This window comes from Polyangium sp. y55x31, from assembly GCF_029946505.1.
Taxonomy (GTDB): domain Bacteria; phylum Myxococcota_A; class Polyangia; order Polyangiales; family Polyangiaceae; genus Polyangium.
The window spans coordinates 230,687-288,357 of record NZ_JARZHG010000006.1 but is presented as its reverse complement, the minus strand read 5'-3'; the positions used below and the strand labels follow the sequence as shown (position 1 = coordinate 288,357).

Below are 57,671 nucleotides of genomic sequence, written 5' to 3'. Positions count from 1 at the left end.
CGCGCGGCGAGGAGGGAATCCGGCTCGCGCGTGAGCGGCGCCCGGACGTCATCCTGCTCGATATGATGCTCCCCGACATCCAGGGCACCGAGGTCTGCCGGAGCCTGCAGCAAAGCGAGGAGACCCGCGAGACGCCCGTCGTCATCGTGTCGGCGCGGGGCGACGAGGTCGATCGCGTCGTCGGCTTCGAGCTCGGCGCCGTCGATTACGTGGTCAAGCCCTTCAGCGTGCGCGAGCTCCTCCTCCGGGTGCAGGCGATCCTGCGGCGCGTGAAGGCGCGGACGAACGAGCGGCGCGTCCTCCAGTTTGGCCGGCTGCGTATCGACGACGAGGCGCACCGGGTGTGGGTCGACGGCGTCGAGATCGAGCTCACGTTGCTCGAGTTCAAGCTCCTGCTCGCCCTTTACGAGAATCGCGAGCGCGTCCAGACGCGCGGCGCGCTGCTCGAAGGGGTCTGGGGCATGGACGTCGATATCACGACCCGCACGGTGGACACGCACGTGAAGCGGCTGCGCGACAAGCTGGGGCCTGCCGGCGACTATGTGCAGACGGTGCGGGGGATCGGGTACCGATTCGGTGGTTCTCCCGATCTGCCCGGCTCGCACCCCGATTGAAAAATGCGTCATGAGGGGCGCACGTGATCGTTTCGCGACGTTCACGAGGTTGTCACGAACGATCGTCAAGGTGGGGGCCGAAGGAAGACGGCAATGGGCTTCGAGGCGTGGAGCGTCGGGGAGACGGATCCCGGGCGCGGCAAGAGGCTTTTGATCGGATACGCGACGGCGATCGCCATTTGCACGGCCGTCGGCGTCGTCGGGGCGACGATGAAATCGAGCGCGCCCGCCGTGGAAGAAGAGGAGGAGGTCGTCGCTGTCGAGCTCACGCCCACCGTGGAGCCGCCGAAACCGCCGCCTCCGCCGCCGCCCGTGGACGCGGCGCCCAAATCGCCGGAGCCGCCCGGGCCGAAGCACAAGCCGATCGCCGTGCCCGTCGAGGTGCCGACGGAAATGCCCAAGGAGGCGGATCCGAGCAAGGCGAAGGCGAGCAATGACGATTATGGAGAGGGCTCGGGCGAGGGCTCCGGCGGAACGCCCGGCGGAACGGGCACGGCGCTGGCCGCAGCCCCGCCGCCTCCCCCGCCTCCGCCGCCCCCGCCGCCTCCGCCTCCGCCCAAAGCGGCGGGGCCCATCGTCCTCGGCGAGGACGGCGTCCCTCCGCAGGCGATATCGAAGCCGCAGCCTCCTTATCCCGAGGACCTGAAGAGCCAGGGGGTCGAGGGTACGGTCATCGTGCGGTTCGTCGTGACCGAATCGGGAGACGTGTCGAACGTGACCGTCGTGCGAGGGGATCCGCGGCTCGCCGCGCACGTGATCGCGACGGTGAAGACGTGGCGCTTCAAGCCGGGCATGGTCGAGGGGCGGCCCGTGGCCACGTATCAGAATGCAAGGTTCAATTTCAAGATAAAGACGTGAGCTTTCGCTCGGGGCGCAGGGCGACGCCGAGCGTGGAGATGGCGAACGTGGTTCGCCGAGGAGCGAAGAAATGCAATTCGATCTCGCGCACATCTGGGCGAGCATGGGCCTCGTCTCGAAGCTCATCGCTTTCGGGCTCGTGCTCATGGGGATCGCGAGCATCGCGGTCGTTGTCGAGCGGGTGATCGCGCTCGCGCGCATGAACGCCGAAACCCGGGCGTTCGTGAAGGAGGCGCAGCCGCTGCTCGATACGTGGGATACGGAGACGCTCCTCCGCGTCTCGGACCGATATCGACTCTCCGCGCTCGCCAGGCTCGTCTCCTCGGCCATGCGGCGATTCCTCCGCGCCGAGAGCGAGGACGCGGGCAATCTGACGCCGGTCGAGCTCGCGCGGCGCGAGGTCGAGCGCAAGCGCGAGGCGCTCTCGGCGGACCTGCGGCGCGGGCTCCCGGTGCTCGCTTCCGTCGGATCGGTGGCGCCGTTCGTGGGGCTGCTCGGCACGGTCGTCGGCATCATCACGGCATTCCAGAGCATTGCGACGACGGGCTCGGGCGGGCTCGGCGCGGTGAGCGCGGGTATCGCGGAGGCGCTCATCGAGACGGCGCTCGGCCTCTCGGTGGCCATTCCGGCGGTGCTCTTCTTCAATTACCTGACGGGCAAGATCACGGCGGTCGAGGCGGCGCTCGAGCGGAGCGCGGGTGAATTGCTCGACGACATGGAGAACCAGCATGGGCGCGCCAGTGAAGAGCGGATCCTCGAAGAAGCTGCCTGAGCCGGACATCAACATCACGCCGCTCGTCGACGTGGTCCTGGTGCTGCTCATCATCTTCATGGTCATCGCACCGGAGCTCGAGCACGGCGAGCGCGTGGAGCTGCCGACCGTGATTCAGCCGGACGAGAACAAATCGAAGCTCGATCCGATCACGGTGACGCTCACGGCGCGCGGAAGCCTCTTCCTCGAAAAGGAGGTCCTCGCGGACGTGCCGGCGCTCGAGGCGCGACTTTCAGCGATGCACGGGACGGAGCCGGATCGACGGGTCGTGCTGAAGGGGGACGCGACGGTGCATTACGCGAAGATGCGTGACGCGTTCGCCGCCTGCCAGCGCGCCGGATACACGGGCGTCGCGCTCAGCGTGAGCCAAAAAGGCAAGGGCGCGGGGGAGGAGAGCTAGCCATGGCGATGAACGTCTCCTCGGGCGGGAAAAAGGGCGCCATCGCGCCGGCGATGAACGTCACGCCGCTCGTCGACGTGGTCCTCGTGCTGCTCATCATCTTCATGGTGGTGACGCCGCTCTTGAACAAGCAGCTATGGCTGAACCTGCCGAAGAAGGACGAGGACGCGAAGAACGAGCCGCCGCCGCCGGACGCGGACAAACCCGTGGTGCTCACGGTGGACGCGAAGGGCGCGATCCGCATCAACCAGACCGAGGTCTCGCGCGCCGAGCTGCGAGATCGGCTCGACCGGATCTTCGCGGCGCGCGCCGACAAGCTCCTCTACTTCGACGCGGCCGACGACGCTCCATACGGGATCACCGTCGAGGTGATGGATATCGCGAAGAGGGGCGGGGCCAAGGGCATTGCAATCTTGACCGAGAAGCTCGGCGGCTGATTCCCCCATGCGAAAAAACATTGCGACACTGGCGTCGGCGCTGACGCTCATCTTTCCGGCGCTCGCGCTTGCACAAGAGGCGAGCGACGAGGCGCTGAACGGCGAGGAGGAGGTTCCGTCCCGCCCCGCGCCCGCCGGAAAAGGCGTCATCTGGGGCGTCGTCACGGATGCGAAGACGAAAGAGCCCGTGATCGACGCGCAGGTCTCGGTCGTCGGGACGAACAAGAAGGTCATCGCGGATTTCGACGGTCGATATCGGCTGGAGCTCGGGCCGGGCACGTACGAATTGCGCGTCTTTTATCAGCTCTACAAGGCGCAACGCGTGCAGAACGTGCGCGTGACGGCCGGCGCGGTCGAGAAGGTCGACGTCGCGCTGTCGACGGAGGAGAGCAAGCAGGAGATCGTGGTCGAGATCGAGGCGGACCCGGACCGGGCCTCGGCCGCGGCGCAGACGCTCCTCCGGAAGAACGCGGCGCACACGGGCGACGCGGTGAGCGCGCAGGAGATCGCGCGGACGCCCGATCGCAATGCGGCGGACGCGGCGCGGCGCGTGGTCGGCGCGTCGGTCGTCGGGCAAAGGTACGTGTACGTGCGCGGCCTCGGCGATAGGTACACGAATGCGCTCTTGAATGGCGTGCCGCTGCCGAGCCCCGAGCCGGATCGGCAGGCCGTGCCGTTTGATCTGTTCCCCACGACCGTCCTCAGCGATCTGACGATCGTGAAGACGTTCACGCCCGATATGCCCGGCGATTTCACGGGCGGATCGGTGCGCGTCTCGACGCGCGAGCTGCCCGAGAAGTTCACGATCAGCGGCACGTTTTACCTCGGGGTCAACACGGAGACCACGTTCCGCGATCGGCTCACGTATGCAGGCGGCGGGACCGATTTCCTCGGCATCGACGACGGGACGCGGGCGCTGCCGTCCGGCTTCCCCACCGATTACAAGGCCGCGAAGGGCGCCGAGAAGCCGGACGGCTCGCTCGTCTCCACGCGCGAGGTCGACGAGCTCGGCCGGGCGCTCAATCGTCCGATGACGACGACGCGCACGATCGCGTTGCCGAACATGAGCGGCAACATTACGGTTGGAAGTACGCACAGGCTCGGCTCGGACCACGAGCTCGGGTACATGGCGGCGCTGACGTACGGGCGGCGGTTCCAGATCCGGCAGGGCGAGATCCTCCGGACGCTCACGATCGATCCCAACGTATCGGACGATCTGAGGCCGCAGAACGATTACCGCGTGGATACGGGGCTCGATGTCGTCTCGTGGGGCGGATTCGCGGGGCTCACGTACAGGTATGCGAGGGACCACAAGGTCGCGCTCATCGGCCTGCACAGCCGCTCCTCGGAGAACGAGGCGCGCGAGATCTCGGGGCTCAGCGAGGAGGGCGGGCCGGGGCGCACGTTCTACGACACGCGCCTGCGCTTCGTGAGCCGAGCGCTCACGTTCGGCCAGATCGCCGGCGAGCACAAGCTTCGCAAAGCGAATGACGCGACGCTCGAATGGAACCTGACGACCTCCCTCGCGACGAGCGACGAGCCGGGCACGCGCGAGAACGTGTATCTCGAGGACGCGGGGCGCAAGGCGTGGCAGAGCACGACGCTCTCCGGCCTGCATTTTTATGCGAACCAGTCGGAGACCGCCCTCGGCGGCGCCGTGCATTACACGCAGCCCATCGTGAAGGGCGACGCGCCGACGCGGGTGAAGGTGGGCGCGCTCGTGCAGGCCCGGGATCGCGCCTTCGACGCGCGTCGCCTGCGGTACATTCCGACGGCGAAGACGCCCGAGGAGGCCGAGGCTTATTCGCTCCCCGCCGATCAGCTCTTCACGAACGACTACATCGGTCGCGTGTTCACGCTCGACGAGTACACGCGGCCGAGCGATTCCTACGATGCCTCGCAGCGGGTCGTCTCGGGTTATTTCATGACGGACACCTCGATCCGGCCATGGATGCGCGTCGTGCTCGGCGCGCGGCTCGAGGCGTCGTCGCAAAAGCTCGATACGTTCGATTCGTCGACGGGTTTGCCCCGGCAGGTCGAGCTCTCCACGACGGACCTGCTCCCCTCGCTCGGGCTCGTCTTCAAGACGAACGAGCGCTCGAACCTGCGCGCCTCCGTGACGCGCACGGTTGCACGCCCGCAGCTCCGCGAGCTTGCGCCGTTCTCGTTCACCGATTACTTCGGCGCCCGCGAGATCCAGGGCAACCCCGATCTCGACCGCACCACGATCGTGAACGCGGACCTCCGCTTCGAGTTTTTCCCGACGCTCGCCGAGGTCGCGGCCATCAGCGTGTTCTACAAGGATTTCACGAAGCCGATCGAGCAGATCATCATCCCGTCGAACCGCGGCATCGTGTCGTACCAGAACGCGAAGGGGGCGCAGAATGCCGGCATCGAGCTCGAGCTGCGGAAAAACCTCGGCTTCGTGACCCCGGTCCTCGCGGACCTCGGCGTGCTCGCGAACCTGACGCTCGTGCATTCGCGCGTCTCGCTCGACGACGAAGGGACGAGCGTGCAGACGAACAACGTGCGCCCGCTCGCGGGGCAATCGCCCTACGTGGTGAACGCGGGGCTCGATTACGCCAGCGACAAGTACGGCACGCGGTTGCGCGTGCTCTACAACGTCTATGGCCGGCGCATCGCGCAGGTGGGCTCGCTCGGATTGCCCGACGTCTACGAGCAGCCGCGCCACCTTCTCGACGTGACGGTCGCGCAGCGCATCGGCAAATACGTGGACCTGAAGCTCGCGGCCGAGAACCTCCTGCTCGCGCCGGTCGCGTTCACCCAGGGGCCGAGCCGCGCTTCGATCCCGAGCTCCACGGTCGCCGATTTGACCAACGTCGTGCAGCAATACCAGCCCGGCGCGACCTTCACCTTGAGCGCCACCATCCAGAATTGACGGGTTGTCGCGAAATCGTTACGCGCGCCCTGCAATGACGTCACGCGGCATCACCAGAATGCGCGGGCGGAGGAATCAAAGGCCATGCGATCGAAGGTATTGCTTGCGACGAGCGCGCTCTTTGCGGCCAGTCTGATCGGCTGCGGCGGGGACGATAACGGACAAACCCCGGCGCCTCCCGCGAAGAGCAACGAGATCCCGACGAGCATCTCGTCCGATCTGACGTTGACGTCCGACCAGGACTGGATCTTGAAAGGAATCGTGCACGTGCGCGCAGGCGCGACGCTCACGATCGAGCCGGGCACCACGATCAAGGGCGACAAGTCCACGCTCGGCACGCTGGTCGTCGATCCGGGCGCTCGTATCCATGCCGAGGGCACGAAGGACGAGCCCATCGTGTTCACGAGCCGCGCCGAGCCCGGCGATCGCGCCGCCGGTGATTGGGGCGGCGTCATTCTGCTCGGCAAGGCGCCGATCAATGTGCCCGGCGGAAAAGCGAACGTCGAGGGAATCGAGGCGACCGCGGAGACGGAGTATGGCGGTGACAATCCGGCCGATGACAGCGGCGTGCTGAAGTACGTCCGGATCGAGTTCGGCGGAATTCTCCTTTCGACGGACAACGAGATCAACGGCCTCACGCTCGCCGGCGTCGGCAGCGGGACGACCATCGATTACGTCCAGGTCCGCTACACGCTCGACGATTGCTTCGAATTTTTCGGCGGCACGGTGAACGCGAAGCACCTGGTCTGCACGTACAACCAGGACGACGGGATCGACTGGGATCTCGGGTACACCGGAAAACTCCAGTTCGTCGTGGTCCAGCAGGATCCGGCCGCGGTGGACGACACGAACGGCTTCGAGGGCGACAACGACGCGATGGGCACGACGAACGCGCCGCTCTCGGAGCCCACGATCTACAACGCGACGCTCGTCGGCAAGAACGTGGACGTCGACAAGCAGCAGTACGCGATGCTCCTGCGCCGCGCGACGAAGGCGAGCCTGTTCAACATCGTCGCCACGGGCTTCGAGGCCGGCGTCGATGTCCGCGACGCGGCGACTTCGGTGAAGCTCGAAGGGTCCATCTTCCACGGAAATCTCGCGCAAAACGTCGCGTACGTGGAGACGCCCGAAGGCGAAGGTTCCGAGAAGGACGACGACATGGGCTTCGACGAGGTCAAGTGGTTCGAGGACGGCGGCAACGTCGAGGTCGACCCGCTGCTCGTCGCTCCCTACGATCGCGAAGCGCCCGATTTTCGGCCGAAAGCGACGCTCACGACGGGCGCAGCGAAGCCGCCGAGCGACGGCTTCTTCGACACGAAGGCGAGCTACGTGGGCGCGTTCTCGCAGGACGACACGTGGCTCGACGGCGCCTGGATCTCGTTCTCGCCGAACTAGCCGAAAAAGCTCCGAAGAGTCCGCCCGCCAAACCGCGCGGGCCGCGCGGGCTCTGCGTGATCGCGTCGTGGATCGCTCTTTGCGTGCGCGCCCCCGAGTGCGTTCGGCGATCATGAAGTGGCGCGCCCTCGCCCGAGGGCGCGCGCCAATGGGACATGCTGGCAAGCCCTCTGGGCGCGTGGTGCACAGCGAGCAGCGCCTCCGCGTCGAGGTGGCCGGGCTCTTTGGAGAGCCCTTGCGCGCGAGGCGGATCGAGCGCGCCCTGGGCGCGTTGCCAGGTGTGGTCGAGGCGCGAGCAAACGAGCATACCGGCACGGTGCTCTGCGTGCTCGCGCCGGACGCGGAGACGACACGCGCGGACGTGCTCGCGATCCTCGCGGAGCACGAGGACTCACAGGGGCCGCCGCCGCCCTCGCTGTCGCGGATCGCCGAGAACGCGGCCGCCTCCGTGCACGACCTGCTCCGCACCTACAAGACGAACGGCCGCGACGAGAACGAGGAGGACACAACGCCGGCGACGCCGTGGCACGCGCGCTCGATCGACGAGCTCACGCAGGCGTTCTCGGTGGATCTGCGGACCGGCCTCTCGGCAGCCGAGGCGCACCGGATCCTGCGGGAGGTTGGTCCGAACGTGCTCGCGGGCGTCGCGCCGCGCACGTCGCTCGAGATTCTCGCGGGCCAGGTCTTCACGGTGCCGACGGCGCTGCTCGCAGGCGCCGCGGGCCTGTCCGTGCTGCTCGGCGATCTGCTCGAGGCAGGCGCGATCCTGCTCGTCGTGGGCTCGAACGTGGTCGTCGGATATTTCACGGAGTCACGCGCGGAGGAGCTGCTCGACGCATGGAGCAAGTTCCGCGTGGAGTGGGCGCGCGTGCTGCGCGACGGCGTGGAGACGACCGTCGCGGCGAGCGAGGTCGTTCCGGGAGACGTGCTCTGCGTGCGCGCCGGCGACGCGATCGCGGCGGACGCGCGGATCGTGCAGGCCTCGGATCTGTCGGTCGACGAGAGCACGCTGACGGGCGAGAGCGAGCCCGCGGAGAAGGCGACGGCCGCGGTGGCCGAGGGCGCGCCGCTCGCGGATCGCGACGACATGCTCTACACGGGCACGGTCGTGGCGACGGGGAGCGCGCGCGCGATCGTCGTGGCCACGGGCAGGGCCACGGAGCTCGGCGCGATCCAGCGCGCGCTTTCGCATACGGCCGATCGCGCGGCTCCGCTCGAGCAGCAGCTCGATCAGCTCGGGCGCAGGGTGGCGACGCTCGCGTTCGGCAGTTCGATCGCGGTGACGGCGCTTGGTCTCTTGCGCGGTCAGCCGCTCGCGGCGCTCGCGCGCTCGGCCGTGGCGCTCGGCGTGGCGGCGATCCCCGAGGGGTTCCCCGCGGTCGGGACGACGGCGCTCGCGCTCGCGAGCCAGCGGCTCAACCGCAAGGGCATCGTGATCCGCAGGCTCGCGGCGGCCGAGACGCTCGGCGCGGTGAGCGTGGTTTGCGCGGACAAGACGGGGACGCTCACCGAGAACCGCATGCGCGTCGCCGAGGTGTTCCTGCCGGGCGAAGGGCTCGTGCGGGTCGAGTACGGCGCGACGTCGGTCGAGAACGGGGCGCCTCCGTCGCTCGGGCTGATCGGCGAAGATGGCCGGTGCGTGCCGGTGTCGTCGCTGCGCGAGATCGGGCGCATCGCGGCGCTGAACGCGGACGTGGAGCTCGACGAGCGTGACGAGATCACGAGCGGCAGCGGCACGGAGCGCGCGCTCGTCGAGTTCGCGATGGCGATCGGCTATCCGGTGCGGCGCCGAAGGGGCGCGGCGAAGCGGGTGCGCGAGGAGCGTCGCAGCGCGGAGCGGCCGTTCATGGTGACGGTGCACGAGCACCCGGATCTCGGTCGGATCGAGCTCGTGAAGGGCGCGCCCGAGCCGGTGATCGAGCGCGCGAGCGTGGACCCCGAAGGGCGCGCGCGGCTCCTCGCGATGAACGACGCGATGGCGTCGCGTGGCCTGCGCGTGCTCGCGCTCGCGTGGCGGAAGGACGGCGATGAGACGAAGAGCCACGAAGCGCCGCTCGTGCTCGCGGGCCTCGTGGGGATGCGTGATCCGCCGCGGCGCGGGGTGCGCGAGGCGCTCGCGGTGCTGGCGGGCGCGGGCGTGCGGACGATGATGCTGACGGGCGATCAGGCGCGGACCGCGCAAGCGATCGGCGCCGAGCTCGGGATCGGCGCGGCCGATGTCTACAGCCGCGTGACACCCGAGGCGAAGCTCGACGTCGTGCGCGAGCTGCAGGACGGCGGCGCGATCGTGGCGATGACGGGCGACGGCGTGAACGACGGGCCGGCGCTCAAGGCCGCAGACGTCGGCGTGGCCATGGGCGAGCGCGGGACGGACATCGCGCGCGCGGTCGCCGACGTGGTGCTCGCGCACGACGATCTCGGCAGCCTCGCGGACGCGGTGAGCGAAGGCCGGAGGCTCTACGACAACGTGCGGCGCGCGATCGAGTACCTCGTCGCGACGAACGCGAGCGAGGTGATGGTCATGCTCGCCGGTTCGGTCGTCGGCGCCGAGCCGCTCGGCCCGCTCCAGCTCCTCTGGATCAACATGCTGACGGACGTCGCGCCCGCGCTCGCGCTGGCGATCGAGCCTGCGGACGCGGACGTGATGCGCAGGCCGCCGCGGGATCCGCAGGCGCCGCTGTTCGGGCAGGAGCGTGGAAAGAAGCTCGCGCGCGAGGCTTCGAAGATGGCGGCGGTCTCGCTCGCCGCCTATGGAATCGGAGCCCTCGGGCCCGGCGCGAACGTGTCGCGGGCCCGCACGATGTCGTTCGCGTCGCTCGTCGTGGCGCAGCTCCTTCACGCGCGGTCGTGTCGATCGAGCGGCTCGCTGCCGAACCCGGAGCTCGAGCGCGCGCTCGTGGTGAGCCTGGGCCTGCAGGCGGCGGCGCTCGGCCTGCCGGGCCTGCGTCGCGTGCTCGGCACGACGCCGCTCGGCCCGATCGATCTCTCGATCGCGGTCGTGCTCGGCCTGCTCCCGACGCTCGCGCGGGAAGGAAAAGCGCTGTTCAACCCGGAGGCTCCGATCGTGGTGGAGCGACGCGGCATGCCGGCGGGATCGACCCAGATCCAGGGGGCCGATCGTTACGCGCCGGGGTCCTGGGCGTCGCCGCCCGTGATGTTCGAGGAGGAGGCTCGTCGATGAAATTTCATACGCCATCGTTTGTTCTCGGCTTCGGCAGCGCGATCGTCGTGATGGGGACCGCGCGTCGGCTCAAGCCTGCAGTCGTGGAGATCGGCGCGCTCGGCCTGCACCTCGCGCGGCTCGGTCGCGCCGTCGTGGAGCGGCAGCGCGAGCACGCGGAAGACCTCTGGGCCGAGGTGGAGGAGCGCGCGCGTCACATGCGGGAGGCGCCGCGCCGCCGTCGCGCGGGCGCGACGACGGGCAACGGCAAGCACGTGCCGAGCACGGCGAACCCGCGGGCTGCGGCCGCGTAGCACGAGAGCGAAGTCGAGCGAGAGGGAAGGGGAGGAGAGACGTGATACCCAGCGAGCAGTGGAGTGAGCTCGTCCATAGCCTTCCGCGCCGCGTGCGGCTGCGATCCCGGGCGATCGTGGGTCACCGCGATGCGTGCCTGCGGCTTGCGGAGAAGCTCGCGATGATGGATCCGAGCTGCGAGCGCGTGGAGGTGCGTCCGTGGACGGGCTCGGTCATCGTGGAGCGCGAGGAGGGGACGCTCGACGCCGAGGCGGTGCGCGCGATGCTGGAGCGGATCGTGGCCGAGGAGCGCGACGAGCAGGGCCGTAAGCTGACGGAGATCGGCCATGACGCCCTGCCAGGCCCGACGCGCGTGGCGAAGGCCGTGGCGCACGCGTTCGCGGAGATCAACGGCGACGTGCGGAGCGCGCTCGATCATCGCGCGGATCTCGGGACGCTGATGCCGGTGCTGTTCTTCTCGCTCGGCATGGTCGAGATCGGCGTGACGCGGAAGCTGCCGGCGCCGGCCTGGTTCAACCTGGTGTGGTGGTCGATCCGGTCGTTCATGACGTTCAACGCCGGAGCGGTGGAGCAGGAGGGGAAGGCGGTGGCCGCCGACGGAGGGCTGGACTAGCGGCAAGGGCATGCGCTTCGCGTCCCCTGCGCTCGCATGCCTCGCGCTTCTCCTCCCCGCCTGCGGATCCCGCGCCGAATCCCAGCCTCTCGTCATCGACCCGCTCCCCCCGCGCCGCGGCCGCTCCTCCGTGCCCGTCGTCGCTTCTGCCTCCGCCTCCGCGCCGACCTCCGCGGCCGCGAGCGCTCCTCTGCCCGTGCCCGATCCCGAGGCCACGCGCCTCTTCCTCGAGCGTTACGCCGCGCCGACGCTCCCGCTCCTCACCGACGTCAAGCCTTCGCGTGTCCTCGGGCTCGCCTTCGATGGCTCGGTGCGCGGTGAAACGGATGGCATGTCCACGGAGGGACCTCGGTTCGGCGTGACGCTCGCCGAGGGACAGCGCGCGACGGTGCCCGTCTCGTATCCGGTCGGCGCTTGCGTCACCGTCGTCGCGCAGGGCGGCATCGGCGTCGTCGAGGTCGACCTCTTCCTCACCACGGGCGAGCCTGCGCCCGTGAAGATCGTCGCGCAGGATGCGCGCGCGGGGGCGACGGCCGTCATCGGCGGCAAGGACGACTGCTTCAGCTTCTTCGAACCCTTCGTCGGCAACCTCTCGGTCATCGTGCGCAAGGGCTCCGGCATGGTCCTCGTCCAGCAGTTCCGACCCGTCACGCGTGAGCGTTGAGACGAACGATTTCACGCAACTCGCGGACGCATGACGTCGATGGACGTGCGTGCCTCCCTCCATCGTCCTCACGCCCGATGCGCCCGCGTATCCCGCCGTCCTCCGTGCCCTCGCCACGCCCGAACGCGCCCCGCCGACCTTGTACCTGCGCGGCGCTCTTCCCAGCTTGCCCGGCGTCGCCGTCGTCGGTCGCCGCGCGGCCAGCGCCGACGCTCGTGCTTTCACCCGCGCGCTCGTCCGCGACCTCGTCTCTGCCGGCTTCGCGATCTGGTCTGGCGGCGCGTTCGGCATCGATGCGGCTGCGCACGAGGCCACGCTCGAAGCTGGCGGCCTGACCGTCGTCGTCACCGGCGCTGGACTCGACTGCCCGTACCCCCTCGAACATGTGCCCCTCTTCGATCGTGTCCTCGCCGCGGGTGGCGCGCTCCTCTCGCGCTTGCCCGATGCGAGCCCTCCGCGACCTCAGCATTTCCTTGCGCGAAACCACGTCCTCGCCGCGCTCACGCTCGCGACCGTCGTCGTCGAGGCCGGCTTCAAGAGCGGCGCTCGTTCGGCGGCTGCGGCGGCGCGCAAGCTCGGCCGTCCGCTCGGCGTCGTCCCGCATCCTCCATGGTCCGAGGCTGGCGCGGGCTGCGCGGAGGAGCTAGCCATGGGGGCCCGTGCGGTCACCTGTGCGGCGGACGTCCTCGGCGCCGTGGGCCACGGCCCCTCTCCTCGCCGCAAGCGCACGGAGACGGAGCCGAGGCCTCCTGTCCGGGACCTCCCCCTCCCGTTCGGGGGGACCTTCGGCCCTCTCGAAAAAGCCGTTCTTGGTGTTTTGGGGGACACCCCAACGCACCTGGACGTGATCTGCGATACGGTCGGAGCGCCTCTTCCTGCGGTCGCTGGGGCGCTCTTGACGTTGACACTACAGGCCGTAGTAGTAGAGGGCCCCGCCGGCTCCTACCGGCGGGGTAAGCGCTAGATGGGCCCACCTGTTCGTCCTGCGAGCAGAGCGGGCCCACGGGTTTTTCCCCTCGTCCTCACGCAATTTGCTCGATCAGAAGGTGGTGATGGCCAAGACGCTCGTCATCGTGGAGTCGCCGGCCAAGGCGAAGACGATCAAGAAGTACCTCGGCTCGGGGTACGACGTCGTCGCCTCCAAGGGGCATTTGAAGGATCTGCCCAAGAACCAGAACGCCGTCGACGTCGCGAACGACTTCACCGAGAAGTACGAGGTCATCGTCGGGAAGGAGAAAGTCCTCCAGGAGCTGAAGGACGCGGCCAAGAAGGTGGACGCGGTGCTCCTGGCGACCGACCCTGATCGCGAGGGCGAGGCGATCGCTTGGCACATCCTCGAGGAGATCCAGGACGACAAGCTCCGGGTCGAGCGCGTGGAGTTCCACGAGATCACGAAGAAGGGCGTCGACCACGGCGTCCAGCACCCGCGGCCGCTCGACATCAACCTCTACGACGCCCAGCGCGCTCGCCGCGTGCTCGATCGCATCGTCGGCTACGACGTCTCCGCGCTCGTCTGGTCGAAGCTCGCCTTCGGCCTGTCCGCCGGCCGCGTGCAGTCGGTCGCGTTGCGGCTGATCGTCGACCGCGAGCGTGAGATCGAGGCGTTCGTCCCCGAGGAGTACTGGAACGTCTCCGCGGGCCTCTCGGCGCCGAGCGGCGCGGCCTTCGTGGCCAAGCTCGCCGCGGCCGAGGGCGAGAAGATCGAGGTGAAGAACGGCGAGACGGCGGCCCTCGTGCGCGCCGATCTGGAGAGCGCGAGCTGCAAGGTCGCGAAGGTCACGCGCCGCGAGCAGAAGCGCAACCCGCCCGCGCCGTACACGACCTCGAAGCTCCAGCAGGACGCGACGAACATCCTGCATTTCGGCACGAAGCGCACGATGCAGGTCGCGCAGGGGCTCTACGAAGGCGTCGACCTCAAGCAGGACGGCGGCCCGGTCGGCCTCATCACCTACATCCGTACCGACTCGACGCGCGTCAGCGACGACGCCATCGCCGAGGTGCGCCAGGCGATCGAGAAGCGGTACGGCAAGTCGTTCGTGCCGGACAAACCGAACGTCTACAAGTCCAAGAAGAACGCGCAGGACGCGCACGAGGCGATCCGGCCGACGGACGTCAACATCCACCCGGACTCGGTCAAGAAGCACCTCAAGGACGAGCAGTACAAGCTGTACAAGCTCATCTGGAACCGCTTCGTCGCCTCGCAGATGACGCCCGCCGTCTACGATCGGACGACGGTCGAGATCCAGGCAGAGCCCACGCGCGGCGATGCGTCTCGCAAGTCGTACATGCTCCGCTCGACCGGGCGCGTGCTCAAGGACAAGGGCTGGCTCGAGGTCACCGAGGGGCAGCGTGATTTCGCGGGCGAGGAAGAGGCAGGGGCGGACGGCGAGGCCCCGGAGCCCACGGCCGCGGCCAAGGCCGCGCCGGTCGAGGAGGACAGCGACGCGCTCCTGCCCGAGATGAACGAGGGCGACGTCATCCGCCTGGCGACGCCGCCCGGCGTGGTGACGGAGCAGAAGTTCACGCAGCCGCCGCCGCGCTACAACGAAGGCTCGCTCGTGCGTGAGCTCGAGAAGCGCGGCATCGGCCGGCCTTCGACGTACGCCGAGATCATCAGCAAGGTGCAGCAGCGGGCGTACGTGGAGAAGCTCTCCGGCGGCGCGTTCCAGCCGACGCAGCTCGGCAAGTTCGTGGTCGAGGGCCTCGTGCGCTCGAACCTCGACTTCATGGATCCGAACTTCACCGCGCAGATGGAGGAGGAGCTCGACGAGGTCGGCGCCGGCAAGATCAAGCGCGAGCAGCTCCTCAAGCGGTTCTACAAGCGCTTCCGCCAGCAGCTCGAGCCGGCGAAGAAGCTCGCCTCGTGGAAGCCGCCGTCGGAGAAGACGGGCATCCCCTGCGAGGAGTGCGGCGAAGGGGAGATGATCAAGAAGTGGGGCAAGAACGGCTACTTCTTGAGCTGCAGCCGCTACCCCAAGTGCAAGGCCACGCGCGACCTCTCGAACAGCGCGCAGGCCGTGCGCGAGACGGACATCACCTGCGACAAGTGCGGCAAGCCCATGGTGATCCGCACCGGCCGCTACGGTGACTTCCTCTCCTGCACGGGCTACCCGGCCTGCAAGAACGCGCGCCCCGTGCCCCTCGGCGTCGCTTGCCCGCAGTGCGGCGGCGACATCATCGAGGTCCGGCCGCGCAAGAAGGGCGGGCGCACGTTCTACGGCTGCTCGAACTTCAACGCCGAGCAGAAGTGCGACTTCAAGCTGTGGGCGAAGCCCATCGCCACCCCGTGCCCGACCTGCGGCGCCAAGTTCCTGACCCGCACGGCCGGCAAGAAGCCGATGCTCGTCTGCGCGACGAAGGACTGCGGCTTCAAGCAAGAGGTGCCCGAGGAGGACGAGGCGGCCCTCGCCGGCGCCGCGCCGGAGGGCGCCGCGGGCGACGACGCGGAAGGCGGATCGGCCGAAGCCGACGCGCCGTCCGAGCCCAAGGCCGCACCGAAGGCGAAGGCCGAGCCCAAGCCCTCACCCAGCGCACCGAAGGCCGAAGCGAAGCCCAAGGCCGCGGCGAAGACCGCCGAGAAGAAGGGCGCCACGAAGACGGCGTCGAAGTCGAAGAGCAACGGCCGCGCCTCGGCCTAATCACCCCCTCCCTCCGCCAAGGCGCGCCCGTTCGTCGCGGCGCGCCGCTCCTTCCCCGACACCATGACCGAAGCTCGCTCCCACGACGTCACCATCGTCGGCGCCGGCCTTGCCGGCTGCGAGGCCGCCTTCCAGCTCGCCGAGCGTGGCCATCACGTGCGCCTGCTCGAGATGAAGCCCGCGCGCCGCACACCCGCGCAGACGAGCGATTTCTTCGCCGAGCTCGTCTGTTCGAACTCGCTGCGCGGCGCGGCGCTCGCGAACGCCGTCGGCTTGCTGAAGGAGGAGCTGCGGCGTGTCGGCTCGCTCCTCATGCGCGTCGCCGATCGCACGGCCGTGCCCGCGGGCGGCGCGCTCGCTGTGGATCGCGAGCTCTTCGGCGCCGAGATGACGAAGACCATGCGCGAGCATCCGCGCATCACGGTCGAGACCGGCGAGGTCACCGAGATCCCGAAAGATCGCCCCGTCATCCTCGCGACCGGCCCGCTCACGGCGGACGCGCTCGCCTCTGCGATCGCCGAGGCCGTCGGCACGAAGCACCTCGCGTACTACGACGCGATCGCGCCGATCCTGAGCGCCGAGTCGATCAACTGGTCGAAGGTCTGGAAGCAGTCGCGCTGGGGCAAGGGCACGGCCGAGCGCGCCCAGGAGCCCGGCCGCAAGATGATGGCCGAGGACGCCGAAGAGAGCGGCGACGAGGCGTACGTCAACTGCCCGTTCGACGAGGAGACGTATCGCGCGTTCGTCGCGGCGCTCGTCGCGGCGGAGAAGGTCGCGCCGCGCGAGTTCGAGGACGTGCGTTACTTCGAGGGCTGCTTGCCTTGCGAGGTCATGGCCGAGCGCGGCGAGCGCACGCTCGCGTACGGGCCGATGAAGCCCGTCGGGCTCGTCGATCCGCGCACGGGAAGGCGGCCGTACGCCGTGATCCAGCTCCGGCCCGAGGACGCGGCCGCGACGGCGTACAACATGGTCGGCTTTCAGACGCGCATGAAGTACCCCGAGCAGCTCCGCGTCTTCCGCATGGTGCCGGGGCTCGAAGAGGTGGAGTTTCTGCGGTTCGGCTCGGTGCATCGCAACACGTTCGTCGACGCACCGCGCGTGCTCGGTCCGGGCATGGAGATGCGCGCGATGCCGGGCGTCTTCCTCGCGGGGCAGGTCGCGGGCGTCGAGGGCTACGTGGAGAGCGCGGCGGCGGGCTTCGTCTGCGCGGTGCTCCTCGCGCAGAGGCTCGCGGGCAAACCGCTCTTGCCGCCGCCGAAGACGACGGCGCTCGGCGGCATCGTCACGCACCTCGGCCGCGAACAACCCTCGTATCAGCCCTCGAACATCACGTGGGCGCACATGCCGCCGCTCGAAGGCACGAAGTCGAAGCTCACGAAGCGCGCGCGTTACGAGGCGATGGCCGAGCGCGCGCTCGTCGATCTCGAGCCCTGGAAAAACGCAGCGCTCTGATCGCGCCCCGATCACGCCTGGGCATACGCGCATTTCGCGTGGGCGTACGCGTGTATCGTCCGGGCGTATCGTCGTTTCGGCTGGGCATATTCGCGCCATTCAACGAGGGCGAACCACCGTTCGACCCCTTAGACGAAAAACCGAGGGATTTTCGTGGAATGGCGGGTTCATCCGGGAAATGCCGTCGGGGCTCTGGCATTCTACGTCCGGTGATCCGGAACCTCCTGAATCGATAACACTGGCACAACCGACAGACAGGCGGCGTCGACCCGCGTAGTGTCGTTTCTCGTCGCGGTCGCGGCGAATCGGAAATGCGCAGGTGGCGCGTTTCTGCGCACTTCGGGTGCGTCTCGGCAGGCGTTTTCTCGCCCCGGACGGCCATCGCGGCTTCTTCTCGGAGGGGACTTCAATGTTGAACGTGGAGCAGGCGATCGCCGAGGTCGCGGGCGTGTATCAATCGCTCACCGGGCGTGCCATCAAGCCGGGACGTTACGAGCTTCCGCCGGAGGTGGATCCCGCGGCGCAGGCCGAGAACAATTATCGGCAGTTCAAGGCGCTCCTCGAGCAGAAGGCGCGCGCCTCGGCGGAGCCGCGCGGCAAGGGTGAGCCGGCATTCGCGCCTCCGGTCGACGTCGTCGAGCTCGAGCGCGAGGTGCGCGTGATGGTGGATGTCCCCGGCGTGACGCGCGAACAGCTCGCCGTGTCGATCACGGGCGACGCGCTCACGATTCGCGGCGAGCGCGGCGTAGTGCGGTCCGCGGCGGGCATGATGCGGCTCGAGGAGCGGCGCAAGGGGCCGATGCTCCGGACGATCGCGCTGCCGCCGCGGGCGCGGCGCGATGGGATCGAGGCGACGCTGCGGGAAGGCGTCCTCACGATCGTGATTCCCACGGACGGCCATGGGAACGACGTGACCGAGGTCCCGATCGACGTGAAATGAAGCTTTGGGGTGCGGCGCATTCGCGCATCGCGCACCCGGCAAGAATTTCTGGCGCAGAGCGCTGGAAAGGTAGTGCCGCGCCGGGGCATAGGGCCCCGGGGCGGAGCTTGTGCACGAGCCCTGATTCAAGGGGGGTACGACCATGGATCCCAAGACCTACGAGATCAACAACCTCCGCATCCTCAACGATTATCTCGCCCAGACGTGCGAGGTGCTGGCGCGCACGCAGCGGATCAGCCTGAATCGCGACTTCAACCGCGAGATGGCCGGCCTCTCCCATACCCCGTTCGCCACGACGCCCTTCGGGTTCGGCGTGCCGGTGCAGGGCATGGATCCCCGGACCGTGGATTACACGGTCGGCCTCGGCCACACGCCGTACGGCGTGTATCCGTACAACTACGCGATGCAGTCGGTCCCGACGTGGACCGGCCCGCAGCACGTGGGCGGCCTGCCGACCAGCATCGACCCGTTCTTCGCCCAGCGCAGCGGGCTGAGCCACACAACGGGCACGCCGTGGACGGGCTGGAACCCCCTCGCGGCCGAGATCGTGCGTCAGAGGGAGATCGCTCGTCAGCAGTACGAAGCGATGTGCCGCTCCTTCGGCTTCTGATCGAATGCCATTGAGACGGGAGACGGGCCCTCCTCGGCCGGTCTCCCGGCGCGTCTCCACGCGCCATTGAGCCCAGGCCGCCGTCGCCTTTCGCGTGACGGCGGCCGAGGCCTTTTTTGTTTTCGCCGTTGCGGGCCGGGTCATGGCCTTGGCTGCACGCCGCGGCTCGGAATGGATTCAAACCAGCTCGGGGAAAATCGTCTCGAGGACCTCGTCGAGCGTCCGCGCGAAGACGACCATGTGCTCGGCGATCTTGCGCGGCACCCGCTCGGCGTGCGTCACGTCGTCCCGGTTTTGCGCCGGGAGCACGATCCGCGACAGGCGACGCTCGTAGGCACCCTCGATCTTCGCGTCGACGTCGCCGATGCGGCCGAGCGACAGGACGTCGTGCGCGTCGCAGATCACCGCGCCGGAGAATGCGACGTCGGCCGGCGCGGAGAATCCGAGCATCACGCTCGCGAAGGCGACGGCGATCGGCAGGCCGGCGCTGTCGCCGGACGAGGGCTCGTCGTCTTTCGTGAAACGGAGGAGAAATCGGCGATCGTCGAGCTCGGGATCGACGCGGTGGGGATAACGGGCCCGGACGAAGGCGCGCACGGCCTGGAAGATGGAGACCGCGCGGGCGCGGAGGTCCGGCGCGACCGAGCCGAGGACGTCTTTTTCGTCGAGGCCGCCGCGACCCCGTTTCGTGCGACGGCTGTCGACCCAGAGCTCGTGAATCACGCCGCGCACTTCGCCGCCGCGTCGCAATGCAGCGGCGGCGAGCACGTACGGTCGCGGCGTGTGCACGGCGTTTGCGAGGGCGAGCGCGTGGGCCTCGTATCGCATTTTCGCCTCGAGCTCGCCTTTCGCCTCGGCCACGCGCGCGAGCGCGAGCACGGCCGCGCGATCCTCCGGATGTGCTTTTCGCCGCGCCCGGAGCACGGAGGCCGCCTCCGCGAGCCGCTCCGGCGATCCGAGCGTCTCACGAGCATCCTCCATATTCGCGTCCTCGTGCCCGAGCAGCCGCGTCAGCGCCGCGGCGTCCGGCCGTTCGAGCCCCGCGACCCCGCGCCGCCGCGCCAAACGCGCGCGCTCGCGCTCCCCGAGCGCTTCCAGCGCATCCGCATGATAAAGCAGATCGACGGCCGTGGTTCGTCCTTCTCGATCGAGCTCCGCGTACATCGCCTCGGCGCGCGCCGGTTCGCCGGCCCAGAGCGAGAGCGCGGCGGCGCGCCTGCGGTGCTCGGGGCGCTTTCGATCCCGGATTCGATCGAAGAGGTGCTGGACGGCGCGATGTCCAAAGGGCAAGACGGACAAACCTTCCGGCGGTACGTAAGCCGTCGGCAGAGCGCGCGCTGCCTCCCGCAGCGAGAGCACGTGCATGCGGCGGCGAAATACTTCCAGATAACGCGCCTCGAACAGCTCCGCGAGGCGCGCGTGCCCGAGTTTGCCCACGAGCCGGGCGATGCGCCGGAGGAGCGACGGGCGCCGCGTGACGAGGTAAGCATAACGCACGGCCCGGAGCGCGCGGCGGATACGCTCGGGCGTCCCTTCGCGTTCGTAGAGGAGTGACAGGCAAAGCAATCGCTCCACGTCGCTCGCGAGCCCCGGCTCGTCGGCGAGGCGCTCCAGCGTGGTGATCGCGCCCCGCACGTCCTGCGCCTGCTCCAGCAAAAAAGCGCGCTCCAGCATCGCGAGCTTGTACACGCTGCGCGCCTCGGTGCGCGCCCGCGCCGCGACCCGATCCACGATGCGCAGCGCCCCCTGCAAATTGCCCCCGAACGCCACGCGAAACGCGTGCTCGAGTTCGGACAAACCCGTCGTCGCGCCCGCCTCGGGCGTGACGTGTGGCCCCCGGGCCGATGGTGACTCCTCGCGCAAGCTCGCCTCGAAGAGCCGCCCGAGCGTCGCCAGCGCCGAAGGCTCGCCGCCCGCGCGGGCGGCCATTTCGGTGTGCAGCGTGATCGCCGCGCCGAGCTCGCCGCGCGCGTGGTGGAGCGCCGCGAGCAGCCCCAGCGCCGCCTCGTCGTCGGGCGCGAGCGCGAGCGCCGCGTGCGCCTCCACCTCGGCGCGATCCCAGAGCCGCGCCTCGAACGATAGACGCGCGACCACGATGTGCGCCTCGGCGCGCCGCCGGAGCGGCTCTTTGCGCGCGCGCCGCGGCGGATCCACGAGCTCCATTTCGAGCAGGTGGCCGAGCTGGCGCAAGAGCTCGTCGTCGAGGCCTTCGGAGGCCAGGGCGGCGTCGAGCACTCCTGCCTCGCCGGGCTCCGAAGGGGGACCGGCTGCCTGGTGTTTGTCCCGCGACATCCCGCTTTCAGCGCTCGTGGCTCGTCATGGACGCGCCGATCACGCCGTATGCATCCTGGGCCCCGAGGGCACCTTCCGGGGCTCGTTTCCGCGCTCCGCGACGCGCGGCTTTTCGAGGGCGTGGTCGATCGCGGCCAGCAAGGTTTGCTCCGACGAACCCTTGGGCACCCACCCCACGCCGAGCTGGGTGAGCCGATCCTCGAGGGTTCGCGAAATGGGCCCGCTCGTGACCACGGCGGGCACGCCGAGCGACGCCGCGTCGAGGATCAGGCGAAAGCCTCCTTGCGAATGCCCCGACAAACCCAGATCCGCGACGACGAGATCGGGGTGCCGCACGAGCAAAGCTTCGAGTGCGGTGGGGACGCAGGAGGCTTCGAGTGCGACCGCGGGCGCATATTTCTCGACGAGGAGAGCGCCGATGAGGCGCCTGCGGGTCGCGTCGTCGTCGGCGACGAGGATGCGCCGCACGTCTTTCGTCGAGCCTTCGCGGTTCTTTGAAAGTCCCGGTCGGATACCAGAAGCAGAACGCATGGCCCCCCCTGCGAGCTTGCCGAATGCCGAGTACGCCACGCACCGGGCAGCCTTGCCATCGGGGGGCGCGGTCAAGGGGGGTCGGGGCGAGCCCGAACGCGTGAGATTGCAGCGCGGGCGAATGCGGCGCGAAAACGCGTCTTATGCCGCCCGCCGCGAGAGCGCCTCGTCCAGAATCGCGAGGCAGCCTTCCAGCGAATCGCACGCATTCAACGCGCGCCGAAGGGCCGCCGCGCCCGGCAGCCCGTGCAGATACCCCGCGAGGTGCCTTCGGGTCACGTGCACCCCGTGCGGCTCGCCGCGCGCCTCCGTGTTCATCACGAGGTGCTTCTTGCAGAGCGCGATCCGCTCCTCGGGCGTCGGCGGATCGATGAGCCGACCCTCTTCGAGCAGCGCCTTCGCCTCGCGGAAGATCCACGGGTGCTCGATCGCCCGCCGGCCCACCATCACGCCCTCGCAGCCCGTCTCCGCGAGCGCGCGCTGCGCGTCCTCTGCGCTCTTGATGTCGCCGTTCACGATCACCGGAATGCCGACCACGCTCTTCGCGCGCGCCGCCCAGGTCCAGTCCGCCGCGCCCGAATGGCCCATCTGCGCCGTCCGGCAATGAATGGTCAACGCCGACACGCCCGCGCCTTCCAGCCGCTTCGCGAGCTCCACGATCGGCATCTCCGACTCCGGGCCCCAGCCGATCCGCGTCTTCACCGTCACCGGCATGGACACGCGGCGCACGACCATCGCGGCCATCTCCACCATCGCCGTCGGGTTCCTGAGCCAGCCCGCGCCCGCGCCGCGGCCCGCGATCTTCGGCACCCAGCAGCCGCAGTTGATGTCGACGAACGATGGGCCCGCCGCCGCGGCGATCTCGGCGGCCTCGGCGAGGCGATCCGGATCCGAGCCGTAGATCTGGATGGCGGTCGGCTGATCGTCGGCGCCGAGCGTGATCTTGCGGCGCGCGTTGCGGCAGCCGCGCAAGAGGCCCTCGACGTTGACGAACTCCGTCACGCAGAGCTCGGCGCCGAGCTCGCGGCAGAGCTTGCGGAAGACGGCGTCGGAGACGTCCTCCATCGGCGCGAGGATCACGGGCCGGGACGAGAAGAGCTTCTGGAAAAGCGTTCGATCGGGCGACACGGGGTTTCTCGAAGGGGGAGGTTAGAGCATGCGGCAGACGGACGCGCCAGCGATCCGGGCGTGATTGCGGGTAGACTCACCGCCCCATGGAGAAACTCCACCCCTTCCCGCTTCTGCTCGGTCTCCTTGCCACCGGCTGCGGCTCCACCGCCGTCCCCGAGCCGAGCGCGCCCTCGCTCCTCTCGAGCGCCTCGTACGGGAGCGCTTCCTCGTTCTCCGCGCCGAGCGGCCCCTCGATCCCGAGCCATGGCGACGCGCGTGGCAGCCTCGTCGTGCGACCGGACCTCGCGTGTGTTCCTTTCGTCCTGCGCGTCGAGCTCGCCGAGCCGAAAGCTGGGCTCGATCTCCTGGAGAAGGCCACGCTCGCCCTCAAAGAGCGCTTCGGGGCGACCACGGGAGGCACGGCCACGATCGCCATGCTCGGCGCGAACACCACGATGGCCCCTGATTACTCGAAGTCGAAGGACGACAACCCTCCGCCGGCGCGCTTCATCGTGACCGTGGACGGCGCCGTCGAGGTCCCGCTCGCCGCGGAGGCGGGTTACTGGGCGCGCGCGAAGATCGTCGCGGGGCTCGTCGAGGCCTCGAAGAAGCGTGACGCGCTCGTGCCTTCGACAGGCGTTGGCGCCCCCGAGATCGAGGCCGCCTTCGGCTCGCCCGAGCTCAAGCTCCGCGACCCCGAGTCGTTCCGGCCCGAGCTCGTCAAGCGCTGGGTCGAGCGCGCGCGCGCCTTCGCCCGTGTCGCCGAGTCGCAGACCGCGCCGCTCCACCTCGTCTCGTGCGAGCCGCCGAATGCCATCACGCAGACGCCCATCTCCCTCGAGCAGGTCGGCCTCGCGCTCCCCGTCTCCTGCCGCATCGACGTGGCCCCGCCCGCCCGCTGAAGCCAACCCCGCGGCGCCATCGTCCTGCGTGGCTCACTCTGGCGCAGCGTATTCCCCGCAAATCGCTGCAATTCGGTCGGCATCGCTTTTGCTGAACCCGCCCGCACCTTGGCTTGCTTTTCTTAAGGCTCCTGCCCGAGAGGAGATCTTCCCCATGCGCTTCGGCTTCGTTGTCCCGGCCCTCGCGGCCACGCTTCTTGCTTTTCTTACTTCCACCAACGAAGCCGCGGCGTGTGGGGGGTGCTTCGTGCCGCCGAGCCAGAGCACGGTCGTCTCGGCGCACCGCATGGCGCTCTCGATCTCGCCGAAGCAGACCGTGCTCTGGGATCAGATCCAGTACGACGGCGATCCCGAGAGCTTCGCGTGGGTCTTGCCGGTCAAGCCGGGCGCGGTGATCGAAGTCTCCACCGACGCCTGGTTCGACACGCTCGACGCCGCGACGACCACGCAGATCTTCCAGGCGCCCGTCGACTGCGGCAACGGGAGCAGCAGCTTCGGCTGCGGCGATGCGCTCGCGGGACGCTCGTTCTCGGCCTCGGAGGATGGCAGCAACGGCGGAGGCGGACCGAGCGTCACGGTCGTGCACCGCGGCACCGTGGGCCCGTATCAGACCGTCACGCTGAGCACGGACACGCCTGGCGCGCTGAACACCTGGCTCGAGGGCGCGGGTTACGACATCGATCCCTCGACGCAGCCGGTGATCGACGCCTACGTCGCGGAGAAGTTCGACTTCATCGCGATCAAGCTCCTGCCGGGCAAGGACGTGAAGGCGATGACGCCCGTGCGTATCGTGCAGCCGGGCGCGAGCCCCACGCTGCCCTTGCGCATGGTGGCGATCGGCAGCGGCGCGAACGTCGCGATCACGCTCTTCATGATCACCGAGGGCCGCTGGGAGGCGAAGAACTTCGGCAACGTCGTCACGCCCGTCGACCTGCTCTCGTGGGACTTCAAGACGCAGGCGTCGAACTACGGCGAGCTCCGCACGAAGGTGCTCGCACAGAACGGCGGTGCGTCGTGGCTCACGGCGTTCGCGTTCGAGGGCGGCCTGCTCGCGCAGCTCCCCGGCCTCTTCAGCTTCCAGGGCTTCCGCACGTACACGACCGCGGGCAACGGGAGCTTCGCCGACTCGATCGCGGCGGCGTACGTGCAGCAAGGTCTCGCGAACGGCGAGGCGACGGACGGCTCGTGCTCGGAGTCCTTCGCGAGCGTCGGCAAGAGCAGCCTCATGGTCTCGAACCCGTGCCCCGCGGGCGTGCCGCTCGACGATCCGTCCTGCGGCGGGGTCGCGCCGGGCGAGATCGACGCGCGCACGCTGGCCTGCGGCGCGCTCGACGACCTCGCCGTCGCGCTGAACGGCCTGCATCCGAAGGACGTTTGGCTCACGCGGCTCGAAGCGAACCTGCCGCGCGCGGCGCTCGCGAACGATCTCGTGCTCCAGCCCGCGGCCTCGCAAGAGACCGTGGACAACATGCAGCAGGCTCGCATCGGCACGAACGTCGACGTGTTCTGCGGCGACGGCTCGGCCGCTCCGGTCCCGGGCGGCGGCAAGAAGACCGGCGGCGACGGTCGTGGCCCGCTCGTCGTCGCGTTCGGCATGGCGCTCGCCGCGATCGCCGCGGCGGCGCGCCGGCGGCTCGGCGTCACGAGGGCCTGAGCGCCTCTCTTTTCGATATGCTAGGCGCGAGAGCGCCATGGCAACCGTCCGCCCCTTCTCGTCCCCACCCCCGATAAACCTCGTCAAACGCATCGCGATCGCGGCCGTCGGGCTCGTGATCCTCGCGATCGCCCTCTCGTCGTGCGTCACGCGTGTCGACGCGGGGCACGTCGGCATCAAGGTCAAGCTCGCGGGCGACGAGCGCGGCGTCGACAAGAGCCCCACGGTGCAGGGCTGGGTGTTCTTCAACCCGCTCACCGAGCAGATCATCCTGTTCCCGACCAGCGTGCAGAACATCGTCTGGACGAAGGATCCGCACGAGGGCAACGCGCGCGACAGCTCGATCACGTTCTCCTCGCAGGAGGGCGTGAACATCAACGCGGACGTCGGGCTCTCGTTCCACATCGAGCCCACGCTCGCGCCCAAGCTTTACGGGCGGTTCCGCAAGTCGGACCTGATGGACCTCGCGAACGGCTACGTGCGCAACGCGATGCGCGAGAGCTTCAACATGCAGGCCTCGCAGATGCCGGTGCAGGAGATCTACGGCGCGGGCAAAGGCAAGCTCGTGGAGAACGTCGCGAAGCGCATGCAGGAGCAGCTCGGTCCGGACGGGTTCGTGATCGATCAGCTCACGATCAACGGCGCGCTGCGATTGCCGGAGAACGTGGCGAACGCGATCAACCGGGCCATGGAGGCGACGCAGCAGGCGATCCAGGCCGAGAACCGGGTGCGTCAGGTGCGCGCGGAGGCGGAGCAGGCGATCACGCAGGCCGAGGGCCAAGCCAAGGCGGCGCGTGCGCGGGCGCAGGGCGAGGCGGACGCGAAGCTCATCACGGCCAAGGCCGAGGCGAGGTCGAACCTGATCCTCAAGTACTCGATGACGCCGTCGGTGTTGCAATACCGCGCGCTCGAGCGCTGGAACGGCAGGCTGCCCGTGATGAACGGCGGCGGCGCGATGCCGATGCTCACGTTCGACGCGTCGAAGCTCGGCAAGGGCGGCGACGACGACGAGAAGAAGCTGCTCGAGCTGCTCGGTCAGGAAGAAGAGATGGAGCGCAAGGACGCCGAGCGCGCGAAGGCCGAGCAGGCCGAGAAGGCCGACGCCGCGAAGGCGCCGTCGTCAGCGCCGTCGTCGTCAGCGCCGCCGGCCGAGCAACCGAAGCCCTGATCGGCTTCTTGCCCCCTCTCCCGCCAGGGAGAGGGGGTTGGGGGTGAGGGAGTCGAACTACAAACGCACGTCGAGATGCGTGCGCTTCTTCAGCTCGTCGAGCCACTTGCGCTTGGCCTTCTCGAGGATCTCCGTCTGCAGGCGCTGCACCATCTCGCCCTTCGCCGCCTCGTACGTCGTGTATCGGGAGGGCTGGCGCGAGACGAGCTTCATGATCACGAGGCCCTTCTCCATCTCGACCACGTCGCTCACCTGACCGGGTTCGAGCGGCAGCACCGCGTTCTCGAACACGGGCGCGAGCGCCGGGCGCTGGCCCTGCTGGGCCTGCGGCGAGCCCGCCGGGGCGCGGATCCCGAGATCGCCGCCCGTGTCGCGCGTGTTCGCCTCGTCCGAGTAGGCGCGCGCGAGCGCCGCGAAGTCCTCGCCGGCCCGGGCCCGCGAAACGAGCTCGGCCGCGAGCTTCTTCCGCTCGGCGATCGCCTCCGGGCTCGATCCCGGCATGACCTGCAGCACGATCCACGACGCGCGGTAGTCGCGGCGCTTGCGCTCCTCGCGCAGCGTGCGCTCGTACATCGCCTTCACGTCGTCCTCGGTGATGCGCACGCGCCCCTTCACGCGGAGCTGCAGCATCTTGCCTTCGAGGATCTGCCGCCGGATCTCGTCGCGGTATTCCTGCTCCGTCAGGCCCGAGCGCGCCTTCGCCTCGCGGAAGAGCTCGGCCGACGTGATGCCCTGGGCGCTCGCGATGTTGCGGAAGGCGTTCTCGACCTCGTCGGGCGTGACCGTGATCCCCGCGCGCTCGGCGGCCTGCGCTTCGAGCCTCTGATCGATCATCACCTCGAGCGTGTCCTTGAAGACCTGCGATTCCGCGGCCGCTTGCTCGGCGCCGGGGCGCACGCGCTGCTGGACCTGCAGGAGGAAGGGCTTGGCGCGGGCGCGGAGATCGGAGAGCAGGATCGGGTCGTCGCCGACGACCGCGACGATTCGCTCGACCACGATGGCTTCGGCCGGCTGCTGGGCGAGGGCGGCGGCGAGCACGAGACCAAGAGCGACGAGCCTTTGACGAGAGCGCATGCTGGGCACGACGTAGCACAAGAGCGGCCGCGGGTCCGCGGGCGAATCACCCGAGAGCGTCCGTCCCCGTTGCGGCAGCCGTCGCCCTGGTTTATTGCGCCGCCATGCGCGAGTTCCCGAAGCCCACTGCGGGCGAAGCGATCACGATGTCCGCGTCCGGCCAGCTCCAGGTGCCGGACCAACCCATCATCCCGTTCATCGAAGGCGATGGCACCGGCCCCGACATCTGGCGGGCGAGCCAGCGCGTGCTCGATGCGGCCGTGGAGAAGGCGTACGGCGGCAAGAGGAAGATCGCCTGGTACGAGGTGTACGCGGGCGAGAAGGCGTTCAACACGTTCGGCGAGTGGCTCCCCCAGGGCACGGTGGAGGCGTATCGCCAGTACCTCGTGGGCATCAAGGGCCCGCTGACGACCCCGATCGGCAAGGGCATCCGTTCGTTGAACGTGGCCCTGCGGCAGATGCTCGACCTTTACGTCTGCCTGCGCCCGGTGCGCTGGTACAAGGGCGTTCCTTCGCCGGTGAAGGATCCGGGCGCGGTCGACATGGTGATCTTCCGCGAGAACACGGAGGACATCTACGCCGGCATCGAGTGGGAGGCCGAGAGCCCCGAGGCGAAGAAGGTGATCGACTTCCTCCAGAAGGAAATGGGGGTGAAGAAGATCCGCTTCCCGGGGACGAGCGGCATCGGCATCAAGCCGGTGAGCCGCGAGGGCACCGAGCGCCTCGTGCGTGCGGCGATCGAGTACGCGCTCCGGTACAACCGGAAGAGCGTCACGTTCGTGCACAAGGGCAACATCATGAAGTTCACGGAAGGCGCGTTCAAGGCGTGGGGTTATGCCCTCGCGCAGCACGACTTCCGCGACAAGGTGGTGACCGAGCGCGAGACGTGGATCCTCGGGAACAAGGAGAAGAACCCGGAGCTCACGGTCGAGCAGAACGCCAAGGAGATCGAGCCCGGCTACGACATGGCGCCGGCGGACATGCAGGCCGAGTTCCGCGCCGAGGTCGAGGAGGCGCTCAAGCTCTGGGACACGCACGGCAACGGCAAGTGGAAGAAGATGCTCCGCGTCAAGGATTCGATCGCGGACATCACGCTGCAGCAGGTGCTGACGCGGCCGCGTGATTTCGACGTGATCGCGACGTTGAACCTCAACGGCGATTACCTGTCGGACGCGCTCGCGGCGCAGATCGGCGGCATCGGCATCGCGCCGGGCGGCAACATCAACTACGTGACGGGCCACGCGGTCTTCGAGGCCACGCACGGCACGGCGCCGAAGTACGCGAACCTCGACAAGGTGAACCCGGGCTCGGTCATCCTCTCGGGCGAGATGATGCTGCGGCACATGGGCTGGGTCGAGGCCGCGGAGCTCATCAACAAGGGCATGGACGGCGCGATCGGCGCGAAGACCGTGACCTACGACTTCGCTCGCCTCATGGAGGGCGCGAAGGAAGTGAAGTGCTCCGAGTTCGGTGACGCGATCATCGCGCACATGGGCTGAGAGCACGTAGGCGCCTCGCATCGAAGGCGCGCCGGACGGCCGCAGGACAACCCCCTGCGGCCGTTCGTCTTCCTTGACATGCAACCAAACGGTTGCATATTCTCTCCACGCCATGAGCATGGACCGGGTCTTCAAGGCGCTCGCCGACAAGAGCCGTCGCCGGCTTCTGGACCTTTTGCACGCGGAGAATGGGCGCACGCTCGGGGAGCTCTGCGAGCACCTCGACATGACGCGCCAGGCGGTGACGAAGCATTTGCTCGTCCTCGAAGAGGCGAACCTCGTCACGGTCGTCTGGCGCGGGCGGGAGAAGCTCCATTACCTGAATCCCGTGCCCCTGCACGAGATCTACGAGCGCTGGATCGGCAAATTCGAGCAGCAGCGCCTGCGCGCGCTGCACGACCTCAAGACGAAGCTGGAGGATTCATGAGCAAGCCCGAGTTCGTGTACGTGACGTACATCCAGACGACGCCCGAGAGGGTCTGGAATGCGCTGATCGACGGCGAAGCGACGAAGCTCTACTGGGGCCGGAGCAAGAACGTCTCGGACTGGAAGGTCGGCTCGGAATGGTCGCACCAGGATTACGACGACGGGACGGTGAAGGTCGCCGGCGCGGTCCTCGAATCCGATCCGCCGCGGCGCCTCGTCGTCACGTGGGGAGGATTCAATCCACCGACGAAAGCCTCGGTCGTCACCTTCGAGATCCAGGAGGTCTTCGGCGCCGTGCGGCTCACCGTCACGCACGCCGGCCTCGACACCGATTCGGAGCAATACGGGCGCCTGACCGCGGGCTGGCCGGCCATTCTTTCGAGCCTGAAGACGCTGCTCGAGACCGGGCAACCCATGCCCATGACGACGCGCCGCTGGGGCGGCTGAATCAGGCGAGGGCCCGGTGCAGCTCGCGCTCGGCCTGCGCCGCGTCCGCGCGGGAAAACCCTCCGAAAACATGACGATCGGGCCGCACGATCGCGAGCGCGGCCTCGTACCGGACAAACCATCGTTCGAGCGCGCCGTCCTCGTCGACGAGCGCGCCTTCGTGGCCCTCGCTCCCCGCGGGAAGGACCCGGAAAAACCGCGCCCCGAGCCTCTCCCAGAAAGGTTCGTCTCGGACCACCTCGCGTGGATCCATTCCGAAACCGAGCACGGCGAATCCCATCCCGAGCGCGTCGTCGAGCCGGATACGCGCGCCCGCGGCGTCACGCACGAACGGCTGCGGGAAATACGTCCCTTCCGGGTAACGCGGGGCCACGCCCGGGGCGCCGTCGAACCGCCCGCGCCGGCGCCGCCCGCCTCGCATCATTCCCTCGTCGCACACGGGCTTCGGCTTGAACTCCATGTTCCGGATGAATCGGCGCACCCGTCCGACCCGATCGAGCCCGCGAAACACGGCGTCTCGCACCGCCGCCGCGCGCGCGTCGCGCACCAGAAAGACGTGCCCGAGCCGGATGCTGATTTCGGTCATCGCGAGCAGGTGCGGCCGCCGCTCCTGTTCGTACGTATCGAGCAGCCGCTCGCTCGCGCGCCCCGAGGCGCAAAGCGCGAGCTTCCACGCGAGGTTCGCCGCGTCCCGGAGCCCCGACACGAGCCCTTGCCCCATGAACGGCGGCATCGTGTGCGCCGCGTCTCCCAGGAGGAAAACCCGGCCTTTGCGCCATTGCGCCGCTGTCTTCGCCTCGAACGTGTACACGCTCGCTCGCTGAATTCTGATCTTCGCGGGATCCACGTACGGCGCGATCAGCCGCGCGACCGACTCGGGCTTTTCGATGGATTCGCGCGTCTCGCCCGCCTGCAGCATGAATTCCAGGCGGCACTGGTTCTCCGTCCCGCGCGCCACGAAGCCTGGCCGCGCCGGGTCGCAGACGAAACGCGCGAGCGGCATCGTGTCCGGGATCTCGTCCATCACGCCGGAAATGGCGATCCACGGCTCCTCGTACCTTCGGCCCTCGTAAGGGATGCCCGAGAGCTTGCGAACCGTGCTCTTGCGCCCGTCGCATCCGAGCACGTAACGCGCCCGCACTTCGTGGCTTTCTCCGCTCGGAGCCCGCACCCGGAGCCGCGTCCGCTCCGCGTCCTCGTCGATCGCGAGGACCTCGTGCCCGAGATACGAAGACACGTTCGCGAATCGCGCGAGCCCGCGCCGTAAAATGGCCTCCAGCGTGGGCTGGTCAAAGAAGTTCAGCGCCGGAAAACCATTGCCGAAATCGAGCCCGCGGAAGACGAGCTTCGCGAAGGCGCGCCCGCTTCCGTCGGTGAACTCGGCCTCCGGGCAGGCGTACATCGTCTGCGCGAGCTCGCGATCGAGCCCGGCCTGCTGATAGACACGCATCGCCTCGTCGTCGCAGGAGAATGCGCGCGGGGTGCCGTGGGGCGTGGTCTCGCGTTCGAGCACGGCCACGCGGAGCCCGTACCTGCCGAGCAAATTGGCCATCAGCGTGCCCACGGGGCCCGCCCCCACGATCGCGACGTCGACGTCTTCGAGCATGCCCGAGTATCGCGGTCACCGGAAGGCGCGGCAACCGGAGAGAGCTTCCCGACGGAAACGTGATCAAAAATAGAATGCGCGAATGCGATCCACCACGAGCTCTTGCTGCTCCGCCGTCAACGTCGGCGAAATGGGCAGCGAGAGCACCTCGCGGCAGGCGCGCTCGGTCTCCGGGAAATCACCCGCGTGGTGGCCGAGGTGCGCGAAACAAGGCTGGAGGTGCAGCGGGACCGGGTAGTAGACGGCGGTGCCGATCCCGGCGGATTCGAGGAAGGCGCGGAGCTCGTCGCGACGAACGGCGCGAATCGTGAATTGGTGGTAGACGTGGCGGCCCTCGGGATCGTCCTCGGCGGGGCGGACGAATGCGGAGAGGCCCGCTTCGGCGAAGAGGGCACGATATCGATCCGCGATGGCGCGTCGCGCCTCGGTCCAGCCTTCGAGGTAGGGCAGTTTGGCGCGTAAAACCGCGGCCTGGATCGCGTCGAGGCGGCTGTTCATGCCGACCTCGTCGTGCCGGTACATCTTCTCGCCGCCGTGCGTGCGGAGGCGGCGGACCCGGACGGCTTTTTCGGGGTCGTTCGTCAGGACGAGCCCGCCGTCGCCGAACGCCCCGAGGTTCTTGCTCGGGAAAAACGAGAGGCAGCCGAACGTGCCGATCGTGCCGGCCGCGCGCCCGCCCCGCCGCGCGTCGATCGCCTGCGCCGCGTCCTCGACGACGGCGACGCCACGCGCGCGCGCCTCGTCGAGCCAGGCTTCCATCCGCGCGACGCGGCCGTAGAGGTGCACGGGCACGATCGCGCGCGTGCGCGGGCCGAGCGCCGCGAGCACGCGCGTCGGATCGAGGTTCCAAGAGTCGGGCTCGATGTCGACGAACACGGGACGCGCGCCGAGCCGCGCGATCGCGCCGGCGGTCGCGAAGAACGTGAACGGCGTGGTCACGACCTCGTCGCCCGGGCCCACACCCGAAGCGATGAGCGAGAGCAGGAGCGCGTCGCTGCCCGAGGCCACGCCGATCGCGTGCGCGGCGCCGAGGCGCGTGGCGATCGCCTCTTCGAAGAGGCGAACCTCTTCTCCGAGGACGAACGCCTGCGCCTCGACGACGCGGGCGATGGCCTGATCGATCTCTTCGCGGATCGCGCGATGGAGCGCGCGCAAATCGAGGAGCGGGACCTTGGTGTCCCGCCTGGGGACGTTCACGTGGCCGGCGTGTTCTTCACGACGTCGGTGATGCCCTGCACGCTCTTCGCGCTCTTCGCGAGCATCGCCTTCTCGTCGTCCGTCAGCTTGATCTCGAGGATCTTCTCGACGCCGCGGCCGCCGATGATGACGGGCACGCCCATGAAGAGGTCCTTGTAGCCGTACTCGCCGTCGAGGTAGACGGCGCTCGGCAGGAGGCGCTTCTGGTCGAGGAGGAACGCCTCGGCCATCGCGACCGCGGCCGAAGCCGGCGCGTAGTAGGCGCTCGTGCCCATGAGCTTGACGATCTCGCCGCCGCCCGTGCGCGTGCGGGCGATGATCGCGTCGAGCTTCTCGCGCGAGATGAGCTCGGTCGCGGCGACGCCGTTGATCGTGGTCGCGCTGAGCACGGGGACCATGTCGTCGCCGTGGCCGCCGAGCACCATGGCGCGGACGTCCTTGATGCTGACGTTGGCCTCGCGCGCGAGGAAGAGCTGGAAGCGCGCGCTGTCGAGCACGCCGGCCATGCCGACGACGCGCTCGCGGGGCAGGCCCGTGGCGCGCTTGAGCTCGTAGACCATCGCGTCGAGCGGGTTCGAGATGACGATCACGAACGCGTCCGGACAGTGCTCCTTCACGCCCGCCGCGACGCTGCGGATGATGGGCAGGTTCGTCGCGACGAGGTCGTCGCGGCTCTGGCCGGGCTTGCGCGGGATGCCCGCGGTGACGATCACGACGTCGGCGCCGGCGCAGTCCTTCCAGTCGCTCGTGCCGGTGATCTTCGCGTCGTAGCCGATGACGCTCGAGTTCTGCTCGAGATCGAGGGCCTTGCCCTTGGCGAAGTCGGTCTTCGCCGGGATGTCGAAGAGGACGATGTCGCCGAGCTCCTTGCGGGCGCAGAGCGCCGCGAGCTCGCCGCCGATGTTGCCGGCCCCGATGAGTGCGATCTTCTTCCGAGTGCTCATGCGCGGCCCTTTAGCACCCCGACGAGCTGAAAAGAACCGGCTTGCTGCGCCGCGCAAATCTTGCGCTAAGGTCCGGGCGCCATGGTTCCCGAAGACACCCTCAAGAGAGCGCTCCGGACGACCCTCGACCACACGGATTTCGGGGCGCTCGGCGCGAAATACGAGGGGAAAGTCCGGGACAATTACACCACGGGCGATGGACGGCGCTTCCTCGTGGCCACGGACCGCATCAGCGCGTTCGACCGCGTCCTCGGCACGTTGCCGCTGAAGGGGCAGGTCCTGAACCTGCTCGCGGCGCACTGGTTCGAGGCGACCAAGCACATCGCGCCGAACCACGTGATCTCCGTGCCCGATCCGAACGTGGTCGAGGCCGTCGAGTGCACGCCGCTGCCCGTGGAGATGGTCGTGCGCGCGTACGTCACGGGCGTGACCTCGACGAGCATCTGGACCCACTACGCCCGCGGCGAGCGCGTTTTCTGCGGCCACCGCTTGCCGGACGGGCTGCACAAGAACGACCGCTTGCCCGCGCCGATCCTGACGCCGAGCACGAAGGCGCCGAAGGGCGGGCACGACGTGTCGGCGTCGCGCGAGGAGATCCTCGCCGAGGGCGTGATCAGCGCGCGGGACTTCGACGAGGCGGCCGAGATGGTGATGGCGCTCTTCGCGTTCGGGCAGAAGCGCTGCGAGGAGCGCGGGCTCATCCTGGTCGACACGAAGTACGAGCTCGGCAAGACGAAGGACGGGCGGATCGTGGTGATCGACGAGATCCACACGCCGGACTCGTCCCGCTTCTGGTTTGCCCGGACGTACGACGAGCGCCGCGCGCGGGGCGAGGAGCCGGAGTCGTTCGACAAGGAGTACGTGCGCCGCTGGCTCGCGGGCACGGGCTTCACGGGCGATGGGCCGATTCCTACGATCCCGGACGAAGTGCGCGTCGAGGCGGCGCGGCGTTACATCGAGGCGTTCGAGACGATCACGGGGCAGGCGTTCGTGCCGGACCTCGAGGATCCGCACGTGCGGATCCGGCGGAACTTGAAGATCGCGGGCTAGAGCGCCGAACAGTTCGGCGCTCTGCGAGATCGCGAAGCGAGCTCGCCTCGGGGGGTGAATCGGCCGGGCTCCGCCTGGCCGAGAGGGGGACGCGAGGCGTCCCCCTCGGGACAAAAGAAGCCTGGAACATCGAGCGGTTGTCAAACCGATCCATGTTCTAGGCGTTCGAGCGCTCCTCGTGCGGCGGGGGCGGGGACCAGAGGAGCCACGCGACGCAGCCTGGGAGGACCCAGGCGCCGACCGCGAGGAACGGGATCGTGTAGCCGCCCGTGATGTCGATGAGCCGGCCGAGGGCCGGGCTCGCGACGATGAGCGCGATCGACTGCGCGGCTGCGCAGACGCCGCTCGCCGCGGAGGCGATCGAGGGCGGTACACGCGTGAGCATGTCCGCGGTGAGCATGGCGAAGACCCCGCCGCCGCCGGCCAAGCCGAGCCCGCCGAGCACCATCGACTCGACCGGCGTGCGCCCGAACGCCGTCAGCGCGAGCATGACGTGGAGCGCGATCCCGATCGCGAAGAGCGGACGATCCGGCGCGCCGCCCACGCGCGCTCGGCCTCGCACGCTGGCGAAGTGACCAAAGAGGATCGCCCCGGCGTCGTAGAGGACGAGCGGGATGATGAGGTAGGGGCCCACCTTCGCCTGTGGGATGCCGTGCCCGGCGGCGAGATACTTGGAGCTCCAATTGAGCAGGAAACCGGTCGCCGGCGCCGACGCCATGATCGCGAGCGCCGCGCGCAGCACCGCGGGGTGCGTCATGACCGACCGTGCATGCGGGCGATTCGCAGAAGGCGCGTGTTCGGCGTCGAGCACCTCGCGCGCCGGGCTCCGCCACGCGAGCAGGATCCAGAGCGGCACCCACGCGAGCCCCACGAGCGCCGTGCCGAGGAACGCGATCCGCAGGCCCCAGTTCTTCTCCAGGAACGGCGCGAGCTGCGGCGCGACGATGGCACCGAGCGAGCTGCCCGTGAACAGGAAACCGAAGCCGCGCGCGCGATCGGCCGCCGGGAGCACGCGCTGGATGGTCTGCGCGGCGCCCGGAAACGAAGGCGATTCGGTGAGGCCGAGCGCGACGCGCAAAACGAGCAGGCCCGTGAAGCTCGGCGCGAGCGCGTGCGCGGCGGCGACGAACGACCACGCGACCACGGCGCCGAGCAGGCCTCGGCGCGCGCCGAGGTGATCGATGAGCCAGCCCGCGAACGGCGCGCCCACGAGGTAAGCGACCGAGAAGGCCGAGACGAGCCATCCGTACTGTGTGTCCGAGAGATCGAAGACCTTCGAGACGGCGGGCGCGAGCGCGGCGAGGGCCTGACGATCGACGTAGCTGACGGCCATCGTCAACGTCGCGGTCAAGGCGAGGGCCCAGGCATGAACCCGCGAGAGGGCAGGGGAGGCGAAGTAGCTCGGTGCGTTCGTCACGGGCGGCAGGATCCTCGCACGGATCACGCATCCTCGGGTGCTCTCATGGACGCGGCGCGCCCTCGCGAGTACACCCTCGACATGCGCCAGCCGATCGCGATCGGGGTCGATCTGGGCGGCACGAAGATCGAGGCCGTCGTGCTCCGCGGGGCGGAGAAAGAGGCGCCGTCCGTGGATCTCCGCCGCCGCATCCCCACGCCGCGCGAGCGTGGTTACGAGGGCATCCTCGATGCGGTCGCGACGCTCGTGCGCGACGTCGCCTCGGAGGCGGGCCTCGACGCGAAGACGATCCCGCTCGGCGTGGGCATGCCGGGCGGCGTGACGCGGGCGGGCCTCGTGAAAAACTCGAACACGACCTGCCTCAACGGCCGCCCTTTCCGCACGGATCTCGAGCGCCTGCTCGATCGATCCATCGCCTTCGACAACGACGCGAACTGCTTCGCGCTCGCCGAGGCGCGGCTCGGCGCGGCCTCGGCGCACGTGGGCGGCGTCGTCTTCGGCGTGATCCTCGGGACCGGCGTCGGCGGCGCCCTCGTCCTCCGCGGGCAGGTTTGGCCGGGCGAACACGGCATCGCCGGCGAGTGGGGCCACCACGCCGTGTTCCCCGACCGCGGGCCCGTCTGTTACTGCGGGCATCGCGGCTGCCTGGAGCTTTTCGCGAGCGGACCCGCCGTCGAGGCGGACTTCGCGCGCCGCGCGGGCCGCTCGCTCTCGGCCTCCGAGATCGCCGCGCGCCGCGCCGAAGATCCTCATGCCGCGGCCGCGATCGACGGTTTCCTGGACGCGTTCGCCCGCGGCCTCGCCAACGTGATCGACATCGTCGACCCGACCGCGATCGTGCTCGGCGGCGGTCTTTCGAACCTGAACCTTCTCTACGACGAGGGCCGTGATCGCGTGGCCGCGCTCGTCTTCAACGACGAGCTCCGCACGCCGATCCTGAAGAACGCGCTCGGCGACAGCGCGGGCGTGATCGGCGCGGCGCTCCTTGCGATCTAGGCGAAGCGCGACGCTTCCGTGGGCTTGACGCCGAGCGCTTCGAGCGCGGAGGCGAGCTTCGATCGGTGGATCGACACGACGGTCGGCATGCCGCCGGAGATCCCGAACTTCTCCAGGAAATTGATGCCGCTGTCGAACGCGGCCGCGAACGTGACGTTGTCCCCGTCGATCACGGCCGACACGCTCGCTCGCTCCTGACCCACGAGCAGCAGAAGAGTCTTATCGTAGGGACCTCTCCGCGTCGTCGCGTCGACGAGCACGATGCTCGGCTCGATCCGTTCGAACGCCTTCGCGAGCCTTCGCGACTCGGCTTCGAGCGGCGCGAGCTCCGCGCCGGCGGCGTCGATCGGCTGCCAGAGCGAGGTATCCGAGAGCCCCGTCGAGAGGTGCCGCACGATGAGCCCGAAAAGCGCGTGATCCCGCGGCCGCGCGCGGAGCGCCCGATCGATGCGCTGTGCGATCGGGCCCGGCGTGCCGATCCGCGTGTCGATCGCCCGCGCGTCCGCGTCGCAGCCCGGATACGGCTCCTCGCCGCCGCGCAGCCACTTGGCGCCGCTCGCCAGGCCGTCGAAATCCACGTGGCAGACGAGCGTGTCGATGCGGCCGGCGCGCGCGACGATCTCGGGCGTGATCATCTCCGGACAGGCGCCGTGCTCGGCCTTCGTGGAGAGCACGAATCGAGCGTCCTCGGCATAACGCGCGTGGTGCAAGCTGTCGTGGTGATCGACCCAGGCACGGAGCCGCGATCCGAGCGCCTCGATGAAGGGCAACGTCACCGTTTCGAAGCTCTTGCCCCCCGCCTCCGAGGCGAAGGCGATGTCCAGGACCACCACATTTCCGCGGAGATCCTTGGGTTTGGGCAGCTTCCGTGGGGAAGCGAACGAAAGCTCGACGGATTGCATCATCCTTCGCTCGGTTGCGTCCTTCGTGTCATTCCCTGCATCCGACTTGGATAAACTCGCTCTGGGGAGACGGACATGAAGCGCGGATTCTTAGCATGCGGCGGGGCTCTCGTCGGTCTCTGGCTCCTCGCCGGGCTCGGCGGCGCGCCCGCGGCTCACGCGGACGAGGCGCAGGCTTCGGCGGAACCCACGGTCACGGCGCCCACCTGCTCGATCAAAGGCACCTACCCTCCCTCCAAGAACACCAAGCTCTTCGACGCGCCGAGCGGCGGCAACCTCATCGCCACGCTGACCGGCGCGTACATCCCGATGACGCTCAGCGAGATCCCGTTCGACCCCGCGGCGGGTCGAGCGCGGCTCGTGACCTCGGCGGGCAGCGGCGCGTTGCGGCTCGAAGGGTACGCCGCGCCCGCGGACATCTCGCTCTTCACGACGCGCGACATCTCGGTCTACGGCGGCCATGTCTGGATCGCGAGCGCGCAGAAGGTGAAGCTCGTCAAGGCCAGCCAGAACTCGCTCACCGTGGAGATCCCGGTCGGCGGCACGCTGAACCAGACCGTACGCGCGACGGCGCCGTGTGACGCGTTCGCGCTCGCGAAGGGCACGGTGACGCCGTTCGAGGTCCCGGGCAACGGCCGCGGGTACATGACGAAAAAGCAGAAGGTCGAGCTCTTCGACAAGCCGAACGGCGACGTGGTCCTCTCGCTCGACATGATGGAGGGCGCGGGGCAGCTCTTCTGGAGCACGGAGATGAAGCTCGGCTTCGTGCACGTGATGTCGCGCAGCGATCTCACCATCGACGCGTGGGCGCGCCTGCGTGATCTCGAGCCTCTGAAGAAGGGCGAAATGATGGACCAGTACGTGCCGCCCACGACGCAGATCGCCGGCGCGCAGCTCACGTTCGACAAGCCCCCGCCGCTCGTGCGTACCACGAAGGAGATCCCGATCCGCGCGAAGCGCGACGACAAGGCGAAGCCGATCGGCGTGATCGAGGCGGACGCCGAGGTCTACGTGCTCGAGACCGTCGCGGGCTGGACGAACGTCCTGCCGAAGCACCTCGGGATCGTCCCGCCGGACGACGGAGGCTTCTGGATCCCGTCGAGCGAAGTGCCGAAATAACCTCGGCCGTTGCAGCGCTGGCCCCATCACGGCAAGGATGCGGGCCATGCGGCTCCGCACTGCGCTCCCCGCCCTCGCCACCCTCGCCACCGGCACGTTCGTCCTCGCGACGTCCGAGGCCGCGCCCGATTCGACGAGCTCCAAGGATTCGATCGTCGCTCCGGCCGTCGCCGGCCAGCAGGCGCTCGCCGTGCGCGCGTCGAAGGCAGGCATCGTCGCGCGCGTCTGCGCGAAGGAATCCGACTGCAACGCCGAGTCGGGCACGACGATCGAGCTTCCCGCGGGGGCGCTCGATCTCGTCGCGAAGGGCGCGAAGCTCGAAACGAGGACGCTCGTGGGCGGAAGGCAGGTCGTGCGTGTCGTCGCCGGCGGAGGCACGGGCGGCGCGAGCTTCGTGGCGCTGCTCGCGGCGCCGCTCGCGGGCAAAGGCGACGCGCCGATCACGCTCTGGACCGGCTTCACGGGCCTCGCGAAGGGCGAACACGGCGAGGAGCGCGCGACCGTGCTGGTCGAGGAGCCGCTGGAGAAAGGCGTGCGGATCGTGGTGGGCGAGCAGCGCGACGACGTCACGGTGTGCGGCAGGCCCGCGCTCGTCTCGGCGCGCGAGGTCGATCCGCAGACGATGACGCTGAAGCGCGGCGCGAGCGTGCAGAGCCTCTCCGGCAAGGAGCGCGCCGAGGCGACGAAGCTCGCGGCGACCCTGGTTTCGGGCGACAAACCGCGGCCGCTCGTGCCGGTGCTCGTGGCGCGGACGGCGTCGAGCGCGGTCGGAAAAGCGTTCGCGACGCTCACGGACGGGGATCCGGAGACGACGTGGTCCGAGGCGAAGACGGGGCCGGGGCGCGGGGAGTTCGTGACGTTCTCGTCGGCGAGCGAGGTGCCGATCACGTCGCTCGACATCGTCGTGCGCCCGCCCAAGGCCGACGTGCCCCAAGGCGCCGCGCCGAAGACGATCTACCTCGCCACACCGGAAAAACTCTACGAGGTGAGCTTCCCGGAGGACGCCTTCAAGAAGGCAGGCGCGCGGTACGAGGTGAAGCTCCCCGAGCCGATCGCGTCCACATGCCTGTCGCTCGTGCTCGATGCGGCGTACGCGCCAGAGAGCGCGGCGGACGCGCGCGTGACGATCGCCGAGATCACGGCGCGCACCGCGTTCGACGAGAGCTCGCCCGAGGCGCTCGTGGGCGCGCTCGCGGGCGGGAGCGAGCGATCGAAGGGCGCGGCGGCGCTGCTCGCGCGAGGCGGGAGCGCCGCGGTGAAGGCGACGATCCAGGGGTACGACAAGCTCGACGACGCCGGCAAGAAGCTCGCCGAGGGCGTGATCGACGCGGCCCCGTGCGCCGACCAGGCGCCGTTCTGGACACGCGTGATGCAAGCCGAGCTCGAAAAAAAGGGCCCGAAGCGCGCCCCCGAGGAGCCGGTGCTCGTGCATGCGCGTGATCGCTTGCGCCGCTGCGGGCGCGCGTCCGCGGCCTCGCTCGCCGAGCTCGTGGTGAAGGGCGAAGGCAAGGTCCGGATCGAGGCCGCGGCCGAGCTCTCGCTCATCGCGCCCGCCGAGTCGATCCCCGTCCTCGTCGACGCGCTCGCGACCCAGGACGACGCGCTCCGGCGTGAGCTCCGCGGCTCGCTCGCGCATGCGGCGAAGAGTGATCGCGCGGTCGCGGCGCTCGGCGCGGAGCTCGAAAAGGAGAGGTTCGCGGGGCGCAGCGAGGTCGTGCGGATCGATCTGCTCCGGGCGCTCGGGTCGCGCATCGATCTCGTGCCGGGCGCGCGAGATGCGTTCGCCTCGCTCGCGACGGAAGGCGCTCCGTTCCGGACGCGTTACCTCCTGCTCGGCCCCGCGGCCGATCTCGCGCGCGCCGGAGACAAGCACGCCGAGGCGTTCCTCGTGACCGCGTTGCGCAAGGATCCCGATCGGCACGTGCGTCTGCGCGCCGCCGAGGTCGCCTACCGCGCGCCGCAGCTCCTGCCCCTGCTCCTCGAAGCGGCCGAGGATCCCGAGGTGCGCGTGCGCGACGCCGCGATCCTTTCGCTCGGCACGCGTGGCCGAACCGACGAGGCGCCGCCCGCGACGATCGTGACCGCGCTGGGCAAACGCCTCGCGCAGGATCCGTTCACGTTCGTACGGACGAACGCGGCGCGGAGCCTCGGCGAGATGCCGAGCACGAAGGCGGGGGACGCGGCGCTCGCGGCGGCGCTCGGCGACGCCTCGCCGGAGGTCCGCGGCCGCGCGCTCGACGGCCTCGGCGCGCACCAGGCGACGGCCTACCTCGGCCCGATCCGCGAGCTCGCCGGGAACGACGAGGAGCAGGCCGAGGTGCGCACGCGGGCGATCCTCGCGCTCGCGGCGATGTGTGATCGTTCGCAGGTGGACACGTGGACGAAGCTCGCGCGAAGCACACCGTTCGCCATGAGCGAAAGGGAGCGCACCCTCGGCGCGGCGGCGATCGCAGCGCTCGGGGACATAAAACCGCAGGATCTCCGCGCGAGGCTCGCGCCGCTGCTCGATCCGAAGGTCCCGCGCAACGTGCGCGAACTCGCGCGGGCGGCCCTCGAAGCAACGTCCAAGTGCAAGTGATCGCTGCTTTTTCAGGTGTCCTAAGCCCGGGACGGAGGCCCCGCCGCTGGCCACGCACCGCGCGGTAGCGGCGACCGTTCGATCCGTGTAATTTCAGGGGAGGCAGGGAGCGGAGGAACCAAGGCCCAAGTGAGTAACCCCGCCGAGAACATCAAGCCCGGCACCGTGATCGCCGATCGGTACCGCGTCGTGCGTCAGCTCGGGCGCGGCGGCATGGGCTCGGTGTTCCTCGTCGAGCACGTCCACACGGACGAACAGCTCGCCCTCAAGATCCTGCACTCGGCCGTGATCTCGGACGCCGTGGCGCTCGAGCGCTTCCGCCGCGAGGCGCGCACGCCGGCGCGGATCAACAGCGATCACGTGGTCCGCGTGACCGACGCGGACATCGCGGCGAACCTGAACGGCGCGCCCTTCCTCGTGATGGAGTACCTGCGCGGCGAGGACCTCGATCAGCGGATCGAGCGCCTCGGGCCGCTGCCGCCGACCGACGTGGTCCTCTACCTCCGCCAGGCGGCGCGCGCGCTCGACAAGGCCCACGCCCTCGGCATCGTCCACCGCGATCTCAAGCCCGAGAACCTGTTTCTCACGACGCGCGAGGACGGCACGCCGTGCATCAAGATCCTCGACTTCGGCATCGCCAAGCTCACGGGCGAGGCCTCGCGCGAGCTCGTCCGCGCGGCCGCGACCACGACGGGCCAGATCTTCGGAACGCCGCTCTTCATGTCGCCCGAGCAGGCGAAGGGCGAGTCGTCGAAGATTTGTGGTCAAACGGATGTCTGGGCCCTCGGGCTCATCGCGCACCGCCTCCTCACGGGCCGCGACATCTGGACGGCCGAGACGATCACCCACCTGATCGCGCAGATCGCGTACGAGCCCATGCCCGTGCCGAGCGAGCACGGCGCGCCCTTCGGCCACGACTACGACGACTGGTTCGCCGTGTGCTGCGCGCGCGACGTGAAGAAGCGCTACGCCTCGGCGGGCGAGGCGGTCACCGCGCTCGCGAAGTCGCTCGGCGTGATCGAGACGTTTCCCGGCCCGGGGAGCGGGCCGGATCGGATCACCGGCCGCTTCATCATCGACTCGAAGCTCCTCACGCCGCCCGCGTCCGCCGCGGCCACGACGCTCAGCGCCTCGCAGCTCACCCTGCTCGGTGAGCCTCCGCCGACCGATCCCGGGCCGCCGCCGACCCTCACGCCGCAGGAGACGCAACGCAAGAGCTCCGCAGGCCCGCTGACGCTCACCGGCATGAAGCTCGGCACCGCGCCGTCCCGGAAGAGCAGGGTGCTCCGCGCCGCGGCCGTCGCGCTGCTCGTCGGCGCGTCGCTCGGGGGCGCGGTGCTCTGGTTCCTGCGTCCTCCATCCGTGAGCGTGGACGATCCGAACATGCGGCCCGCGTCGCCCGACGTGAGGACGAACGCGTCCGCGTACCCGCCCACGGTCGTGCCGATGAACGACACGCAGCACACCGTCATGAACCCGACGCCTTCGCCTTCGTCGGCGAACACGCAGATCGCGGACGCGGGTGTGGGGGACGCGGCGCCCACGACGACCGCAAAGCCGCCGTTTTCCCACCCCTCCACGACGACGACCTATCCGTACAAGGGCACCGTGGGGCCGCGCAACAACAAGACGTTCGATCCGCTGTCGGGCCGGCACTGAAGCACCCCCCTGCCGTTTCTTCGGCTTCCCCGGGGAGCTGGGGTATAGGGTACGCTGAAGTGCGAACGATGCTGCTCCTTTGGGGGCGGTCTTCTCGGATGGAACACTCTCGCATGCAGGGCCCTCTGCCTGGTCGGACAACGCCACGCGCGTCACGAGCGCGCGGTGCCGCTCTGCGCGGGGGCTCGGCCGTCGCCCTCGGCCTCGTGCTCGTGCTCGCTTCGCCCGTCGCGCGGGCGAACGATCCGGCCGCCGCCGACGCCTTGTTCCAGGCGGCGAAGAAGCTCATGAGCGAGAAGAACTTCGCCGAAGCGTGTCCGAAGTTCGACGCGAGCTACAAGCTCGACCCGACGCTCGGCACGCTGCTCAACCTCGCCGACTGTTACGAGAAGCTCGGCCGCACCGCGACGGCGTGGTCGACGTGGGGCGAGGCCATGGAGAAGGCGCTGCGCGACGGGGACAAACGCGCCGACTTCGCCCGCAGCCGCCGCGACGCGCTCTTCCCGAAGCTGCCGAAGGTCGTCATCAACGTCCAGAACGAGGTCCCGGGCGTCGACATCCTCTGGGATCAGGTCAAGCTCGCGCCCGCGGTCTTCGGCGTGGAGCTGCCCGCGGATCCGGCCGAGCACGACCTACTCGTCCTGCGTGACGACGGCATGAAGCTCAAGGAAGAGCGCGTCCGCATCACGAAGGAAGGCGACCGCACCGAGATCACGCTCGACATCGAGGCGCTCGACAAGGCGAAGCCGCGCGAGGTGAAGGTCGTCCCGCCGCCGCCTCCGCCTCCGCCGGGATCGAGCAAGCAGCGCCTCGCGGGGTTCGTCGTCGGCGGGTTCGGCGCCGCGGGGCTCATCGCCGCGGGCGCGCTCGAGGGCGTGGCGCTCGCCAAGCGTGGCGCCGCGAGCGACAGGTCGGCCTGCGTGGACAAGTTCTGCACGCCCGACGGTCTCGCTGCGATCTCCTCGGCGCAGGCGTTCGCCGAAGCCGGTCAGTGGATCGGCCTCGGCGGCATCGTCGCTGCGGCCGTCGGCGTGACGCTCCTCCTCACGGCGCCCCCGGCGGCACCGTCGCCTCGCCCCGCGACGGGCGTCGTCGTTCCGCGCCCGATGTGGGTGGCCCCGTGGGCCGGGCCGAACGGCGGCGGGCTCGTCGTGGGGGGCGCGTTGTGAAGCGACCCCTCGGCACGAGGATCGCCGCGCTCATCGTCGCGTTTGGCCTCGCCGGCGGGTGCGCGACCGTGCTCGATCTCGAGGGCTACCAGGACGCCGCCGCGGCGCTCTGCACGTGCCCCGGCTTCGAGCTCGTCGAAGCGTGCGCGACGCGCGCGCAGGCGCGCATCTCGGCCGCGTCGGAGGCGGAGCGCACGGCCTTCCTCGACACGTTCCAGAAGAAGCAGTGCGGCACGATCTGCGAGCACGCGGCCGAGTGTTACGCCGCGATCCCCGGCTGCAAAGGCGAGAAGTCCGGGTGCGAGTGCTGTCCGTGGAACGACTCGGTGCTCATGTGCTCGACGTCGGACACCTGCCAGACGTGCCGCACGTGCTTCGAGATCGCCACCGTGCAGGGCGACGGCACGACCTACGACTGCGCGTTCGGCCGGGGGCGGCTCAAGGAGCTTCGTGACTGCGCGTGCTCCTTGTGCACCGACGACTGCACCGGCTTCTGCCAGAACATCGAGCTGCTCACGGCCGATCCGCAGGACACGTGTCACTCGTGCCTCGAGCAGAGCTGCAAGCCGACGCTCGACGCGTGCTTCGGTGACAAACCCTAGGGGGACTCGAACGTGCATGCCGGAGCGTCGCGTCACGAACCTTCGCCCTCTCGAAGCGCCATGATCCGGCCTCGCCGCGTGCTCGGCATCCTCCTCGCGGCGCTCTTCTCCTTCGGCGCCGCGAGTTGCCTCGGCGTCCTCGACCTCGACGGCTACGCCTCCGCGCCCGAGGCGCTCTGCGATCTGCTCGAGCGTTGTTACGGCGACGCGGGCTTCGCCAAGTGCGAGGGCCACGTGAGCTCGCAGCTCGCGGTGGCGACCGCTGAGGGCAAGGCGCTCTTCCTCGATGGGCTCTCCAATTGCCTCGCGGATTGCAAGAGCGCGCGCCGTTGCCTCGACGTGCCCCCGATCTGCCGGAGCGCCCGGCAGAGCTGCACGACGAACGAGCAGTGCTGCGGCTTCTCGGGCGGATCCGCCGTCTGCAGCCGGCAGAGCTGCTGCGTGACGACCGGCTCGTCGTGCAAGTCCGACGTCGACTGCTGCACCGGCAAATGTGAAGGCGATCCGCCGAGCTGCGGCGGCACCCCGTGCGTCGCGCCCGGAGAGCCCTGCGCCGAGAGCTTCGAATGTTGCAGCGGCGTCTGCCTCGCCTCGGGCGTGTGCAGCGAGGACACCTGCTTGCCCGACGGCTTCAACTGCATGGGCGACGTCGACTGTTGCTCGGGCCTCTGCACCGAGGGCACGTGCACGCAGCCCAAGTGCACGCCGGACGACGAGCCTTGCCTCGCGGACGCGGACTGCTGCAACGCTGCCGGCTGCGACGAGACGCTCGGGATCTGCGGCAGCGCGGGCTGCTTGCCGCTCTCCGCGCCTTGCTCGCCCACGGGACCCGATCCGTGCTGCGGCGACCTCTTCTGCAAGCCCGGCATCGAGCGCTGCGTCGAGCCCTCGGCGTGCACCGAGACCGGCCAGCAGTGCGACTTCGACGACGAGTGCTGCACCCTCAACTGCCAGGGCACGTGCCAATGCGCGAACGACGGCGAGGGGTGCTACGAGAGCTACACCTGCTGCAGCGGCTCGTGTATCAACGGCCAGTGCGGGCAGTGCAGGCAGGAGGGCAGCTTCTGCTCGAAGGCCACCGACTGCTGCGCGGGCATCTGCAGGGCGGGGTCCTGCTGCAAGAACGCCGGCTGCAACCACGGCATCTGCCAGGCGGGCGAAGCCCTGAGCCCGACGAGCTGCAACGAGAGCGCGGTCGAGATCCAGTGCATCGAGGCGATCTGCGCCAACGACCCCTATTGCTGCTGCGATACCTGGGACGACAACTGCGTCGGGCAAGTCGCCGCCGTGTGTGGTCTTTCGTGCCCCGCGGGGCCCTGAGTTTTTCCCGTCTCGGGCCGCGCCGCTTTCGTCTTTTCGGCTCCGTGGCCTGGTGCTACGCCCTCGCCGTCATGGGCCCTTTCCGCACCCACCTCCGCCTCGCATGACGAAGACCGGCTGGACGATGCGCCTCGGGGAGGCGTGCGTGCTCGCGCTCGCGGTCGCGGCTTTTTCGGCCGTGCCCACCGCGCTCCGGACGAGCGGCGCGGGCGGGGCGCTCCTCGACGGCTTGCTCGTGGGTACGGCGGCGCTCTTGCCCCTCGTCACGCTCTCCATCGTGCTCCTGCGCGCCGCGGGGCGTGGCCTCCGGGGCGTGCTCGGCGCGGGCGCCGGGCCCACGGCGGCGCTCGGGATCGCGCTCTGGATCGGCCTCGCGCTTCCAGCGCTCGCGGTCCTCGCGGGCCTGCTCAAGGCCCTCACGCATCATCGCGGCCTCGGCGGCGCGACGTTCGGCGTGCTAGGCGCGTTCGTCGTGGTCGCCTGCGCGCTCGTCGCGCGCCGCATGGTCGAGATCGGCCAGGGGCTCGTCGCGCGCGGCGTTCGCCCGCTCCACGTCGCGGCGGGCGGCGCTGTCGTCTCGGTCCTGCCGCTGCTCGTCGTCGCGGCATGGCTCCATCGCGCGTCGGGCGGCGCGGGCGCCTCGTCCGTCGGCGCGGCGCTCGTCGACCTCGCGATCGCCGTCCTCGCGACCGCGCTCGTCGCCTCGATCGAGCTCAGTGACAAACTCCTCAAGCTCGCCTCCGCGTTGGGTGTTCCCTTCGCGGCGGTGCTCATGATCGCGGCCTCGGCGCGGCTCGAATCGTCGCCGCCGCTCGGTCGTGCGGTGCAGGCGGGCGGGGGCCTCGCGGCGATGATGGTCTCGGCCCTCGAGCGCTGGACCGATCGCGACGGCGACGGCATGGGCGCGCATTTCGGCGGCGGCGATTGCGACGAAGGGGATCCGCGGCGCCACCCCGGCGCCGAGGACGTGCCCGGCGACGGCATCGATCAGGACTGCAGCGGCGCCGACACGCCGCGCCCCGAGGCGCCGGCGAAAGCCCCGGCAGCCGCGCCCGGCTCCGCGCCGCCTCCGTCATCGGGCACGCCTGCGCCGGCCCCGTCCGCGCCCGAGCCTGCGGGCAAGGCCCTCGATCCTTCGCGCCCGGACATCCTGCTCATCACGCTCGACACTGTGCGCGCCGATCATACGAGCGCGTACGGTTACGACCAGAAGACCACGCCGCACCTCGAAGAGCTCGCCGCACGTGGCGTCGTCTTCGAGCACGCGTATGCCACGGGCAGCGACACGCAGCGCGCCCTCGCGCCGCTCGTCTCGGGCAAACCCCTCTCGCAGACCCCGCACAATCGGCGCGAGTGGCCCACGCTCGCGGACGAGATCGACACTGTCGCCGAGCGCATGAAGCGAGCCGGTTATGCGACGGCCGCGGTCGTCTCGTTCACGTGGCTCAGCGAGGATCGTGGCTTCGCGCAGGGCTTCGATCGGTTCGAGCCCGTCTACCGCGAGGAGCACCCCGAGCGCAGCGTCACGGGCGCCCTCGCCACGCGCGCGGCCCTCTCCGTCCTCGAGGACCTCGGCAAGAAGGACGCGCCGATCTTCCTCTGGATCCACCTCTTCGACGCGCACGAGCGTTACCTCGAGCACGCGGGCCTGCGCTTCGGCCGCGGCCAACCGGGCCTCTACGACGGCGAAATTGCCTTCGTCGACAAGCAGATCGGGCAGATCGCGGCGTTCGTGTCGAAGTGGAGCCGCGCCTCCCGCGTCGCGTGGATCGTCCACGGCTCCCATGGCGAGGGCTTCGGCGAACACGGCGACAAGGGGCACGGCTCGTCGCTTTACGAAGAGATGATCCGCGTGCCCCTCGTCGTCGCCCTGCCCGGCGGACGTCCGGGACGATACGGCGACGGCGCGGTCAGCACGCTCGATGTCGCTCCCACGGTGCTCGCCCTCGCGAGCGCGCCGCTCGACGGCGTCTCGGGCGTCTCGCTCCTGCCGCATGCGCGCCTCGAACCGACCGCGCCGCGTCATCCTCCCGTGCTCGCGTATGCCTCGAAGCGGGTCGCCTTGATCGATTGGCCGCTCAAGCTCATGGTGATCGAGCGCAAGAAGCAGAACCGCAACTTCCTCTTCGATCTCGGGGCCGACCCGCGCGAGACGAAAGACCTCTCGGAAGACCGTCCGGACGATGTGGCCCGGCTCGTGAAGCTCGCCGCCGAGATTGCACCATCACCCTAGCGAGGCGCGTCGAACCGTCATGCCCGCAGAAACCTCGTCCCCGCCGCCTGCCCCTGCCCCGGAGCCGACCCCACGCGGATCACGCACGGTTCATGCCGTCGTCGGCGCGAGCGTGCTCGCCTGCGTCGTCGCTTCCGCCGTGGGCATCGTCAAGTTCGCCGCGAAGCAGGATCTGCCGCTCTCGCTCGCGCTCGGCGCGATCCGCGGCGTCGTCCCGCGCAAGCCCACCCACGAGTGGCGCCTCGTCGGGGGCAAGCACTGGCAGATCATCGCGTCGTCCTCCGAGCCGACCGAGACCACGGACATGCTCGAGGCGAACCGCGGCGCCTGTCCGGGCGGCATGGTCGAGGTGAAGGGCACGATGAAGGTCGACCCCTCGGCCACGGCCGCCTACGACGGCAAATCGGTCGAGGAGCTGCAGAAGAAGACCTGCACGAAGTGGATCAACCGCGACTACCCCGAGCGCTGCGCCGAGTTCGACCGGGACCAGTGGCTCGCGCTCTCGAAGGAGCTGCCCACGAAGCCCATGCACTTCTGCATGGATCGCTTCGAGTACCCGAACCGCAAGGGTGACTATCCGGTCATCATGGTGAACTTCCACGAGGCGACCGAGCTCTGCGCCGAGCAGGGCAAGCGCCTCTGTGACGAGAACGAGTGGACGTTCGCCTGCGAGGGCGAGGAGGCGCAGCCCTATCCGTACGGCTACGTGCGCGACACCGAGGCGTGCGTCATCGACAACAAGTGGCGCCCCTACAACGAGCGCGCCATGCAGCCTCGCGACGGCCTCGCTGCCATGAACGAGCTCGACCGCCTCTGGCAGGGCGTCCCTTCGGGCTCGCGCCCGCGCTGCAAGAGCCCGTTCGGCATCTACGACATGACGGGCAACGTCGACGAGTGGACCAAGAACGTCCGGAGCTGGGAGGCCCACGCCTCCATCCTGAAGGGCGGCTACTGGGGCCCGGTGCGCACGCGCTGCCGGCCCTCCACGCGCTCGCATGACGAGAACCACACGTTCTACCAGCAGGGCTTCCGCTGCTGCGCCGCCGTCGGGACCACCCTCGAGGCGAAGAGCTTCAATGCCGATCCTGCGGTCGCGCCCCTGCCGCGGGAGCTCAAGTAGCCGCGGGACCTGCCGCGCCGCCCGCTCTGCCCTATCCTCGACCTCGTGACGACTTCCTCCGCGCCCCCGCCTCCTTCGCCCGAAGGCCGTGCTCCCGAGGGACAGGGCTCCGCGTCGCGCCCGGGGCGCTGGATCGACACGCTCACCACGCTCCTCCTCGTCGCGACCGCTTGCTTCGTCGCCGTCTCCGCGACGCCTGCGCTCCTTCGCGCCACCGGCCTCGCGCCGTTCGGCCCTTCGGGCTCTTTCCGCTCGCCCCTCGGAGGACCCGCGGCCGATCCGCACCCGATCGGGGCTGGGCTCGCCGAGGACGACGAGGACGACGACGAGCATGGCAGCGAGCCGCTCCTCGGCCCGCGCTTCGACCCTTTCCGTGATGGACCACGCGCCTCGGCTCGGCCTTCGGATTCCGCGGAGCCCGACGAGGGGGCGCCGCGCGGCCGCATGCGACCTGCCGTCGTGCGCCGCAAGGCGACCTTGCGCCTCTCGGCCTCGGAGGACGCTGATCCGACGGGTGAGGTGAACGTCGGGGATTCGGTCTTCGTCGTCCGCGAGCAGGGCGAGTGGGTCCTCGTCTTGCAAACCGGCGCCGACGGTGTGCTCATGGGATGGACGCAGAGGAGCCAGCTTGCGATTCGTTGATGATCCTCGGTTTTCCATGACGCGCGGCGCGAGAGGGGGGTGCGCATGAAGCGGGCATTTCGCGGCAGGGTCATGACCCCGTGTTCGGGCGGTGATGGCCTCCGGTTCCTCGACGACGGCGTCCTCGTGATCGGCGAAGACGGCCGCATCGAGGCCGTCGAACCTTGGTCGGGCGCGCCGAACGGCGCCCTCGTGCGCGACGTTCGTCCTTTCCTCCTCGTGCCCGGGTTCGTCGACGCGCACCTGCATTATCCGCAGACGCGCGTCATCGGCAGCGCCACGGGCCCGCTCTTGCCGTGGCTCGAACGCACCGTCTTCCCCGAGGAAGCGCGCTTCCTCGACGAGCGCCACGCCTCCGCCGTCGCCGCCGAGCTCACGCAGCGCCTCGCTGCGGCCGGCACCACCACGGCCGTCCTTTATTCGAGCTCGGATCCTCGGGCCACGCGTGTCCTCTTCGAGGCCCTCGCGCGGAGCGGCCATCGCGCCTTCGCGGGCCTGACCCTCATGGATCAGCATTGCCCCGAGCCCCTCCGCGTCGATGCGGATCACGCGCTCGCCGCCTGCGCCGAGCTCGTCCGCGCCTACCACGGCCACGATCGCGGCCGCCTCTCCTTCGTCCTCACCCCGCGCTTCGCGCCCACCTGCTCGCGCGCCTTGCTCGAAGGCGCCGGCCGGCTCGCCCGGGATCACGGCCTGTTCGTCCAGACGCACGTCTCCGAGAACCCCGACGAGTGCCGGGCGGCGCTCGCCGTGCACCCGTTCGCCACCGATTACCTCGACATCTACGACCGCACCGGCCTGCTCGGCGAGCGCACGCTCCTCGCGCACGCCATTCACCTCTCGCCGGACGAATGGGATCGTGTCCGCGACCGCGGCGCGCGCATCGCGCATTGCCCCGATTCGAACTTCTTCCTCGGCAGCGGCCGCATGCGCCTCGCCGAGGCGGCTGCCCGATCGATCCCCGTCGCCCTCGGCACGGACGTCGCCGCGGGCCGCACCTTCGACCTGCGGCGCATCATGTCCTCCACGTACGACAATGCGACGTGCATCGGCGATCCGATCACCCCCGAGGACCTCTTCCGACTCGGCACGCTCGGCGGCGCGGAGGCGCTCGGGCTCGCGCGCGAGACGGGCAGCCTGGAGGCGGGCAAGGACGCGGACTTCTGCGTGATCGAGCTCCCGGCCTACGTGCAGGAGCAAAGCGACGTGCTCTCGCGGATCGTGTTCAGCAGCGACACGACGCCCGTGCGGGAGACGTACGTGCGGGGCCGGCGTGTCGTGGGTGGGTGAGCGACGCTTCTAGAATGTAATCGCTGGAAAAACGCGCCGCTCGTTCAGGCCGAGCGACGCCCCTCGCTCACCATCTGCCACAAGGCCGCGATCAGCTCCGGCATCCCTTCCCCCGTCGCCGCGCTCACGAGGTGCAGATCGATCTTCGCCCGCTTGAAGCGCTTTCGGATCGCCGGATACGCCTCCTTCACCTCGGGCAGGTCCGCCTTCGACAGGGCCACGATCTCCGGCCGCGCCGCGAGCGCCTCGCTGTATTTCGCGATCTCCTTCCGGATCGCCCGATAATCCTTGAGCGGATCCCGCCCCTCGCCCGGATCGATCGTCACGAGGTGGAGGAGCGCCCCCGTGCGTTCGAGGTGCTTCAGAAATCGCGTCCCGAGCCCCACGCCTTCGCTCGCGCCCGGCACGAGGCCCGGGATGTCCGCGATCACGAAATGCGTGCCGCCCGACCGCCTCCCGCCGCCGATCTCCACCACCCCGAGCGTCGGCGTCAGCGTCGTGAACGGGTAGTCCGCGATCTTCGGCCGCGCCTTCGACACCGACGCGACGAACGTGCTCTTGCCCGCGTTCGGGAAGCCCACGAGCCCCACGTCCGCCAGCACTTTGAGCGAAAGGCGTAGCTCTCGCTCCTCGCCGGGGTCTCCCTTCTCCGCGCGCCGTGGAGCTCGCTCCTCCGCGCTCTTGAAGTGGATGTTGCCCCGACCCCCCTTGCCGCCGCGTGCCACGACCACACGCTGCTCGTGCGCCGTCACGTCGGCGATGAGCTCGCCCGTCTCGGCGTCGCAGATCTGCGTGCCGAGCGGCACGCGCTCCACGCGGTCTTCGCCTCCGCGCCCATGGCAGTCCGAACCTTGACCGTGCTCGCCCCGCTCCGCCTCGATCGTCCGCGCGTAGACGAAGTCGAGCAGCGTGCTCATCCCTTCGTCGCCGACGAGCACGACGTCGCCCCCGCGGCCGCCGTCGCCGCCCGAGGGGCCCCCGAACGGCACGTACTTCTCCCGGCGGAAGGCAACGGCTCCGTTGCCGCCGCTGCCTGCTACCACCTTGACCTGACACTCGTCGACGAACCGCATGGCGGCGCGGCTTCTACCACAATGATACGGATACGGGCAGCGGAGGAGACGAAATTGGCGGCACGGATCCTGATCGTCGACGACAACCAGAGCCTCGCGAAGAACCTCCGGGACGTCCTCTCGGGAGATCCCGACCTCGACGTCGAGGTCTCGCTCGCCGAGACCGGCGCCGAGGCGCTCGAGCGGGCCCAGAAGGATGGGTTCGAGGTCGCCGTCGTCGACGTCAAGCTGCCCGACGGCAGCGGCGTCGACCTCATCGGCCCCCTGCGCGAGGCCTGCCCTCACGGCGAGATCGTCCTCGTCACCGGCAACGCCACCGTCAACACGGCCATCGCCGCCCTCCGCGCCGGCGCCTTCGCGTTCATCCTGAAGAACTTCCGGCCCGCCGAGCTCATCTCCACCGTCGCGCAGGCCCTCGAAAAGATCGCCTTGAAGCGCGAGCGCGAGGAGTTCGAACGCCGCTACCGGGCCCTCGTCGACGCGGCGGACGTCCTCATCCTCGGCCTCGACGCTGCCGGCGAGATCACCCTCTGGAACCCGCGCCTCGCCGCCATGACCGGCGTCTCCACCGAGGCCGCGCTCGGCGGCGCCTTGCCCGACAACATCGTCGACGAGGACGGGCGAAAGAGGTTCTGCCACGCGTTCGCCGCTGTTCGCGACGGCGGCGGCGCGAGCGAGATCGAGGTCGGCGTGCGTGACGCCATGGGCGCGATCCGGCGCGTCCGCTGGCACCTGAGCCCGGTCCGCGGATCGGGCAAGCGCATCGAGCTCGTCTACGGCATCGGCATCGACGTGACCGAGCGCCGTGCCCTCGAACGACGCGCGGCCGACGCGGAGGCCTTGAACGCGATGGCGCCGCTCGCGCTCGGGCTCGCGCACGAGATCCGAAACCCGCTCAACGCGGCCGTCCTGGAGCTGCACCTCCTCGCGCGTGGCATCGAGCGACTCGAAGCGCCGACCGTGCGGGATCCGATGCGTGCGCGCGTGCGCATCGTGGAGAGCGAGATCAAGCGCCTCGAACGTCTGCTCACGGACTTCCTCGAGCTCGCGCGGCCGCGTGCGCCGCAGCGCGAGCCTCTGGATCTCGGCCGCGTCGTCGACGAGGTCCTCGACCTCGAGGCCGAGGCCATCGCTGCGCATGGGCTCGAGCTCGTGCGTGAGCTCGCGGCGGGCGTCGTCGCGGTCGGTGACGTGGAGAAGCTCAAGCAGGTCGTCTTGAACCTCGTGGTCAATGCGCTCGACGTCATGCCTCAGGGCGGCGTCCTGCGGGCGCGGGTGGGCGCGGACGAGCGCGAGGCGTGGCTCTCCATCGGCGACACCGGGCCGGGTGTTGATCCCAATATCCTTGCCGAAATCTTCGACCCGTTTTTCACGACGAAGGCTGCGGGGACCGGGCTCGGGCTCGCCATTGTGCGCAAAATCGTCGATCAGCACGGTGGCCGCGTCGTCGTCGACACCAAAAAGGGCGAAGGCACCACGGTCAAAGTGATTTTGCCGCGGGGCTAGCGGTTCGAGGAACAGCAAGCATCGGGTGAGGCCTTATGGCCTCAACTCCGGCCCTACAGCGGCGCACCGAGGGCGCGTCGCCGACTCTCGGCCCGTGCGCCCGGCGCGGCGAACCGTTGATACTGGATTCGTTTCATCCTCCTGTTTCGGCAGAAGGCGTTAATGAGTCATTGACAAGACTTGAAGGTTTTCGCTATCCTGAAACATGGTGGCGATCTTTGCTCGTTGACGCTGGGAGATGCTTATGAAGCCGTGTCATATCGCAGGGTACGCAGCAATCCTCGTGTCGCTCACCGGGTGCGGCGGTTTCGAGGTGGATGCCTGGGACGAAGCTGAAGTCGCGGCGACGGAGCAGGCGGTCGGCAGCACGAACGGATTCGCGGCTGTGAATGGCCTGAGCAGCGGGAACGGCCTGAGCAGCGGGAACGGCCTGAGCAGCGGCAATGGCCTGAGCAGCGGCAATGGCCTGAGCAGCGGCAATGGCCTCATGGCTTCGGCGCAGGGCCGCAAGACCGTCGAGTACATCGTCAAGTGCGCGCTCCCGGCGGGCCGCTCGATCAAGAAGCACGACGAGACGCTCACGGAGCACACCTACGGCGGCCTGCTCGGCGTCGCCCCGGAGTGGGAGGACGGCGCGTGCAACGACGATTGCCAGGAGCGGATGACCGCGTGCCTCGGCGCGCACCTCAACACGACCGGCGAGCACATCCCCATCTACCTCGTCGCAAACGCGGCCGAGTTCCCCAGCATCGGCCCGGACACGAACCCGACGTATCCCACGCAGGAGGGCGCGTTCTTCGGCAACATCTTCAAGAGCCCGCCGGAGTTCTATTATTGCAACAGCGCGGGCGCCCTGACGTCGCCGGTCGAGGGGCGCATTGGTTCGTCTGGGGCGAAGCAATACACGAATCCATTCTCCGGGGACGGAACCTGCGCCGGCAACTGCGTGGCGGTCGACGGCGACGACCCGTCCGCCGGCTGGAAGTCCTGCGGTGATTTCGACAACGTGATCACCGTCTATCGGTAGGGAATCCATTCTCGCGGAGCGAACGCCCGACACCGGACGGGCGTTCGCTTACGCAATGACTCTCCGAGGTGCATGGCAGCCGCGCGAGCGGCCGTGATAGACGTTTCGAAGTATGGATTTCGCGCGCAGCGACGTGATGGCGGATACGCTCGACGCGGGAGCGGCGAAGAGTCACACGCGTCTCGGTGGGGGCAGCGGTGAGGACCGCGTTCCGCCCGCTGCGCTGCGGGAGCGATACGAAGATCTCCGCCTCATCGGCGAAGGCGCGATGGGGACCGTCTATCGCGGCTGGGATCCGCGCCTCGGCCGCGCGGTCGCGCTGAAGCTTTTGAAGAGCGACGACCCCGACGACACGCGGCGCTTTCTGGCGGAGGCGCGGGCCCAGGCGCGCGTGCAACACGACAACGTTTGTCGCGTGTACGAGGTCGGCGAGGCCGACGGCGAGCCGTACATCGCGATGGAGCTCATCGACGGCGTGCCCCTCGATCGCGCGCATCACGAGATGACGCTCGAGCAAAAGGTGAAGGTCCTTCGCGAGGTCGCCGCGGCGCTGCACGAGGCGCATCGGCTCGGCCTCATCCATCGCGACATCAAGCCCGGCAACATCATGGTGACGACGGCCGAGGACGGCTCGTTCAAGCCCTACGTCGTCGATTTTGGTCTCGCACGCGAAGTATCGAGCAGCAGCGGGGAGACGCTCAACAACGCAATCGTCGGCACGCCGTCCTACATGTCCCCCGAGCAGGCCGAGGGGAACACGACGCTCCTCGATCGGCGCACCGACGTCTACAGCCTGGGCGCCACGCTTTACGAGCTCGTCGCGGGCCGGACGCCGTTCGTCGGGGCGAACGCGATGTCGATCCTGACGAAGGTGATCCTCGAAGACGCGCCGGCGCTCGCGAGCATCCGTCGGGGCGTGCCCGCCGAGCTCGAGACCATCGTGATGACGTGCCTGCAGCGTGATCCTTCGCGCCGGTACGAATCGGCGCGGGCGCTCGGGGACGATTTGCAGCGCTTCCTCGACGGCGAGCCGATCCAGGCGAAGCGGGCCTCGCTCGTGTATGTCCTCTGGGCGAAGGCCCGGAAAAACCGGGCCGTGGTGCTCGTCGCGAGCATCGGCCTTTGCGTCGCGCTCGTCCTCGGGGGCATGTGGGTGAATGCGGCTCGGCACGCCTCGGAGCGGGCGAGGCTCGCGCGGGAGCTCGGCGAGGACGTGAAATACGTCGAGCTGTTCCTTCGCAGCGCATACGGTTTTCCCGCGCACGACATCGAGCGCGAGCACCGCGTCGTGCGGGCCCGGCTCGCCGAGATCGAGCGGCGCATGGCGGCGGCCGGGCGCGTCGGCGAGGGCCCGGGGCATTACGCGCTCGGCCGCGGGCACCTCGCGCTGCACGAGTACGAGACGGCGAAAAGCCAGCTCGAACGAGCGTTCGGGGCCGGATACACGAAGCCCGAGGTGCATTATGCGCTCGGCCTCGCGCTCGGCGGTCGTTATCAGGAGGCGCTCGACGGCGCGCGCCGCATCGAGGATCCGGCGGCGCGCGAGGCCGCGATCCGGAAGGCCGAGGCGAGCTTCCGTGATCCCGCGCTCGCGCACCTCCGCGAGAGCGGCGGGACCGAGGTCGAATCGCGGGCCTACATCGAGGGGCTCGTCGCGCTTTACGAGAAGCGTTACGACGACGCCGCGGCGAAGGCGCGGCTCGCGGCGGACGAGTCGCCCTGGCTTTACGAGGCGAAGAAGCTCGAAGGGGACGCGCGATTCGAGGCCGGCATCACGGCGAGCGAGAGCGGGCGGCAGGACGAGGGGCGTCGCCTCTTCGGCATGGCGATCGAGGCGTATCGAGCGGCATCCGAAATGGCCCGCAGCGACGCGGCCGTGCACGAGGCGCTGGCCGAATCCTGGATCCAGATCCTCGGCCTCGACAAATGGGAAGGGCGCAACGATCGCGTCGCGTTCGAATCCGCGCTCGCCGCGTGCAAGAACGCGCTCACCGTGAATCCGCAGAGCGCCAATGCCTTCAGCAAGCAGGGGCGCGCCTATTACCACGTCGGCGACCATCAACTGCGCAGCGGCGAAGACCCTCGCCCGACGCTCGAAAAGGCCATCGAGAGCGGGCTCTCGGCCATTGCGATCGCGCCCGGCGACGCCATTTCGATGGACGGCGTCGGGATCGCCCACGTCTACATCGCGAAGTACGAGCGCAAGATCGGGCTCGACCCCGTGCCTTCGCTCGAGCGCGCCATGAAGAGCTTCGACGAGGCGAACCGCATTCAGCCGAGCTTCGCCTGGGCCTGGAACGACGCAGGCCTCGCCCTCCAGGGCCGCGCGGAATACGAGGCCGATCGCGGGG

General features: G+C 69.4%; 47 protein-coding genes (2 of these 47 running past the window's edge). 37 read left to right on the top strand and 10 right to left on the bottom strand.

Features of this window, described 5'->3' with window-relative positions:
- The 16 genes from QHF84_RS14745 to QHF84_RS14670 form a co-directional block, all read left to right on the top strand.
- A protein-coding gene (locus QHF84_RS14745) for a response regulator (RefSeq protein WP_281313921.1) crosses the window boundary here: on the top strand, positions 1-614 show its 3' portion. It extends 94 nt beyond the left edge of the window; only the last 614 of its 708 coding nucleotides appear in the window; its start codon lies off the left edge, out of view; the stop codon is at positions 612-614.
- A gap of 93 nt (positions 615-707) precedes the next feature.
- Positions 708-1,472, top strand: coding sequence for an energy transducer TonB (locus tag QHF84_RS14740; protein ID WP_281313920.1), 765 nt, complete (start codon positions 708-710; stop codon positions 1,470-1,472).
- A gap of 70 nt (positions 1,473-1,542) precedes the next feature.
- A complete protein-coding gene (locus tag QHF84_RS14735) occupies positions 1,543-2,244 on the top strand; it encodes a MotA/TolQ/ExbB proton channel family protein (protein ID WP_281313919.1) in 702 nt (233 codons plus the stop codon).
- The gene (locus QHF84_RS14730; RefSeq protein WP_281313918.1) at positions 2,213-2,644 is read left to right on the top strand and encodes a biopolymer transporter ExbD; all 432 of its coding nucleotides are present in this window, start codon (positions 2,213-2,215) and stop codon (positions 2,642-2,644) included. Before QHF84_RS14735 ends, QHF84_RS14730 begins: the two co-directional genes overlap by 32 nt.
- Positions 2,645-2,646: 2 nt before the next feature.
- On the top strand, positions 2,647-3,081 hold the full coding sequence (locus tag QHF84_RS14725) for a biopolymer transporter ExbD (RefSeq protein ID WP_281313917.1): 435 nt from the start codon (positions 2,647-2,649) through the stop codon (positions 3,079-3,081).
- 7 nt (positions 3,082-3,088) lie between these two features.
- A complete protein-coding gene (locus QHF84_RS14720) occupies positions 3,089-5,980 on the top strand; it encodes a TonB-dependent receptor (RefSeq protein WP_281313916.1) in 2,892 nt (963 codons plus the stop codon).
- Positions 5,981-6,064: 84 nt separating this feature from the next.
- The gene (locus QHF84_RS14715; protein ID WP_281313915.1) at positions 6,065-7,375 is read left to right on the top strand and encodes a hypothetical protein; all 1,311 of its coding nucleotides are present in this window, start codon (positions 6,065-6,067) and stop codon (positions 7,373-7,375) included.
- A 148-nt stretch (positions 7,376-7,523) separates the two neighbouring features.
- Positions 7,524-10,556: a cation-transporting P-type ATPase gene (locus tag QHF84_RS14710; protein WP_281313914.1), complete on the top strand. Its 3,033-nt coding sequence runs from the start codon at positions 7,524-7,526 to the stop codon at positions 10,554-10,556.
- Positions 10,553-10,849, top strand: a complete 297-nt coding sequence (locus QHF84_RS14705) for a hypothetical protein (protein ID WP_281313913.1) — start codon at positions 10,553-10,555, stop codon at positions 10,847-10,849. Before QHF84_RS14710 ends, QHF84_RS14705 begins: the two co-directional genes overlap by 4 nt.
- A 41-nt stretch (positions 10,850-10,890) precedes the next feature.
- Positions 10,891-11,463: an HMA2 domain-containing protein gene (locus tag QHF84_RS14700; RefSeq protein WP_281313912.1), complete on the top strand. Its 573-nt coding sequence runs from the start codon at positions 10,891-10,893 to the stop codon at positions 11,461-11,463.
- Positions 11,464-11,473: 10 nt separating this feature from the next.
- Positions 11,474-12,127, top strand: coding sequence for a hypothetical protein (locus QHF84_RS14695; RefSeq protein ID WP_281313911.1), 654 nt, complete (start codon positions 11,474-11,476; stop codon positions 12,125-12,127).
- Between the two features lie 49 nt (positions 12,128-12,176).
- Complete coding sequence (locus tag QHF84_RS14690; protein WP_281313910.1) at positions 12,177-13,091, top strand: DNA-processing protein DprA; 915 nt, start codon at positions 12,177-12,179, stop codon at positions 13,089-13,091.
- A gap of 88 nt (positions 13,092-13,179) precedes the next feature.
- The gene (gene topA, locus QHF84_RS14685; protein WP_281313909.1) at positions 13,180-15,765 is read left to right on the top strand and encodes a type I DNA topoisomerase; all 2,586 of its coding nucleotides are present in this window, start codon (positions 13,180-13,182) and stop codon (positions 15,763-15,765) included.
- Positions 15,766-15,828: 63 nt separating this feature from the next.
- Positions 15,829-17,217, top strand: a complete 1,389-nt coding sequence (gene trmFO, locus QHF84_RS14680) for a methylenetetrahydrofolate--tRNA-(uracil(54)-C(5))-methyltransferase (FADH(2)-oxidizing) TrmFO (RefSeq protein WP_281313908.1) — start codon at positions 15,829-15,831, stop codon at positions 17,215-17,217.
- A 409-nt stretch (positions 17,218-17,626) separates the two neighbouring features.
- Positions 17,627-18,157 carry an Hsp20/alpha crystallin family protein gene (locus QHF84_RS14675; protein WP_281313907.1) on the top strand — a complete coding sequence of 177 codons (531 nt, stop codon included), beginning with the start codon at positions 17,627-17,629 and terminating at the stop codon, positions 18,155-18,157.
- Between the two features lie 142 nt (positions 18,158-18,299).
- Entirely contained in the window at positions 18,300-18,767 is a 468-nt protein-coding gene (locus QHF84_RS14670; RefSeq protein WP_281313906.1) for a hypothetical protein, read from the top strand.
- Between the two features lie 177 nt (positions 18,768-18,944).
- Here QHF84_RS14670 and QHF84_RS14665 read toward each other — a convergent pair whose 3' ends face one another.
- From QHF84_RS14665 to dusB, 3 genes are all read right to left on the bottom strand, one after another.
- Positions 18,945-21,002, bottom strand: a complete 2,058-nt coding sequence (locus QHF84_RS14665; protein WP_281313905.1) for a S16 family serine protease — start codon at positions 21,000-21,002, stop codon at positions 18,945-18,947.
- A gap of 96 nt (positions 21,003-21,098) precedes the next feature.
- Positions 21,099-21,527 (bottom strand): response regulator, encoded by a 429-nt coding sequence (locus QHF84_RS14660; RefSeq protein WP_281313904.1) that lies wholly within the window; start codon positions 21,525-21,527, stop codon positions 21,099-21,101.
- A 204-nt stretch (positions 21,528-21,731) separates the two neighbouring features.
- A complete protein-coding gene (dusB, locus tag QHF84_RS14655; protein WP_281313903.1) occupies positions 21,732-22,718 on the bottom strand; it encodes a tRNA dihydrouridine synthase DusB in 987 nt (328 codons plus the stop codon).
- Positions 22,719-22,804: 86 nt separating this feature from the next.
- Here dusB and QHF84_RS14650 point away from each other — a divergent pair, with 86 nt between their 5' ends.
- The 3 genes from QHF84_RS14650 (at position 22,805) to QHF84_RS14640 (ending at position 26,424) form a co-directional block, all read left to right on the top strand.
- Complete coding sequence (locus QHF84_RS14650) at positions 22,805-23,602, top strand: hypothetical protein (protein ID WP_281313902.1); 798 nt, start codon at positions 22,805-22,807, stop codon at positions 23,600-23,602.
- A gap of 154 nt (positions 23,603-23,756) precedes the next feature.
- Positions 23,757-25,256 carry a DUF2330 domain-containing protein gene (locus tag QHF84_RS14645; protein ID WP_281313901.1) on the top strand — a complete coding sequence of 500 codons (1,500 nt, stop codon included), beginning with the start codon at positions 23,757-23,759 and terminating at the stop codon, positions 25,254-25,256.
- A 37-nt stretch (positions 25,257-25,293) separates the two neighbouring features.
- A complete protein-coding gene (locus QHF84_RS14640; protein WP_281313900.1) occupies positions 25,294-26,424 on the top strand; it encodes a prohibitin family protein in 1,131 nt (376 codons plus the stop codon).
- 57 nt (positions 26,425-26,481) lie between these two features.
- On the opposite strand, the gene QHF84_RS14635 is transcribed toward QHF84_RS14640, so the two are convergent.
- Positions 26,482-27,498, bottom strand: a complete 1,017-nt coding sequence (locus QHF84_RS14635; protein ID WP_281313899.1) for a SurA N-terminal domain-containing protein — start codon at positions 27,496-27,498, stop codon at positions 26,482-26,484.
- Between the two features lie 104 nt (positions 27,499-27,602).
- Here QHF84_RS14635 and icd point away from each other — a divergent pair, with 104 nt between their 5' ends.
- The 3 genes from icd (at position 27,603) to QHF84_RS14620 (ending at position 29,870) form a co-directional block, all read left to right on the top strand.
- Positions 27,603-28,997, top strand: a complete 1,395-nt coding sequence (gene icd / locus QHF84_RS14630; protein ID WP_281313898.1) for an NADP-dependent isocitrate dehydrogenase — start codon at positions 27,603-27,605, stop codon at positions 28,995-28,997.
- Positions 28,998-29,109: 112 nt separating this feature from the next.
- Positions 29,110-29,424 carry a metalloregulator ArsR/SmtB family transcription factor gene (locus tag QHF84_RS14625; RefSeq protein WP_281313897.1) on the top strand — a complete coding sequence of 105 codons (315 nt, stop codon included), beginning with the start codon at positions 29,110-29,112 and terminating at the stop codon, positions 29,422-29,424.
- Positions 29,421-29,870 (top strand): SRPBCC family protein, encoded by a 450-nt coding sequence (locus QHF84_RS14620; RefSeq protein WP_281313896.1) that lies wholly within the window; start codon positions 29,421-29,423, stop codon positions 29,868-29,870. Before QHF84_RS14625 ends, QHF84_RS14620 begins: the two co-directional genes overlap by 4 nt.
- A gap of 1 nt (position 29,871) precedes the next feature.
- Here the strand turns inward: QHF84_RS14620 and QHF84_RS14615 are convergent, their stop codons facing one another.
- From QHF84_RS14615 to mdh, 3 genes are all read right to left on the bottom strand, one after another.
- Positions 29,872-31,476 carry a bifunctional 3-(3-hydroxy-phenyl)propionate/3-hydroxycinnamic acid hydroxylase gene (locus QHF84_RS14615; protein ID WP_281313895.1) on the bottom strand — a complete coding sequence of 535 codons (1,605 nt, stop codon included), beginning with the start codon at positions 31,474-31,476 and terminating at the stop codon, positions 29,872-29,874.
- 63 nt (positions 31,477-31,539) lie between these two features.
- A complete protein-coding gene (locus tag QHF84_RS14610) occupies positions 31,540-32,673 on the bottom strand; it encodes a DegT/DnrJ/EryC1/StrS family aminotransferase (protein WP_281313894.1) in 1,134 nt (377 codons plus the stop codon).
- The gene (gene mdh / locus QHF84_RS14605; protein WP_281313893.1) at positions 32,670-33,617 is read right to left on the bottom strand and encodes a malate dehydrogenase; all 948 of its coding nucleotides are present in this window, start codon (positions 33,615-33,617) and stop codon (positions 32,670-32,672) included. The genes QHF84_RS14610 and mdh overlap by 4 nt, the downstream gene beginning before the upstream one ends.
- A gap of 81 nt (positions 33,618-33,698) precedes the next feature.
- Between mdh and QHF84_RS14600 the strand changes: the two genes are divergently transcribed.
- Entirely contained in the window at positions 33,699-34,667 is a 969-nt protein-coding gene (locus tag QHF84_RS14600; protein ID WP_281313892.1) for a phosphoribosylaminoimidazolesuccinocarboxamide synthase, read from the top strand.
- A gap of 157 nt (positions 34,668-34,824) precedes the next feature.
- Here the strand turns inward: QHF84_RS14600 and QHF84_RS14595 are convergent, their stop codons facing one another.
- Positions 34,825-36,111 carry an MFS transporter gene (locus QHF84_RS14595; RefSeq protein ID WP_281313891.1) on the bottom strand — a complete coding sequence of 429 codons (1,287 nt, stop codon included), beginning with the start codon at positions 36,109-36,111 and terminating at the stop codon, positions 34,825-34,827.
- Positions 36,112-36,165: 54 nt separating this feature from the next.
- On the opposite strand from QHF84_RS14595, the gene QHF84_RS14590 reads away from it, so the two are divergent.
- Positions 36,166-37,080 carry an ROK family protein gene (locus QHF84_RS14590; protein WP_281313890.1) on the top strand — a complete coding sequence of 305 codons (915 nt, stop codon included), beginning with the start codon at positions 36,166-36,168 and terminating at the stop codon, positions 37,078-37,080.
- Here QHF84_RS14590 and QHF84_RS14585 read toward each other — a convergent pair.
- Positions 37,077-37,985, bottom strand: a complete 909-nt coding sequence (locus tag QHF84_RS14585; protein ID WP_281313889.1) for a hypothetical protein — start codon at positions 37,983-37,985, stop codon at positions 37,077-37,079. The genes QHF84_RS14590 and QHF84_RS14585 overlap by 4 nt on opposite strands.
- Positions 37,986-38,057: 72 nt before the next feature.
- On the opposite strand from QHF84_RS14585, the gene QHF84_RS14580 reads away from it, so the two are divergent.
- The 10 genes from QHF84_RS14580 to guaD all read left to right on the top strand — a co-directional run bounded on the left by QHF84_RS14580 (position 38,058) and on the right by guaD (position 51,714).
- Positions 38,058-39,101, top strand: coding sequence for a hypothetical protein (locus QHF84_RS14580; RefSeq protein WP_281313888.1), 1,044 nt, complete (start codon positions 38,058-38,060; stop codon positions 39,099-39,101).
- Positions 39,102-39,147: 46 nt separating this feature from the next.
- The gene (locus QHF84_RS14575; protein ID WP_281313887.1) at positions 39,148-41,679 is read left to right on the top strand and encodes a HEAT repeat domain-containing protein; all 2,532 of its coding nucleotides are present in this window, start codon (positions 39,148-39,150) and stop codon (positions 41,677-41,679) included.
- Positions 41,680-41,808: 129 nt separating this feature from the next.
- Positions 41,809-43,338: a serine/threonine-protein kinase gene (locus tag QHF84_RS14570; protein ID WP_281313886.1), complete on the top strand. Its 1,530-nt coding sequence runs from the start codon at positions 41,809-41,811 to the stop codon at positions 43,336-43,338.
- Positions 43,339-43,544: 206 nt separating this feature from the next.
- Positions 43,545-44,507 carry a hypothetical protein gene (locus QHF84_RS14565; protein ID WP_281313885.1) on the top strand — a complete coding sequence of 321 codons (963 nt, stop codon included), beginning with the start codon at positions 43,545-43,547 and terminating at the stop codon, positions 44,505-44,507.
- A complete protein-coding gene (locus QHF84_RS14560; RefSeq protein WP_281313884.1) occupies positions 44,504-45,109 on the top strand; it encodes a hypothetical protein in 606 nt (201 codons plus the stop codon). Before QHF84_RS14565 ends, QHF84_RS14560 begins: the two co-directional genes overlap by 4 nt.
- 60 nt (positions 45,110-45,169) lie before the next feature.
- Positions 45,170-46,429: a hypothetical protein gene (locus QHF84_RS14555; protein ID WP_281313883.1), complete on the top strand. Its 1,260-nt coding sequence runs from the start codon at positions 45,170-45,172 to the stop codon at positions 46,427-46,429.
- Positions 46,430-46,532: 103 nt separating this feature from the next.
- Complete coding sequence (locus QHF84_RS14550; RefSeq protein ID WP_281313882.1) at positions 46,533-48,662, top strand: sulfatase-like hydrolase/transferase; 2,130 nt, start codon at positions 46,533-46,535, stop codon at positions 48,660-48,662.
- Between the two features lie 19 nt (positions 48,663-48,681).
- Positions 48,682-49,782, top strand: coding sequence for an SUMF1/EgtB/PvdO family nonheme iron enzyme (locus QHF84_RS14545; protein WP_281313881.1), 1,101 nt, complete (start codon positions 48,682-48,684; stop codon positions 49,780-49,782).
- Positions 49,783-49,827: 45 nt separating this feature from the next.
- Positions 49,828-50,424 carry a hypothetical protein gene (locus QHF84_RS14540; RefSeq protein ID WP_281313880.1) on the top strand — a complete coding sequence of 199 codons (597 nt, stop codon included), beginning with the start codon at positions 49,828-49,830 and terminating at the stop codon, positions 50,422-50,424.
- A gap of 45 nt (positions 50,425-50,469) precedes the next feature.
- Positions 50,470-51,714 carry a guanine deaminase gene (gene guaD / locus QHF84_RS14535; protein WP_281313879.1) on the top strand — a complete coding sequence of 415 codons (1,245 nt, stop codon included), beginning with the start codon at positions 50,470-50,472 and terminating at the stop codon, positions 51,712-51,714.
- A 44-nt stretch (positions 51,715-51,758) separates the two neighbouring features.
- Here guaD and obgE read toward each other — a convergent pair whose 3' ends face one another.
- Positions 51,759-52,787 carry a GTPase ObgE gene (obgE, locus tag QHF84_RS14530; protein ID WP_281313878.1) on the bottom strand — a complete coding sequence of 343 codons (1,029 nt, stop codon included), beginning with the start codon at positions 52,785-52,787 and terminating at the stop codon, positions 51,759-51,761.
- 54 nt (positions 52,788-52,841) lie between these two features.
- Between obgE and QHF84_RS14525 the strand changes: the two genes are divergently transcribed.
- The 3 genes from QHF84_RS14525 to QHF84_RS14515 form a co-directional block, all read left to right on the top strand.
- Positions 52,842-54,293, top strand: coding sequence for an ATP-binding protein (locus tag QHF84_RS14525; protein WP_281313877.1), 1,452 nt, complete (start codon positions 52,842-52,844; stop codon positions 54,291-54,293).
- A 244-nt stretch (positions 54,294-54,537) separates the two neighbouring features.
- Positions 54,538-55,320, top strand: a complete 783-nt coding sequence (locus QHF84_RS14520) for a hypothetical protein (protein WP_281313876.1) — start codon at positions 54,538-54,540, stop codon at positions 55,318-55,320.
- A gap of 112 nt (positions 55,321-55,432) precedes the next feature.
- Positions 55,433-57,671: the 5' portion of a serine/threonine-protein kinase gene (locus tag QHF84_RS14515; RefSeq protein WP_281313875.1), read on the top strand. Its footprint extends 941 nt past the window's final position; 2,239 of the gene's 3,180 nt are visible here — the first part of the coding sequence; it begins with the start codon at positions 55,433-55,435; its stop codon lies beyond the right edge, outside the window.

What these genes read in the sequence shown, in the direction of transcription:
- QHF84_RS14740 (WP_281313920.1), top strand. Translation starts at nt 708, where the DNA reads ATGGGCTTCGAGGCGTGGAGCGTCGGGGAGACGGATCCCGGGCGCGGC.
- QHF84_RS14725 (WP_281313917.1), top strand. Translation starts at nt 2,647, where the DNA reads ATGGCGATGAACGTCTCCTCGGGCGGGAAAAAGGGCGCCATCGCGCCG.
- QHF84_RS14625 (WP_281313897.1), top strand. Translation starts at nt 29,110, where the DNA reads ATGAGCATGGACCGGGTCTTCAAGGCGCTCGCCGACAAGAGCCGTCGC.
- icd (WP_281313898.1), top strand. Translation starts at nt 27,603, where the DNA reads ATGCGCGAGTTCCCGAAGCCCACTGCGGGCGAAGCGATCACGATGTCC.
- QHF84_RS14550 (WP_281313882.1), top strand. Translation starts at nt 46,533, where the DNA reads ATGACGAAGACCGGCTGGACGATGCGCCTCGGGGAGGCGTGCGTGCTC.
- QHF84_RS14710 (WP_281313914.1), top strand. Translation starts at nt 7,524, where the DNA reads ATGGGACATGCTGGCAAGCCCTCTGGGCGCGTGGTGCACAGCGAGCAG.
- QHF84_RS14695 (WP_281313911.1), top strand. Translation starts at nt 11,474, where the DNA reads ATGCGCTTCGCGTCCCCTGCGCTCGCATGCCTCGCGCTTCTCCTCCCC.
- QHF84_RS14575 (WP_281313887.1), top strand. Translation starts at nt 39,148, where the DNA reads ATGCGGCTCCGCACTGCGCTCCCCGCCCTCGCCACCCTCGCCACCGGC.
- QHF84_RS14580 (WP_281313888.1), top strand. Translation starts at nt 38,058, where the DNA reads ATGAAGCGCGGATTCTTAGCATGCGGCGGGGCTCTCGTCGGTCTCTGG.
- QHF84_RS14520 (WP_281313876.1), top strand. Translation starts at nt 54,538, where the DNA reads ATGAAGCCGTGTCATATCGCAGGGTACGCAGCAATCCTCGTGTCGCTC.
- QHF84_RS14590 (WP_281313890.1), top strand. Translation starts at nt 36,166, where the DNA reads ATGCGCCAGCCGATCGCGATCGGGGTCGATCTGGGCGGCACGAAGATC.
- QHF84_RS14735 (WP_281313919.1), top strand. Translation starts at nt 1,543, where the DNA reads ATGCAATTCGATCTCGCGCACATCTGGGCGAGCATGGGCCTCGTCTCG.
- QHF84_RS14720 (WP_281313916.1), top strand. Translation starts at nt 3,089, where the DNA reads ATGCGAAAAAACATTGCGACACTGGCGTCGGCGCTGACGCTCATCTTT.
- QHF84_RS14715 (WP_281313915.1), top strand. Translation starts at nt 6,065, where the DNA reads ATGCGATCGAAGGTATTGCTTGCGACGAGCGCGCTCTTTGCGGCCAGT.
- QHF84_RS14640 (WP_281313900.1), top strand. Translation starts at nt 25,294, where the DNA reads ATGGCAACCGTCCGCCCCTTCTCGTCCCCACCCCCGATAAACCTCGTC.
- obgE (WP_281313878.1), bottom strand. Translation starts at nt 52,787, where the DNA reads ATGCGGTTCGTCGACGAGTGTCAGGTCAAGGTGGTAGCAGGCAGCGGC.
- QHF84_RS14650 (WP_281313902.1), top strand. Translation starts at nt 22,805, where the DNA reads ATGGAGAAACTCCACCCCTTCCCGCTTCTGCTCGGTCTCCTTGCCACC.
- QHF84_RS14585 (WP_281313889.1), bottom strand. Translation starts at nt 37,985, where the DNA reads ATGATGCAATCCGTCGAGCTTTCGTTCGCTTCCCCACGGAAGCTGCCC.
- topA (WP_281313909.1), top strand. Translation starts at nt 13,180, where the DNA reads ATGGCCAAGACGCTCGTCATCGTGGAGTCGCCGGCCAAGGCGAAGACG.
- QHF84_RS14600 (WP_281313892.1), top strand. Translation starts at nt 33,699, where the DNA reads ATGGTTCCCGAAGACACCCTCAAGAGAGCGCTCCGGACGACCCTCGAC.
- QHF84_RS14635 (WP_281313899.1), bottom strand. Translation starts at nt 27,498, where the DNA reads ATGCGCTCTCGTCAAAGGCTCGTCGCTCTTGGTCTCGTGCTCGCCGCC.
- QHF84_RS14545 (WP_281313881.1), top strand. Translation starts at nt 48,682, where the DNA reads ATGCCCGCAGAAACCTCGTCCCCGCCGCCTGCCCCTGCCCCGGAGCCG.
- mdh (WP_281313893.1), bottom strand. Translation starts at nt 33,617, where the DNA reads ATGAGCACTCGGAAGAAGATCGCACTCATCGGGGCCGGCAACATCGGC.
- QHF84_RS14645 (WP_281313901.1), top strand. Translation starts at nt 23,757, where the DNA reads ATGCGCTTCGGCTTCGTTGTCCCGGCCCTCGCGGCCACGCTTCTTGCT.
- QHF84_RS14670 (WP_281313906.1), top strand. Translation starts at nt 18,300, where the DNA reads ATGGATCCCAAGACCTACGAGATCAACAACCTCCGCATCCTCAACGAT.
- QHF84_RS14675 (WP_281313907.1), top strand. Translation starts at nt 17,627, where the DNA reads ATGTTGAACGTGGAGCAGGCGATCGCCGAGGTCGCGGGCGTGTATCAA.
- QHF84_RS14555 (WP_281313883.1), top strand. Translation starts at nt 45,170, where the DNA reads ATGATCCGGCCTCGCCGCGTGCTCGGCATCCTCCTCGCGGCGCTCTTC.
- QHF84_RS14620 (WP_281313896.1), top strand. Translation starts at nt 29,421, where the DNA reads ATGAGCAAGCCCGAGTTCGTGTACGTGACGTACATCCAGACGACGCCC.
- guaD (WP_281313879.1), top strand. Translation starts at nt 50,470, where the DNA reads ATGAAGCGGGCATTTCGCGGCAGGGTCATGACCCCGTGTTCGGGCGGT.
- trmFO (WP_281313908.1), top strand. Translation starts at nt 15,829, where the DNA reads ATGACCGAAGCTCGCTCCCACGACGTCACCATCGTCGGCGCCGGCCTT.
- QHF84_RS14705 (WP_281313913.1), top strand. Translation starts at nt 10,553, where the DNA reads ATGAAATTTCATACGCCATCGTTTGTTCTCGGCTTCGGCAGCGCGATC.
- QHF84_RS14615 (WP_281313895.1), bottom strand. Translation starts at nt 31,476, where the DNA reads ATGCTCGAAGACGTCGACGTCGCGATCGTGGGGGCGGGCCCCGTGGGC.